We start from the raw sequence: 48,800 nt of genomic DNA on the forward strand, positions 1-48,800 counted from the left end.
AACCACCATCCACCAATTGGATATAACCAATACCCTTCTTATTATCGTGGCTTTATCCAGCTGTCTTTGAATGATAAAACCTAAAGCTACCGACGCAATCCAGAGTATCATTCCAACCATTGAAAACAAGTACCCTGAGTTCATGATCCACAGAAAAAAGATGATGATATGCAGTAGGATGATAACGAATGACGATTTTTTCAAACCTATCTCTCCTGACTTCATTCGTACTGCGGGGTGGTAAGTTGACCCGATCCAACTTGAACCGAACCGTTCCCCTTCACCCGCTTCAACATCGCCACGATCAGAAAGCTGACAATCACCAATAAGAGCCATGAGCTCACCTTCCCCAGATGAACGAGACTCCAGGCATCGGTTTGATTTGGATATTCCCAGGCACCAAAGAACGTGGCGATGTTTTCGGCAATCCATATGAAAAATCCGATGAGGACAAATGAAAGGGCAAGTGGCATGCGGTAACGGATTCCTCCCACTTCGTACAGGACCCTGGTTTGCCAAAAGACGATCAGAACGAGTCCCGATAACCACCAGCGAACATCGATCCAGTAATGGTGGGTGAAAAAATTCAAATATATCGCAGCAGCCAGTGGAAAAACGACCAAAAACGGTGGCCACTTCACCAGTTCCACTTTAAGCCTCCTCCACGCCTGACAAAGATAACTCGCCACACTTGCGTACATGAATCCGCTGTACAAAGGCACCCCGAACACTTTGGAATACCCTTCCCCGGGATAAGACCACGAGCCCATATGGACCTTGAAAAGTTCCAGGGCAAGCCCGATCAGGTGAAACAAGGTGATCACCTTGAGTTCATCCCGTGTTTCAAGCCCGGCACGCAGCATTCCCCACTGCATCAGGAGGCAGATGAGGAGCAGCCAGTCATACCGCGGTAGTAGTGGAAGCGGGATGATTTGTGTCAAAGCCAAAGAGGCAAAAATAACGACCGGGAACAAACAGGACAGGGCCTGCTCCCAACCAAAACGAACGAGTTGTTTTAATGCTCTCATGATTTTGCCTCCAAACCCTGTGTTTATTGAATGTCTTCGTCACTTTTGTATTCTAAAAGATCTCCAGGCTGACACTCCAATGCCTTACAAATCGCCTCTAAAGTGGATAATCGAACCGCTTTTGCCTTTCCATTTTTCAATATAGAAAGGTTCGCCATCGTGATTCCAACCCTCTCCGATAGCTCTGTCACACTCATTTTCCTTTTTGCCAACATCACATCAATATTAATAATAATCGCCATATTTTCACCTCAGACCGTTAAGTCATTTTCTGATTTTATTTCAATGGCATTTTTTAATAGCTTTTGAAGAACTGCCGCAAACACCGCAATCACAAGTGGGGCGAAAATAAACATCATTCCAATCACGATGACCCCGGGAGCGTCGTCTATCTCTCCCATGAGAAAGAAGAGAGGCATTCCGGCCACATACAAGGTTGTGATGGTGGTTGCACAATATTTTATATTCTTTAAAGCCTTGACCGATAATTCCGAGAACGCGTTGTTCTTGTCAATATAGCTTAATAGCCTAATCGCCTGATACAAGGCAACGAAAAACGGGATCGCCGATACATACATCACGACTAAGATACCATTTATCAAATATGCCAGCTCCGAACCAGCCGCATCCTTCGCTAACCAGGGCAACCCGAATACACATAAAGCAAGAACCGGGGTTCCTATAAGAAAAACAGCTATTTTCAAAAAGAGTGTTTCTCGTTTCATCAAAAGCACCTCGCTTATTAAAATCCAATTTTATCTTAATACATAATTTATCGTTTTGCAATAAAAACTTATCGATATTAAGTTTATTATTAGTGTATTAGACAATATAAAAAGCATTCCTTATGAGAAAGAAATGCTTTAATGCAAGCTACTTCAAACGGTTAGATAAGATTTCCTTATGGCTATGTGACCATTTTATCAAGTCAAAGTTGCCCTTTCTTATGAGACCTTTTATGGTTTTCACTTCATTCCATACCAGATCGTAAAGAGGCTTATCAATGTTTCCTTTCAATAATGCATCTTCAAGCTCATCCGCATCCTTTTCAATGATTTCTCCCGTTGGTAATAAGACAATATCTAGGAATAAATCGTCCATCCAGGGAATATCATTATCTATTCCATTGCAAAGGCAAATATCGATATACGATTGAACGATATTACCACCTGCATCAAACATCGTCGTTACTGAATGATTCTTATTGTTTGGAAATTGCTGCAGCCACATATAACCATCATCCACAATACACACACTCTTTTCCCCATAACGAACAGATAATGGTTCCGTTACTTTTATTGTATTCAATAAAGTGATATAGCCCTTATATTCCCCGTTATCGAGATACGTCTGTACATATTTTCGTTTGATCACTCGTTTCCAATCCGCACGGTTTCCATATTTTCTTTTAAGCATCATGATCCCTCAAACCTTTTTCTATTTATGTCCTCGTGCAATCAGTCCCATGACCTATTCTTCCGATAACCTTTCCGCCAAATATGCAAAGGTATGAGATTCCCCGCAAAGCGCTTCTACACGTTGCTTCCAGGAATAAAGCTGGTTCGGCTCAATGAATTTCGTCAGAAGCTCATGAAAAACGTCCTTATTTCCGTAAGGGCTCTTGATCTTGAACTTGTGGCGAATCATGTCCCTCATGGCTAAGGCAATGTTATAATCCTGAAAAAAAGCAGGATTCTCCACATAGAACATCATGTTCGCCGGATGACCCGCTTCTCCCTTATAGCCAAAGACAAACGTATAGCAGTCATTTGCTATTTCTTGAAAGCTTCGATCAGGACGTTGATATAATTCATATTCCACTAAACTAAAATAGTGATTGATCCTCACCATCTTCAAGTCCATGAGTTGTTGGATTTCATTCATTTGTACATAGTCAACTTCATAAAGATCAAATTTTTTCATAAGAAAGGCCTGATCTGTGATGATCGTTTGAAAAAGTTCTGCCACCCCTTCGGCTGCGATACTTGAATAGAATCGATACAGCTCCGGATATTTGTAGGAGGCATAATGGCCGTCGATGGCATGTCCCAGCTCATGGATGCCCGACAGGAAAGCAGAATAGGAATTACGTTTACTGACGACCAGTTTCAGTTCATTAGGATTGATGTTGAGGCAAAAGCCACCATATGGAATATCCAGGCTCTCGATGGAAATAGGCATTTCATCGATCGATTTCCCCAGACTGTCTACAACATCACCCAATACCTCCTTCATACGGTTTGAATGGAATGAATCATTTTGGATCTGATGGAAATGGAATGTTGAAAAATATTGGTCGTAATAATGGAGGGTATCCCATCCGAATTTTTCTTTTATCCTCTTTTCCCATTGGGTTGATACTGTTTTCGTTCTTTCAAGCAGTGCATTCATTTCTCCCAAATAAGAATCCATGTCCACTTCTTTCAGGCTGCATTTAAAGTGATAATAGTCGGAGTAACCGAGACTTACCGCAAGCTCGTTCCGTTTGATGACTAACGATCGAAACAGATCCTCATTCTCTTCCCCACTCTTCTGAGCTTCAAGAAAAAGCTTCCTGCGAAACACACGGTCAGGATTTTCTAGAATATTGGAATGGACCGAGCCGAGATTATATTCTTTTCCATCAACCATAAACGTACTATCCATAAGGCTTGCTTGCAGTCTTTGTTGAATCTTTGTAAGCTCCGGATGGCTTTCAAGTGCCTCCTGCCTCATCCTCAATAAGAAAACATGGAGTCTTCTGTGCCATATAGGGTCCTCACGGAGCGAATCTTTCCAGGATGACAACGTCTGTATGATTGCCAGGTCCGTCATCAACTCATGCTTGATTCTTTGGATTTCAGCGATTCGACCACTCTCTATCCCTTCCGCATACATCTTATAATATAAGCGTTCTTCCTCTTGATAAAGTTCGTCGAGTTTATGGATTTCTTCGTCATAGGCTTGTTTCCATTCATCTGCGTTTGTTATGTGATTAAGACGGTTGAAGTTTAGCATCATGATCATCTCTTTCGAAAATTATTTCAGTCTCTTTATTAACTGGTATATCCAGCAAACTCCTTTGTTTATGCTTCTACATTTAAGTGAAACATCCTGCTATTTTTTATCTCTATTAACTGGAAGAAGAGTAGATATAAAAACCTCTTACATGTGCTCAAGAGGTACTGTTAACAGAAAGATGATCAAAAAATTCAGAAGTTTCCTTCAAGCACGATAAAGACGGAATTAAAATTTATATTAATATTTATAATACGAACAATCTTGCAAATGAAGGCGGCAATGCCGGAGTAGAACAAACCGCATCGGAAGGGTCGCAGAACCTGACTGGAAAAGATGGGGAGAATGCAAGCCAAGGCGGACAGATCGCAGATAAAGGTGGTCAAAATGCCAACCAGTTTGGACAGGTTGTTAGAGATGGCGGAGAGAATACAATAGAAGATGCAGATAATGAGCCTGGCTAGTTAGAAAGAACGTATCCAGCTTTCGATGTTTTATTGTGCCGCTTTTCTAATAATTAAGCATCCGTGTCTAATTCCCGTTAGACCTTTACATGCTTTGCCCATCCAGGTGCCCCATGCAAGTGGCTGAATCGCTTCCCGTGAATAAAAAGAGACGGGGAATTTCACGCCCCGTCATCCCCACCATCTCCATCCCCATCGCTATCTCCATCATCAAAATAATCATTCACCTTTTCTATTAAGCTATTATCTTTCCCCTCGTCTTCACCCAGTTTAGACGAATGAAGGAAACTCTCTAATGTAAGGACTTGAACAGCCTGTTGCTTGTACCTGGTCATAAAGTAGAAACAGATAATAAAAATAAGGATAATAAGCACGATGAAAGCAGGTATCATTACATTATTCAAAATGGTCACACCCCCTTATGCTCCTTTCTTATGAGTATGAGAGGATTGGAGTTTACATGACAAGCCCAGCTGCTTGACTCATTATTTAATTTTCCCCCTTGCTATGAAACGCGTTTCATACATTAGGCTAAAAAGGAGGATCTGATTGGCGTAACGCAATTCCTGCGGCGTGACAATCATAGATGCTTATCGGAAGTGTTCATATATCTTGAACACTTCCCCTTCCTCTCAACCTGACAATCTATGCTACGATAGGGATAATAAGAAGGGGGATGAATGCACATGTCCATGTTCAATAAAGTGATTGCGAGTATTGGGATTGGTTCCGCCACAGTTGATACAAAGGTGAAGCGGGCCTATATTCAGCAGGGTGAGCTGCTCGAGGGAGTCGTCGAGGTGAAGGGCGGGAATACGGATCAGCGAATCGAATCGATCGATTTGAAGCTGATGACGATGTTCGGTCATGAAGGCGGAGATCGACTGTCACCTGTCGTCGTGGAAGTCCACCAGCTCAATGAGCCCTTCACTATTTCCAAGGGGGAAAAGAAGCACATTCCATTCTCATTCAAGGTCCCTCTGGATACGCCGATCACGATGATACACCCTGAAACGCAGAAGAATGTTCCACCGGTCTGGATTGATACGGGTATCGATATCAAGAATGCTGTTGACCCAAAGGACAGGGATTATGTATCCGTCGACCCGACAACCGTACATGAAAATATTATAGATGCCATCAAGGTCATCGGGTTTAAATTCAAGCAGATGGAAAGTCAGAACACCCCGGCATGGGTGAAAACGAATCGTCCTTTCGTGCAGCAATATGAATTCACTCCATCCTTCGGCAAGTATAGCCGGAAGCTCGACGAACTAGAAGTCTATATTCTTCAGGGCGATCATGAAACCACCATCTATTTCGAAATCGACAAACGCAGCAAAGGATCGATGGCTGTGTTGAAAGAAAAGTTCAACCTGGATGAACATAGAGGAAGCGTGACACTCGATAACCAGGAGATCCTGCTTAAGAGAAGCCGTGTGAGTGATGTGTTTGAAGAGATTATTGATGAGGTTCTTTGACAAAGACAAAAGACATTAACAAAACTACTAAATAAACGATCAGGTGCTATCAATACCTGATCGTTTATTTCTATTGACTTGAAATTCTAAGATGTTTCCTCCCTTACCGATACCCATTTACCTCTATTAAATGAAAAGAAGATCATCATGACTCCCAAAGTGGCACAAATCCCATACATGAACGAATAAGATGAGAGGTCAGCGAGCGGTCCCATCAGCACCCCACCTAGGGAGACTCCTAAGTCGGCCGTAGCAATGAAGAGCCCCAGAAGGACATTCCGTTCCACTTTCGGAAGAACAAAAGATAAATACGTGGTGAGCGTTGGATAAATCAGCGCCTGTGCCATTCCGACCCCGACAGCCCCCACATAGAATGGGACGCTGCCGAACGATTGGGAGAAGCTGATGCATAGGGCTGCCAGTGCAAGAAGAAGCACGGTCCCCATAACAAAGGGGGCATGCCATTTGCCGTCAGATGGAATATGTTTTCTCAAGGTGAAACGTGCAAACACAACGGTTGAAGCCTGCAGCAAGAGGAATATTCCGGCACTTCCACTCTCCATCTGTAATGCGTATAGAGGGATGAAGGTAGTGATGGCCCCGAATATGATGGAAGAACCAAGCATCAGCACGCTGCATCGGAACAGGAAAGGATTTTTCACCAGTTGAGTGAAGGAGGCAAGCATCTTTTCCCCCTTCCCCTCTATTTCCGGTACCGGTTCATCTTCTTTCGTTTCCAACTTGGCGCTGTACCCAAATAAGCCCGTCACAACGGCAAGCCCGATCATGACATAACCGAATGAATCCATCCCTTCCTGCCAGATTCCGATGGCCAGTAGCGGACCAAGAATTCCTGGAATGTAAGAAAATAAAGAATAAAGCGAGATGCCTTGCGACCGGTCTTTCTCAGGCAGTGCATCAATGATGCCGATCTGCATGGCCATGGAAAAGAAGGCCGTCGCCACCCCCTGCAGCATCCTGGCCACTAGATAACCTCCGAGTCCTGAAATGGCATACAGGGCGAGGGCAAGCCCGTTCAGGATCAGGATGATGCGCAGGATCCGAGTCGGTCCATGTTTTTGAATGATCTGACCAGCCCACGGCCGGAAGAACATCGTTGTAAATAGATACGCCCCCATCACCAGGCCGATCGTCGTGTTGCTTGCTCCCCACTCTTTTCCTTGAAGGGGGATGAGCACATTCAGGATGGCATTGGAACTGAAATAACAAAGGACTACCAGATAAAGTCGTAAGAATGGCCAAGATAATGCTCCATTCACTGTATATCGCCTCCTGACATCTTGGTGATTTCCGGGACTAAAACGTGATTAGTGCCCGCAACAGCTGTTTCGCATAATCGGATTGAACATCCTTTAAGCGTTCCGTTTCCACCATTTCTTCCACCTGTCCGTTGCGAAAGATGAGGATGCTGTCGCAGATATAGGCGGCAGCCTGAATATCATGGGTGATGAACACATAGGTCATGCTATGTGTTTCTTTCAGTTCCCTTAACAGATTCAACACCTGTAATTGAACCGACACATCAAGGGAACTGATGGCTTCATCAAAGAGTATGCAGTCGGGCTCCGTGGAGATCGCTCTTGCGATGCACACCCTTTGAATCTCTCCACCGGACAATTCATGGGGATATTTATGCTTGTATGTACGTGGCAATCCTACTTCACTCAGCAGTCCGTCGACCTTTATGGCCTTCTGATCCACTGATATCTTCTGTAGCTCGAGTGGCTCAAGGATGGCTTGCTCTACCGTGAAAAATGGATTGATGGAGGATTTGTAATCCTGGAACACCGCGCTGATCTTCCCGATTCGGCGGTTCCTCTCCGATACATTGACCCCATTAAAGGTGACGGTTCCCCTGTCCGGCTTTTCAATCCCGATCAAGAGCCGGCCAAGTGTCGATTTACCGCTTCCGCTTTCCCCGATGATGCCCAGGCATTCTCCTCCCTTCACTTCAAAGCTGACATCGGTCAGCACTTGCTTCCTCTCTTTCGAAAAGAGGCCTCCACGTTGATATGATTTGTTCACATGATTAACGTTCAGCATATTAAGGACTCCCCATTTGACTGTTAAAATGGTGACTCAACGATTTCCGGGTAGATACCAGGTATTTCGTATACTCTTTTTCCGGCTCTGTGAAAACCGATTGAGCCTTTCCCCGTTCAATGATCCTGCCGTCCTTCATCACCAATAGATCATCGGCTATGTGACGGACTACTCCCAAATCATGTGAGACGAAGATCATGGAGCACCCCATCCTTTCCCGTAACCCGATCAGCTGATTCACCACTTCATACTGGGTAATGGAATCAAGTGCTGTCGTCGGCTCATCGGCTATGATTAGATCAGGTTCGAGGATAAGGGCAAGGGCAATCATGATCCTCTGGAGCATACCTCCCGATAATTGATGAGGATATTTATTGAGCACTTCGTCAGGATTCTTGATCATGACGCTTTCAATGGCGAGTTTCAGCTTTCGTTCCGTTTCCCTTTTAGACCAGTTGAAATGTTCCGCTGTAGCCTGACGTAGATGAACGCCTATGACACGTGATGGATCAAATGCGGTCATCCCATTCTGCATGATCATATACATCTGCTTGCCCCGTTTCTTTCTCATCCCTTTTTTCGAAAGGGTAAGGAGATCTTCCCCTTTAAAAAGGACGGTACCGGTTTCTTTCAGCCATGGTTGGTTCAACCTCATCAACGACCGGCATGTTAGGGATTTACCACTTCCGCTTTCCCCGACTATGGCGAGTGTCCTCCCCTTCTTCACGTGGAAGGAGCTATCCTTCACAAGCCATTCGTCCGTCTTTTCATCGACGATGGACAGGCCGTTAACCTCGAGAATATTCATTTTGTTTCAGCCACCTCTTTTCTTGATCCGGGGTTGATAAGTGACAGGCTTTTCCTCCTGGGAACCCTTGTACCCCGGCTCCTTGGATCCAAAGCAACCTGCAGGGAATCCGAGAGAAAATTGAAGGCCATCACAATGAAGATGATGGCGAAACCGGGTGCCAATAATAGCTCCGGCCTTGTAAACATCACCGAGCGGGCTTCGCTCAGCATCATCCCCCACTCCGCAGTAGGGGCCTGGACCCCCAATCCGAGAAAGGAAAAGCCTGAAATCTGCAGAATCATCGAGGAAATCGAACTGCTGGAAATGACCGCGATATCGGCAAACGTCACGGGCAGGATATGCTTGAGCATGATTCTGCCGTGACCCACCCCGATGGCCTTTGCATACCTCACATAGTCAGATTCGGCAAATTGTCTGACCGAAGTCCGGATAACACGGGCAAACCACGCCCACTTAGTGACAATAAAGGCAATCAGTATATTTTCAAGCCCGACCCCAAGTACACCGATAATGGCAAGGGCCATGACATATCCCGGAAATGACAGCATGATATCACAGACTCTCATCAAAAACGCATCCACTCTTCCCCCGAAATACCCCGACAAGAAACCGACGATCGCCCCGATCATCACGGAAATGACCAGTGCGAGCAAGACCCACAAGACACTCGGCCGGATACCGAAAAGGATCCTAGACAATATGCAGCGTCCCAAATGGTCATTCCCTAACAGATAATCCCATGATGGGGGTGCATAACGTAAGCCCATATCGACTTCCACAGGATCATGTGGAGCAATGAATGGCGCAAACAGACCACACAGGAGGGTCAAGAAAATGAAGATCAACGATACCATCGCCAGCTTATCATGACGTAAATTCCTTAACTGTCTCATTTAATGATCATTCCTTACTTTAGGATTCACAGCGGCATTCAAGATGTCAGAAATGGCATTGAACATCACGAATGCCACCGCCACGATCAGTACATACGCCTGAACGACTGGAAAGTCCCTGCTGACAATGGATCTGATACTCAAACTTCCTACTCCCGGCCAGGCAAACACGCTTTCCACGACAACCGTACTCCCTAATATGATCGGTACCGCCATACAGAAGACCGAAATGGCGACCTGCAGGGAGTTGCGTATGATACGGACAGTGACGCCCCATTCCTTCAATCCGCATGCCCTGGCATAAAGTACATAATCCTCACTTAATTGACTGAGCATCGAGCTTCGAACGACCCGGAAGTATATCCCCGCATAGCTGATGGTAATGACCAGGACGGGGAGGATGTAACTTGTATAGGAGTCCATACCATTCGTCGGAAATAGATCGAGCTTCACGGAAAAATACCAGATCAATAAAGATGCCAGTAAGTAGGAAGGCATGGCCGTCAAGAAGAACGAGATACCCCTGACAAACTGATCCACCGCTTTGTCCTGATGCAATGCACAAATCACTCCAAGAAGAACGGACAGAACCATGACCGCAACGGAGGAAATGAGCGTCAACTTCACTGTATTGATCAAAGCGGGTCCAAGGAGCGACCATACCGGCTGTCCCGTGACAAAAGATGTTCCAAAGTCCAACCGGAGACTGTCCATCAGCCAATCCCCGTACTGAAAGAGGAAGGGCCGGTCAAATCCGAACTCCTTCCTCGTCTCTTCCATCAGTTCATCCGTAATGACAGGTACCCCCTGGGACTTGAGGACGACCTCAGCCGGATCCATGGGGGATAAACTCATCAATACGAACGTTATAAATGAAATAATCAATAGGACCGGAATCGATACCAATAGTCTTCTAATGATGTATCGTATCAAGACAAACCTCCTCTCGGGAATCCAAGGTACCGACTTCCCTTTTCATTATTGGAGTCTCATCTGTTCGAATGGCAGCTCAAACTGTGTTTGTTTGAATGTCAGCCCCTTTAAACCTTTAGGAGCCACAACCGTCATCCGCCCATTCGATATCGGAATAAATACAGCTTCATCATGAGCGATCGTCAAAATATCCTTATAGAGGGATTTCCTCTTCCCTTCGTCCGTTGTCACCATCACTTCTTCGATTTTGCTATAAAGTTCATCCGCCTGCCTGATGCCTTTGGTTGTATGAAGGTAAGAAGCATCGGAAGTGAAGGCCGCGATCGTACTGACCGGATCATACGCGAGCCCCCATGTTTGATTAAATAACAATTCATATTCACCGGTTGATCGTCTATTCGCGATGGATGTGGATTCCTCACCGACGATTTCAAGACTTGCGCCAATTTTTTTCAATGAGCTTTGGATGAATTCAGCCTCTGTTTTTTGAGAAGGTGAATTGACGTCATAATAGAGCTTCATGGCCAAAGGACGTCCATCCTTTTCACGAACCCCATCATCACCGGACATCCAGCCATTTTCATCTAACAACTTTTTAGCTTTATTGACATCGAAGTCTCTCTTCTCAAGGTCAATATCTGCATAAAGGACATTGGATGAAAATAAGGTATGGGCCTCTGTTTCCGTCCCTTCCAAAATATCTTCTGAGATCGTCTTCCGATCAATGGCGTACCAAATCGCTTCACGAACCGCCGTCTCCGTAACGGGACTATCCGTTTTGCTGCTATTGGCGACGATCATCTTCGTATTCATCGCCTCACTTCTTTCGACCTGGTGATCTCCTGTTTCGACCAGCTGGTTCATCGCTTCCACATTCAGGCTGTCTGCACCGCGATCATCTGTGAAGGCAAAGTTGACCTCCCCTTTTTGTAAAGCCAGGAATGTCGTCTCCCCTGCTGGAAGCACCTTCGCTGTAATTTCCTTAATGGAAGGGGTCCCTCCCCAGTAGTCTTCGTTTGCTTCGAACCTGGCGAACTCGTCTACCTTATGTTCCCCAAGCATATAGGGTCCGGTGCCGTGATAACCATTCACACCGTCCTTTGTTTCCCCACTCTTGAAGTCATTGGGTGATAGGAACACATATGGCCTTGTCATCGAAAGCTCTGTCAAGGCAGGATAATAGGGTTCAGTCAGGGCCAGTTCCACCGTATGCCCGTCAACGATCCGAACCTCATCGATTTTAGTAGAAAGCTTGATCCACGCATGCTTATCCGCATTCCGCTGTACCGCTTCAATGTTCTTCTTCACTGCTTCGGCATTGAACGGCTCCCCATCATGGAAGGTGACACCTTGCCTGAGGTGAAATGTATACACCTTGCCGTCATCTGAAATCTCCCAGGACTTAGCAAGCAGCGGCTTGATGCCATCCTCTGTATTTTCAACCAATGATTCATACACTTTCCCCTGGGCAGCCATAGACCCTGTGTATAAATGTGGGTTCATATCATTGATATCCTTGGCCGTCGCATAAACCAGTTCATTCTTATCTGCGTCCTGTTCACCTGCTGTTTTCGCTCCGCAGGCAGTGAGGATCATCATCAAAAGAAACATTACGCTTAATGTCCATCTCTTCTTCATCCTATTTTTCTCTCCTTTTGTACTCTCTCTGTAAAACAAAATCATTACGATTTAATTTTTGTAACCAATTCTTTTCCCATCTCACTAGTAATCCTCGTTAGATCCTCTTCGAAGCTTCGAATGGAAAAGGCCTCGGAAAGCTTTTGATCATGATGGACTTTTGCGACTTCTGTCAGCTTGTCCTCATAGATCCCGATCAGCTTGTCCATGGTAGGGCTCGGTACTTCCAGGAATCGTGCAATCCCCTGAATGATCTTGATCCGGTAATAATCTTCCTTAGGCATTCTCGGGATATCCAGCTCTCCCTCTACATTCCTGTACATCTTCCTGATCGGTACGGCCGAGAAATCGAAATACCTTCCTGCCTCGTCAGGAGTGGAAAATGGATCGATCAACAGTGAGGTATAGCGTATGTAAAGTAAATACTCCTGGTGGATTCTATCCAGCTGTTCAAACCCTTCGATGTCACTCCTTGATAAGCTTTCCAATCTTATTGGATAGTTATCGTCCGTCATGAATCGAAGTAGGTTGAGTGGCTTGATATTCACTCTTTTCAGGATTTCCATCATTTCCTGCCATTGGGCAATCATATCCCGGATCAGATGCTGGGTGATCGGTCCTTCGGGATACAACTTATACACATATTTCATGGAAAGTCCCTCGTTGAATATCTCCTGCAGTGTCACATCATTCATAAAGAGCGGAGGATGGACATAGAGGGAAATATTGCGTGTTTCTGCTTCTAATGGGGATTCAGTCTGCACTAAGTCTACCCCGAGCTCATGCCCTAGCGAAATCAGGCTTTGAACCGTCTTCGATTGACGATGGGTCGATCCGATATAGAGCTTCTTCTTCACCGCCGTCGTAATGATATGGTGAGAAGGAGCCCGCTCCATCCACCTCGTATCACCTAAATAAGTGGAGAGGCTGATGATTTCCGCCTCGGGTTGAACGTCAGCCAGATCATGCTTCACAAGACTATTGGATCCGAAAGTCGGTGAAACCAATACAATCGACCGGACGCCTTTGAATACTTCCCTCGGAATAGTGTGGAGCACGTCCAGATAGGCGTCTGTAGTGACGGCCAATACGACGGCATCCCACTCTCCCCTTATCGTGTCGAGACCGTGGTACACATGATCAATCAGGCATTCACCTTCTAATCTCTCATTCTGGTGATTTTGAACGGCCACCCGAATGTGATTTCCATTCTTCTCTAACGAATGGAAAAATGATTCCGACCGGACGGAATTCCTCCCTGCGAGCCCCATCTCGCATCCCATATGGTTCTTTACGATCATACAAAGTTGCAGCGAAGCGGGTCCCGTGCCAATGACCAACACCCGTTTACCCTTTTTCATCGATTACCCTCCTGACTTGTAGCGGGACGAATTTTTTCATAGAGTAAGATATCAAATATTTGCTGGGGACGCAGACTGTTTTCTGCTATTCTCCACTTCTCCTTATCTACTTCACGGGAAGGAAAGTTGAAGAGGGATTTCAGTCCATCCCCGTATCTCATCGACACAACAACCTCTTCATTTGTCAACTCATATAATTGATTCATGATGTCATATTTCACTTCAACCGTCGAACTGAAGATGATATGGGTCACTTCCTTGAGATCTCTAAGCTGTTCCACAAACGAAAGTTCCAGTGCTATATTTAAATCCCCGCCTAACCGATTCACAACCTGCCTTCCCAGGGTGACCGCCTCTTCGTCAATGTCGATCCCAATCACCTTTGCACCAGTGCGCCCCGCAATAAGGAGCGGTGTCATCGGAAAAGAACCAGAGCCGACAAGGAGTACAGTCGATTCCCCTGTCACCTGAAACTGCCCGAACTCCTCTTCTATGCTGGACTCAATGTTTTGAAAGTAGTCTGCTATCTCTTCTTCACCCCTCAGTAGCTTCCGGGCCCGGTGCTTCTCCATCTTGGCCACGGATAGGGCGGATAGATTTCTTAACTGATCTACCAGGTGTGTATCCGCTACCTGATCCCACCTCTTTATGTACTCTTCATTAAGAACGAAGCGTGAATACTCGTTGATTAATTCTTCTAATGCCACAGCCTCCTCTTCCATAAGGCTACTCTCTTGATTGGCTTCATCAAATCGTTCCAAATAAATCTTCAGATCCTCTTCAAAGGTCTTACTCGCCTTCATCATATAACCTCCTCTATCTTGTGTATAAATGCTTTCCCTTCGGCCACAATCCCGACAGTGCCTTCAATCCTGACCGAGTTAATGGACCCTGCATCCCAATCTGCGGTTACATGCATTTCCCCTCCAGGCTGTTTAACTTCCAGCGAGATGCAGCGCTTTTGCTTCCATGCGAGATAAGCACCCAATGATCCGGTCCCCGATCCGCATCCCCGTTCCCACATCATGCTGTTCACATCCGGTACATGGATGAGGGGGGCAAGTTCGTGGGTTTCAGGATCATAGAGCAAAACACCAACCAGATTGGCCTCATAGGAGGAGTTGATCAATCGTGCCAGAGTTTCTGCCGATCGGCGTAATGAAGAGTCCAACTGTCCCGCTTCCAATACAGCGTGAACCGCCTCCTGATAATAGATCATCGTAACGGGAAGTTCTTCTCCATCCACCACCCACATTTGCTTATTGATCCTTGCGGGAATAGGCATTTTCATGCTGCAACGGTACAAACCCACCTCACTCTTCACATCACACCGGACCAACTCGTCGGTGCCTGAGACTTCTATCAGGATGGTTGTCGAATAACCGAGGGGCAGCGCCTTTCCCGAAGTAATGAGGGCAGCCAATGACATGCAGGCATTCCCACAGAATTCTCCCCCGGCCATCTGCAGGCTGGAATCTGCACCCGCTTTCTTTGACTCTTCAATGAAGCCCACCTGTTCAGCATATAAACTGTCATATGCCATAAGCTTTGACGCAATCTGATGATATTCTTCCTTGAGGTGTTTGGTCTTTACAAGTACCGTCATATTCTCCGTCGGGTTGAATTTAATAAACTCGATCTCCTGCATCATTTCGATCCCTCTGCTTCTTTTGATAATGAGATACTGAAAGGACAAATCATTCATTCGTAACCATTACGATTTATTATGTAAAAAATATATGAAGTTATGATTAAAACGTAATAGTTACGATTTACCTTTATTATGCTATGACTATTTTTTACTTCTGTCAATCGGATTTTTTTCAATAAGCAGAATTAGGAAAAAGGGGCTACCCTCATATCTTGTTTTCTATCAGGGGGCTTCTAGCCAGCATCAAAAAAGAAACCTTCCCCTCTACACTATGAGGGGAAGGCAGATTCCATCTACTTTTTCACTTTATAATGCAACCACACTGAACCCTCACCGACAGGCTTCATCGTTATCAATTCCAACTGGGTTGCGCCTCCCAAGTCTGTTAAATCCGGTGATTCGAAAAGGGATGGTGTAGCCGTTCCACCTATAGCTAACGGGGCAATGACGAGGCTCACTTCATCAATCAGTCCCTGTCTTAAAAACGCCCCATTGATCCCCCCGCCTCCACTAAGCCCCAATCGCCTGAAGCCTGATTCATAGAGTTTATGTAATGCGAGGGGTAGATCGATGTAATCACCACAGCCCGCTTGCAGGTAGGTAATTCCCTTACGTTCTAATTGTACAATATAGTCACCCGAAACATCCTCCCTGGTGACGACCAATAGTCCTTCCGTCTGGAACCAGTCAATGCGTCCCTTACCGTCAAACACAATATATGCCTTGGATTTCCTTGGCTCATAAATCGGTTTCTCCAGTTCCACCCAATCTTTTCCCCACACAATCAGACTTTCACTTCCTGATACCAACCCATCACAATCCAATTCATCATACAGCTGATGCGTGACGTCATTCGCCTCTCCGTCCACTCCTGCAGCTGTCCATTCCATCACATTTCGGTTCGTAGCCGTTGTGATTTTCCCATCAATAGATGAAAAGACATTCAATATGACTTCTGGTTTCTTCAATTAAAATCCCCCCTTTCACGTTCTATCTATCATGGTAATAGAAATGGAAAAAGAATGTCAGTGTTTTTTCATTTCTTAAAGAAATTTAACTTTTCCGTTTAAAATGTTTGAATATTGAGATAATGGTTAGTATAATAGAAAAAAGGTCAAGGAGTTGATTTTTCATGAAGAAGTATTTGCTAAATTCACCACAGTCCGAGGTACCAGGCATAGACTCTCTTTTTGCAGAAATGATTTTGGACAAGGCCCTTCTAACTTTCCGGAAAGAGCAACTCGAACAGAAAATCGACCAATCATTACGTGATCGAAACAAAGAAGAATTCCTGCGGTTGACTGAGGAATTGAATCAGATCCGTAAAGATCACGAGGAAAAGGATGTAACGGTATAAACGATTGAATGGATATATATAAGCCATTGGTTTCAATTGATAAGGAGACAATGCTCTTGCTGATGACCGCAGGGGCATTGTTTTTTTCCTGATTAATTCTACAGAGAAATTGGCATAGCCACTTTGCTGAGAGACTACCCTTCTTGAATAAAACCACTTATACTTCCCTCAAGAATGTCTTCTCCATTCACCCAATCCAGGAAGTTTATGTCCAGAACTTGTTCGCTTCGGGCATTGGTTGTGAGGATCCTTGAATGTTGATAGGAATATGAAAAAGTGTGAAGGGTTCCAAATAAATTCTCGTAATCTGTAAAAAAAATGGGTGATTCTACGCTTTTAAAATGGCGGAACATGTCATGATGGGAAAGTCTCTTATCCATTAACCCTAGCAGATGCTTATTACGTTGGATCGATCCTTCGATGGAGTCCCGATTTTTACTAGTAAGCTGTTCATCCTGAAAATGGTTCACGCACGCTAAAGCGGATTCCCCGTACCTGACAATCACTTTACCTGAGCTTGCTTCGACTTCTGTCATATTTCCTTCTCGATCTCCCAGTGAAAAATTATAACAGGCGGAGTGAGGGATTTCATTCAGCATGGCAACGGCGTCATCAACGGAAGAGCATTGATCCAACACCATCCGGATGGCAGCCCAGGGAGAAACTCCTTTTGCGTAGCCGTCATGACTGACGAAGTGCAATCCTGCAACAAGGCCTTTCTCGTTCACACCATCGTGCCGCCCCAGAATTTGAAGATTGTAGCCCGCTGTCGCAAAAGCTTGATCCGCTTGAACCAAACTGAATATCCCATCATATAGAGCAGGGGTGAAATCATAATTCCTCACGTAGCACTCTTTAGTAAGAAAGGTCGAGCACCCCATTCTATCTGTCTTAGGAACATCATATCCACTAAATAAAGCAGCTGCCTTGTCCAGCGAAATCTCAAACCCGTTGGACAGACCCTCTAACTCTTCAAGCAAATGCGGGGCAAACGTAGAATAGATAGACTTCATGTTGTGAAGATCAATTTCCTGCTTTGTAATGGATTCAAAGGTTTTTAGAATGGAAGTATTTCGGAGCTTTTCACCTGTTTTAAGCCAATTTGAAAAGCGCTGTCTCTGATTTGCAAGATACGTACATCGAAGTTAGACATATTCATTCCCCTTTAAGACATCATACTCTTTCTGATCACATTGAACCTGTCATTCTGTGCATGGTTTGGACTGATCACTGATTCCAATGAGTAGAGCTGCCCCCTTAAGGTATAGGTTATCCGCCGCTCATAAACGATCGGGTCAATGCCAGAATCTGTCCAGGCTGTTCCAAGATGGTCCAATGCCCGCTTTCTTTTACTTCCACGAGTTCTGCTCTTCTTAAGTATTGGGTTACATTTTCCCTAATATAGGCGGGGGCTAGAATATCATGCGATCCCTGAGCGATCAAAATAGGTATTGAATTGATTTGAGGCAGGGACGGGAATAGGTTGTAGTTCTGTTCAATATCTTTACCGATGTCCTCAAGGGCCTTCTTGTTGTAGCGGATTTCCTTTTTCTTTTTCAATGTATCGACTGAATATACATAATAAGGGTCCATCAGGTTGTTTAGCTTGCGGGATGCATCCATGCGGAAAATGGAAGATAACGAGTAGTAACCGAGCAGCACTTTTTTATAGGGACCCAACTTTTGAAGGAAAAGTTTTTTGAAAGTGACATAGTCTTTGGAGGATAAACCGATTGCGGCTGTTAGAATGATTTTGTGGATATGGGATGGATATCTTGCTGCATAAGACAAAGCCAGGATACTCCCCCAAGACTCACCGAACAGCGTCACTTCCTCCAGGTTCAACGCCTTTCTTATGCCTTCAAGAGTGCTGATTTCCTCTTCTATGGAATAGGTATCGCCTCCCGACTTTCCGCAACCCGTTTGATCATATAAAATAATCTGATAGTCATCAGCCAGAGGATCCATATGTGGCAGAAAATATTCAAGACTCCCGCCTGGACCGCCATGGAGAAAGATGATCGGCTCCCCTTCCCCTTTTACACAAACATAGATCGATTTCCCATTGATCGTGATATGCTTTCCTTCCATTACATCGCACCCTTCATTTCAGGAGCTTCCGATTAATAAATAGATACACAACGGTAAGTAATACCAACATGACTGCCACAAAAGTGGTTCCCTCAAGGGCATAATCGAACAGACTGTTAACGATCCCAAGCAACCCCAAAGGAAGAAAGAATAGGAAGCCCGTTATTGTACCTAACTTCGACTTATCTTCAATCATTTTTTCATTGAATCCGGTCAGCAGCCACGTTTGTTTTTTCACACCGACGAGATACGAAATCAGTAATAGAGCGACTCCAATGGCAAGTAATCCGTAATCCATCATGACGCCTCCTTCATGCAATAAAAAACCTTTTTTACATATACGGATTCATGCAAAAATGGTTCCATAATATTCCTGTCTATTCATTTGACATTATACTTTTTCCAAAAACCGTTGAACTTCTCTTGGTGACTTCAACATGATGACTTGTTTATCTTTAGGCAATTGTTTAAGTCTATTTAAAATTTCCGGTCTCCTGGTTTTCGGATAATTCCATATCCATTTGAAAAATTTCAAGTCAAATCTTTCTTCGCAACCTTCCCCCATATCCGGTCTTGTTTTATTTCTGTACTTCAACAATCTTTTGGAAGCGTGGTATACACAGATTATTCTGGAAATATCGAGAAAGATGATCGTATCTGCTGCATTCAGTCTTATCTCCATGGTCCCGCCATAGTTCCCATCAATAATCCATTCTTCATTTCTGACTAAATTATTTTGAACTTCTTCCTGCTCATCCCTTGGAACTCCGACCCAATTCGGCTTCCAAAACAATGCATCAAGATGATAAACATCTATCTTTAGTTTTTCACCTAATTGCCTGGCCAGTGTAGATTTCCCTGATCCTCCTGAACCAATAAGTACAATTTTTTTCATGAGGGCCTCCTTTATTTCTTGCTTCAGAGCAGTAAACCCTCATGTTTCCATAAGTATGAATCCGCCATAAAAATACCATCACTCCCTGTTTTCATTCATCCACCCAACAGCATACTCAACCATCTCTCTCATGGGGATTAAATAACTTCTTGCTTCACCGACCATGCCTTCTTTTACATAGTCTGTTTCTTTATGAAAATCAGCAAATATCTTATCAAAATCATCCGAGTCATTATTAATATCTTGATACGTCGTCCATACTTCTTCATGATTCTCTTCCACTTTCACGTCCCAGATTTTCTCTTTTACAAAAGTGTTTTTTTGTCTGTATTCAGCCAGATGCAAAGAGGTATTGGAATCTGTCGGTGCTCCAAGTAATAGAATGTAGCCATTTAATTCGTATATTTTTCCCAATGGTGAGTTTTCATTTAATGCAAAGTCAAAACCATGATCTTCCGTTATGTATTTAGCATGCTTACCCCAGGCGGCAAAGGATGTGTGGGGATGGGCGCTTCGAACCACTCCTTTTTGCTTCCTGAACGTTTCAGGTATAAAGCCCATATAGCATGTAGGAGTTAGATCGGGGTGATACGTCGGCAAGTTCTCTCTGATGATTTTCATCTCTTCGTCTGTAGGCCCGCTTCCATATTCAGTCGGGTCACATAACTGCTCGGTCTGTGTCGGCATCACGATGTTTCCTTCTTCCCCGACCGTTTCTTCCAGTGCCAAGATAACAGAAACTGGGCCACCAATGACTCTTCCCAGTGATTTTAAGGAAGAATGGACGATGATGGTCATTCCTTGATGTACTCCTAATTCCCCTAAGTCATGAATCATCTGATTTTTAGTTACGAGTTTTCCCTCTCCCATGAATATTCACCCCCTATTCAAATTTGGATTATGGAAAATACCTTACCCTGCATTCAAATAGTAAATCATATTATCCGTCCATTCACCGAACTCATGGATAAATCCTTTCCTGATGCATTCAAATTCCATACCGACACTTTCAGCAAGCTTTATGGAAGGGGTATTATCGAGGTTGATATGAGCTTCGATCCGGTGGAAATTCAAGTCATGAAAAGCCATGTTCAATGCCGCTGTCACTGCCTCTTTACCGTACCCGTTCTTCCAATGCTGGTTATGTATGGTGTAACCGATCCTTCCCCATTGAAAATCATTCCTTGATAACGTAGAGAAATCCACCATTCCCACGTGCTTATGATCCGCTTTTCTAAACACACCAAATACGTGGGCTACATCATTACCAGCCAGTTCCTGATGCTTCGTCACCAACTGATCGAACCATTCTTCTGTGCATTCACTCATATCCATTCTTCCCAAATCATGCCTGCTGGAGGAAGCAGATCTACTTTCGAATTCCTTAAGCCAGTTTGGATAATCAGCAACCTTCAATGGTCGTATGATCAATCTTTCAGTTTCTGTACTAATCTTAAAATCTTTCAACTTAACACCTCTTCAATTGTTTTGATCAAAATCTATGAAAATACTCCGTTCTATGACCAACTATATGTTTTTAGAGATTGAAACCCTTCATGAGAATCCTCCCATTCTATATATGAACCGGTTTTCACGACTTATGATCCACTTTTCAGATATATGATCCGGTTTCAGCCATTTATGAACCGGAATTTTGATATATGATCCACTTTTTTCATTTTATAATCCGTTTGTCGAAAGTTGTATCATGGGAAGGGTCCTATACATAAATAGGTAAGTAAATCTCTACTTCTTCCTCACCAGTTTCCAATGGATGATAGGTCTCCACAATATAAGAATCCGGTTTCCTTTTATATCCCTGGTCATCCATCCACTTTAAAAGATCGTTATGAAGCTTGCCAATATGTCGAACGTTCCCTTTCGTCGTAACATACTCTTCGTCCAGTTCGATATATTCCATACCGACCGGAACGTTTGTAAGGGTTTCGTCCACCATGATCCCTACATAATAGATCCCTTCCAAATGGTCCGTATCCCTCTTAGGTTCGTAGAGGGCGATTTCAGGACCATGATCGGCTTCGATTTCATGTAACCTCTCTAGAAATTGCCTGGCCCGTTTCGGTACCTCTGTGTTAAATTCAGTGAAGGCTCCTTCTCCTTTTACCCCTACTACTCGGAATATTTTTTTCATTTTTTCAGCATTCATAACAATCTCTCCTTTTGATTAAGATAGTTTCCATGCCGGAATTAACGAATGGAAATCAAAGAAATAACTCATCGGGATATGGATGACGGTGTATATGGCAAGAGTGAGCAAATACGTCAGAAACCATTGAGAAACCGGTACTTGAAGGAATGAGTAAAGCAAGAACATCCCCACTGGAAATGGAACCAATACGATCAACCACATCGGGCTTCCCAAAGCTTCAGTCAATGCCCCAAGTGATACGACAGAAAAGCCGATGATCAATGCCTGCCAATTGGGCAATCCATTTCTAAGAACGAAGCTTGCGATGTAATAAGAAAGACCGTTCAAAGATACTGCCAGAAAAAAATCAAAAAGATATTTCATGCTTACCCCCTAGTATAATATTACCCCTCAATATTTTAACATAATTTTCCTGATACGATAATAAAAAAAGCCCCCCACCTAAAAGTGAGAAGCTCATCCTTTACCTGATCCGTTGAATAAATTTCTGACCAACCAAATACCCGCCTGCCAGCACGAAGAAAATCAGAAGCAGGCCAGCGAATCCGTCGGTAAACCCCGTTCGTTCAATGGCAAATCCAAATAACGGAAAGCTGATCATGATGACGAAGCTTTCCATTAATCCGATCAGCGAAAGGAAAGTAGATCTGATATTGCTCTGCAGAAAGCTTTGCACGAATGAGCTGAAGATCGGTTCGAACAGACTCAAGAGCTGTGCAAGGATCAGAAACGATATCAGGATCGCCCAGTCCGTGGCGAAGATGAACAGGCTGAAAAAGAAGAGGAAAAGACCTAAGCCATAATATAAAATATTGAAGAACTTAAATCGCGCCTCCACCCTGTAAGCAATCTTCGCCATCACGACGCCAAGGAGCCCTTCAATCGTAAAGACCGCTCCCACGACGACAGGAGAGTAGCCTAATTGAATGAAGTATTCCTGTCCGTAGAACACCATGATCACCATGACTGCACTCGCTAAGATGAATAGCACAACAGGCTGATGAATGACCGTGTTATTTCTCCAAACGGCAACCCCTAATTTAAACTGATGAACCCACTGGTTATACCACCGTCCGCCGATGTCCTCCGTCTTTTCACGTTCCGGTTCCTTCATGAAAAACAGTGGAATCAGTGCAAGGATATGGGTCAGTATAGTTGCACCATATACCCATCCCCAGCTGATCTCTGCCATGAATCCCCCGAGGAATTTGGCAAGGCTCAAGGATAGGAGGGAAATGGCCGTCATGCTTCCGATTACCCTCGTATAATCCTTCTCACGCTTTTCATTCCTCAACGTGTCATAAGCAAACGCCTGCTCGGCACCGGAATGAAAGGTGACCATGAGTCCCATGGATAGAAAGGCCAGGGTAAACATCGAAAACGTCCCGCTCATCAGCATGAACAACCCATAAAGGAGACTGAACACATTCCCGATCACCAGGCTGACCTTCCTCCCATACAAATCTGCGATCATCCCTGTCGGAACCTCAAACAGGACAATGGCCAAATGGAGAAACGCCTCCAATATGCCAATTTCACCGAAGGTCATCCCCTTATCGCCAAGGTAGATGACCCACAACGCCCGGTCAAAAAACAACTGGGCAAAAAAGAGATAAAAATAAAGCAGATATATATTGTTTCTTGTCTTAATCATTTAATTTCGTCCTCTCATAAACATAAGGTTAATAGAAAAGCGGAGGCGGCTCGTTCAGAGGCGACAAGCATAAGGTGAACATGACGGAAAGGCGCTTTTTGCCTTTTTGGCATGTTTATCTTATGACCTCGAGCCTCTAGCCGCCGCAGCTAGATCAAAAAAGCCACAGGGAATCATTCCCCGTGGCTTTCGCTATTTTCAGGAAATCATACATACGTTCACATTATTGAAATTCAGCTAAAAAAGGACAGACTTGTCCCGAGGACAGCTGAAATTCCAAAAATAGACATCATGAAGACAAGATATTTTTTCTCAGCTTTGATGTCTACAGTGAACGAATGCATGAATTTTCCCTCCTTATTGTTTAAGATTCTTTTTTATTATATAGTTCTTTCCGGTTCTGGACAAGCAATCCTTATACCGAGGTTGACCACGGATTCATTACTGAATAAAATAAATACATACTAATCTGGAGGTTTTTGTTTGCTAAACAATTGTTTATTACTGGGGTGAAAACTTTCTTAATGACTCTTTTCATTAAGAAAGTACCATTTATATTTGAACCCAACAACTTTTATTAAAGAATAGGAGTCTATAAATGGATATCTTTATTAGACAAGAACGCCCTGAAGAATATAGCTCGACAGAAGAATTGACAAAACAAGCATTTTTACATGAGGAGTATAGCGATAAGAAAGAACATCTGCTTGTAAATAAAATTAGAAAATCAGATGCATTTATCCCTGAGCTATCATTGGTTGCCATCCATCAAAGCGATGGAGTGGCCGGTCACATCCTACTATCTAAAATCACCATTGTAGACCATGATATAGTGGAAGATTCTCTGGCACTTGCTCCCGTGTCTGTAGCACCCTCCTTTCAAAAAAAGGGAATTGGAAGCCAATTGATACGAGCAGCCCTGCAAAAGGCTAAAGAGATCGGTTACCATTCAGTCATTGTGTTAGGACATAAAGACTATTATCCCAAATTTGGCTTTAAACAAGCGTCATTATGGAACATCAAGCCTCCGTTTGAAGTGCCTGATGAAGTATTTATGGCTATGGAATTGACGGAGCATTCTCTTGAAGATGTAGAAGGTGTCGTTCAATATTCGAAAGCTTTTTTGGAATAAAGGAGAAAAAGGTTGTCCCGGCATTCCCCCGGGACAACCTTTTTTTGAAATTTGCCTTCTTCTCGTTTGAATATAGGGCTTTTCCCCAATAACCTAGCCAAGTACGATAAAAATCATATCATCACCAGTACGAGGAAAGTCTCATCCATTATCCCTTGATTTCTTGTGAATGAATGGTAAGGAAACTTCATTTATTTAGTCCTCTTATAACCACTTTCAATCCTGTTTCCGACTTAATGATCCTTATTTCAATTAATCAATCCTGATATAAAAATAATTAATCCTTCATGTCGAATTTTCTTTTTTCCGTAACCGAAATTTCCAGAGTAAAGTTTCGAGGAAAATACCCGGATTATTTAATCCGCCACCATACATTCGCTTTATAGCATTACAGCATCAATAATCAAAGAAGGAAAAGCCAGCCTGTCCCCCTGATTTCTAGGATCAAATTTCTTAGAACGAAAAATCACTCCGTCAGATCCATCCCAATGATTTTGATGAAACGTTCCTTCTTCATCAAAATACTCATATAATGTCACTTCAAATCCCACCGTTTCAAACATTTTCGTCAACGTATGATAATTGTGAACGATCTTATGACTGGCTGCCGGATGATCTTTTGGACCCGGTCCTCCAACCTGCACAATCCGTTGATAAGATTCATAGGGGAAGTAGCCATCAGGCACGGCGCACCGAATATATCCGGCAGGCTTCAGGTATTTCATACATAATTTTGCAGCCTCTAGCCCTTCTTCGTATGTAAGGTGTTCCCAGACGTGTTCAGCCAAAAGAGCATCTACAGAACTTTCATGGAACTTGTTTTCCCATGTACTTTCGTCTAATAAATTTAAATCCTCTTCCTGTGTATGGATCCAGCCAGGATTATTCACATACTCTCCTGCACCGATTACGATTTTTATTTCATTAGAAGTCATTTAGTAGTACCTCACTTATTTGTATAGATAATGATGTCCTGTTAGATTAACTTACTGACATAAAAATTCATTTGGATAATTATACCACAAAAAAAGAGGACCTGATCCCTAACACGTTGATACTTGAACGTGTGAAAATCAGAGCCCATTACTATACAATCAATTACTTTAACCAAGGGATGCACCGGGAAGGTCCTCTTTCGTCGGAATTAACAGAACTTCCTTTTATCAATCTCTATCCCCTTCAGCTCGAAAGAAAGATCCCGATATCCACTTTGCCCTTGACTGATTTCACTTTAATCGTTTGGCGCGTCTCCTCCTGAATTTTCCGGAATACATCGGTTAAGCCGCCGGTAAGGGAGGATAAATAGGTTTCCATATTTTCTACTCTATGTTGAATTTCCTTGTGATTATAAAGAATTTCCTTCAAAGAAGAGAAATCCTCTGTGTCTCTAATGTAGAAGACGAGATCATGTTCTACAAGATAATGTAAATTAAACTCTTCCTGCCCGGGAAGATAATCAAGGATGAACACAGGGATTTTTTTATGAAGGACCTCACTGATCGTGACCCCACCGGGTTTAGTAATGATACCATCCACTGCGTCATATAGAGCATTCAGTTCTTCCTGATCCTGAATGTACATGTAGGGCGTGATATTCGATTGATTGAGAAGCGAACGATACAGCCTGTGATTATGACCGCATAACACGGAGAAATGGACATCCGGGTATCGGGAAAAGCCCTTAATGCCATTTTTCCATACGCATAACCCGCTATTTCCTCCCGCAACAAGGATATGTTTTCCCTTCTTGGAGAGGGGACTCCGGGATGAACCCTTACTCTTAAACACATCCGCAACGGGGATTCCGGTTTGATAGACACGATCCGAAGAAACGTTGTGATGCATGATCAATGTCTCCTTCACCTCTGCAGTCGGGACAAGGTGGTAATCAATCTTGCCGGTTTCCCAAACACCGTTCACAAAGAAATCGGTATAAGCATTCATCGTTTTACAGGGAATGGCCCCCTCCCGTGACTTCAGCCTTCCGATCATTCTCGATGGAAAGGAATGGGTGCAAATCACCAGTGAAGGTTTTTCCTCTTCCACTACCTTCAGCACCTTCTTTTCAAAGTAGGTGGCCAACCGGGAAATGCTTCTTAAAAAAAAGCTCTGTTCTTTTTCTTTCATCATCACCTTTTGGTAAAAACCTTTATAGCTTTCCGGTGAAGTTCTGATCCATTTAAAATAAACGCCGGATATCATTTTTTCCAGAAGAGGATTCGAGAAAGACAGGAAATCAATGATCTTGATTTCAGCGTCCGGATAGTCATGTCTTATGCTGTCTTGTAGAACCTCGGCTACTTTCGTATGTCCGGTTGGGACACTGAACATCGATAGAATCACAATCTTCATTCCAAATACCTCTCTTTTTTCTTTTTAACGGATCCCCACACCGTTGTGAGGATAAAAATTAATAGTAATCCGACCCCTACGTATGGAACATAGGCTGGATTAATGGAAAGAGTGTTGCCAAGCCAGTATCCAAGGAAAATATACGAAATCGTCCAAATAGCCGATCCCGCCATGGTAAGGAAGAAAAAGGGCATGTACCTTGTACCGAATATACCAGCGAGGTACGGGCTCAATTGGCGCAGTCCCGGCATAAACAGACCAAACAGTAAAGTCTGGGTTGAGTGCTTGGTAAAGAGTCGCTCATACTTAAGAACCTTTTCCTTAGACAACCCGATCCATCTTCCGTACCGATCAATAAGCGGCTGTCCAATGAATCTTCCACCATAGAACCCTGTAATCATTCCTGAATAGACACCTAGGAATGAACAGACCAATGCCAAAGAAAGCATTAACTGGCCTTTGGCTGCCAAGAGCCCCACTAAGAACAAAAGGGACTCTTCCGGGGCAGGTATGCCGACGATCCCGAAGAATAGAAACAGGAAAATGATGAAATAACCGTAGCTTTGAATGTACTGGATAATCTCTTCACTGCCCATTTACTTCCTGCTCCTTCGTTACTGTGTTTGTTAGCAATGCGAATCGGATCTGTTTCTCTAACGCATCTTCAAGGAATGCATCCAATGACTCTATCATATTATGGGGAGCTTTCTCATCCGCCCCGAACGTCGTCCCGCTATCATGAAGAACGAATATGGAACCGTCATGATCTGCCTCTTTCATTCGTTCAAGTAAGTCCCCACCGTTCTTCACCTTCCAATCCTGAAAGATGTGGGACCACAATACAACCTCATAGTCCCTGGATAAAAACAGGGTCGATAGATTAAAATGTCCCCACGGTGGACGATAATAGATCGGTTTCTCATGGGTGACCTTCTCGATCACCATACGTGATTGCTCCAACTGCTTTTTCAAATGAAAAGGGGTTAAAAACCAGCTGGACACATGGGTATAATGATGAATCCCGATCGTATGCCCCTCCCTTTTCATCCGTTTCAAAAGCTCAGGATATTTCTCCACTTTGCTTCCGACCACGAAAAAAGTAGCCTTAACCCCGTGCTTACTGAGGACATCGAGAAGTTGACCGGTATACATGGGATCCGGTCCATCGTCAAACGTCAATGCAATCGCACCCGGAACATTCACCCTTCTTGTAATACGGTCATTCCTTTTTCGTATATAAACCGTGCTAATGACGGAATAGACCGAGTACATCAGCACGACCATTAATGTGATATAGATCCACTTCATCGTGTACAACTCCAACATAAATTTCATTAAAAGTGCATGCATAATGATTGCTACTCTATTCCTAAAGTCTCCATTCATCATAAAGTGAACCGGTTTTTATATCAAGGCTTTCAAGTTAGATGACTTGATGAGGCAATATGGGACTAAGTACTTTATACTGTAATGGATGAATGAGTGAAAAGGGGTCTCATGTGGAGGGTAAGTCCGGAAACTAAAAAAAGAGCAGCAGAAGCCACTCCTTTTTCACAAGACTATTCGTTTCTAGGATCTACATAATCCGGATAATCCGTAATGATCGCATCAACCTTCATGTCGAAAAGAAAGTCTGCCGCTTCCTGACTGCGTACCGTCCATGAGCCGATCTGCATCCCCTGTGAGTGGACTTCATTCACGACATCTTCTGTCACGATTCCATAGCTTGGGTTGAACCACTCCGCATAGGTTGAGATTTCTTTTAAAGCTGCCTCTGTTGTAAGGGCACGGTTAGAAGTTAATACTCCGACCGGAACGTGAGGAAGCAGCTCGTCCATTTTTTTCATCGAGTCAAAGTTAAACGATTGAAGAATGATTTTTTCATTTTGGGGCTTGTCGAGATTCCGTTCACTTAATGCTTCTGCCACTTGTTCCTCAATACCAGGGTAAAGTTCTGGAGCCTTTAACTCGATTAAAATTCCCACTTTTCCATGGTAACGATCCAGAATCTCTTCAAAGGTCGGAATCGGTTCTCCTGCAAACTTGTCTCCCTTCCAACTACCGGCATCAAGACTACGAAGCTGTTCAAGGGTTAAGTCCCCGACTTTCCCCGTTCCATCTGTTGTACGATCCACTGTTGTATCATGGATGACGACCAATTCACCATCTTTACTTCGTTGAACATCGATTTCAATGTAATCCGCCTTCATATCAACCGCCAGATCAAAACTGGTGATCGTATTTTCAGGTGCATAACCAGCTGCCCCCCGGTGCGCTACATTATCCACTTGTTTTCTTTCCCCTGCTGTCGGTTCTTCTGCAAACGCCTGACTGAATGGGCTGAATAATAATGAAAAAGCAACACCTGTACCGATTAATAATTTTTTGTTCATTTTCTTCATCTCCAATCCTGAATATGTATTTCTACTTTATTTTAGGAGAGAGATGTTGACTTGATATGTAGTTAAAGATAAGGCTTAATGAAGGTTGTGTTAACAAAATTCGACCTATTTTCTTACGATTATTTACAAATCGAGTGGCCGGAGATGAGTTACTAATCCATTTTACTTACATTACAGGGGGTGATGTCGGTAACAGCTGGGTTCTCAGATCAATGAACAGAAAAAAATCGTGCTTCTTACATATTTAATCCTGTTTGAACCACTTTCAATCCTGAATTGAGAATAATTATTCCTGTCTAACAATTATTGATCCTGATTACCATGAATTAATCCTGTTTTGGAATAATTGATCCTCCGTGTCGAATTTTCTTGTTTTCGACTCACAAACCCCTTTTCCCTGTGCCAAATATGATCAGATGATTTTCTGCATCGCCAACCATTCTTCAAATCTCTTCACACCTGTTTCATAGGTAAGATCATTTCCGCTGATAGAAAAAATTCTTGTTCCAATTCCCTCTAGTGATAACTCATTTACTTCGATTGTTTTTTCAAGTCCATATTGTTCAATGTCAAAGAAGACATCCCACACATCTTCCGATAACCTTTTATACGCAATAGACTCATAATCACAGTTATTTTCGTAATAACCTAAGTGCAGATGATATTTATCGTCATACTTTATGTCCATTAACTCCTACCACCGATCATATTTATTCTGTGAAATACAAGATTTGTAGATCTGATATAACTTCATCTTTTTGAAACGAAAGTATTGAATTGATTCCATTTATTTGAAATAATTGGAATTAATTGATTAATATATTTGTACATAAGGTAAAAGACCTTTATGCCAGGAAAGAGGATAACGTATGCTGAAAAAGATACCCTTTAGGCGGATACGCTGGCCGGGATGGGTTGTGTTGTTTGTAATAGGATTCTCTTTGATTTATGGGATGGCTCAGTTGGTAGTTGGAATCGGATTCGACAAGGATTCAGGGCAGGCATCCCTATCGAGTATAAACTTTGAGACGGTGACTGAGAAGACCGATACATATACCATGTCCATTAAGACTCCGGTTATCGGAGACTCAACCATTCATAAGCCCATACAAGGATGGATCAAGCAAGAGAAAGAAGCATTTTTAGCAGCAGTAAAGGAAAACAAGGATGAGCTTGGAGATGGTTACCGTGCTCACTTAATCATCCAAGCCGATGTAAAGAAAGCGACAGATGATACATATAGTATAATCTTTAACTCGTATCAGTTGGTGAATGATATACGTGGTCAACAACAGGTGAAAATCTATACTATTGATGCCTCTGAAAAGAGAATTTTACACCTATCTGACATCATGCAAACCAGTGGCAAGCCAATCCATATAATCCGAAACCAAATCCTAAAAAATGAATCTATCAATCTGGTGGATGACAAGATGGATAAGGTATTAAGTGACCCTGCATCGTGGAATTGGTCCATATCCCCCAGAGCACTCACGTTGTACTTTGAGGAGTCGGAAATCGCTGCTAAAGGGGCTGGCCCAATCCAAGTAGAGATTCCCATTAAACTTATCCGCCCTTATCTAAATAATAAAACGGCAGATGCACTAGGTACATCAGAAGGAACACCAGTAAATGTATCCATCGAACCTGAAGGAAAATATGTGGCTCTTACGTTTGATGATGGCCCCAACGTTGAGGTAACTCCACGAATTCTCAAGATACTCAAAGCCCATGACGTACAGGCCACTTTTTTCATGCTGGGAAGTCAGGCTGAAAAATACCCTTCCCTTGCGAAACGAGTTGCCGAAGCCGGTCATGAAATCGGCAATCATACAGACCACCATCAAGACTTGACGAAAATCGGAAGGAATCAAGTGGCACAAGAAATCCAAATATCCAGCCGGAAAATCGAGGAAGCGACTGGTCAAATCCCCTCTAGTTTACGACCGCCTTATGGAGCGATCAATCATGAGGTGGTGGAGGTGGCTGGTAATTATGGCTCCCCAATCGTCCTATGGTCCGTCGATTCACTAGATTGGAAAAACAAGAATGCCGATAGCATCAACCGGGTTGTTCAAAATGCAATCACCCCGGGATCCATCATCCTGTTACACGATGTTCATCCAACTACAGCTGACGCTTTGCCGACATTACTAACAACACTTGAAAAGGAAGGGTATCAATTTGTAACCGTCTCTCAGTTACAATCGATTAATGCGGAGGAGAGTGCCGGTCCTTACTACGGTAATATTTGAATGAGGCTTTGGTTCTATTGCTTTGAAAGCAGTAGAACCGTCCGGCATGCAAAAAAAAGTGAATCAAAACCTCTTGATCACCTCTCACCTCATTCACCGGACCGTCGTCTCCAACGCCTCATTCCTCATTTCTCTGATATATTCCTTAGCGACATGTTCCCTCCCGCCATGCTGTTCGTACCAATCCCTGATCCGTTTCAGATGATCTTCATCATTCCTGATGCTGGTTTCAATCTTCATATAATCGTCCTGACTGTCGTATTCCCAAATAGCAAAGATCTCAACGGTCTCTTCATCATGATCCTTCATCCAGCGGCCAACCAGTCGCGAGCCGTGTTTAAGCTGGTTCGGCAAATTGGTGTGATTGAAGTGATCATTGAACGTTTCGACGAACTCTTTTTTGACTAGATAGAACTTTCTTCTATAGAACATGATGGTTCTCCTTTCCTTGCCTTGATCACCATCGTAGTAGGAAATTTCCTCGCCTTATATAATGAGTAATAGCGATCAGATACTTCCTCTTCCACTGAGTCAAAAGCTGCTGATACGTCACTTTCAATAACCGATTCAATCGTAAATCCTGCTTTGATGACTTCATTTAAATAAGTACTAAATTTACGTTTCGGGATGACGACAGGTGCATCTTCGCCTTTGAAGTTGGGGTACGTAGTGACTCCCTCTTTCTGGTAAGAACCTTCCAGATAAATTTGACCATCTTCACTTTTCATATGGGGGTATAAGGGATGATCCCAACTAAAGATCAGTGAACCGCCTGTTTTCAAATACGAGTGAATCAACGTTAAAGTAGATGTCAGGTCTGTTGTCCAGCCAATGGCATAGATAGAGTATACGATGTCAAAATAATCCTTCTGTAATCCGATGTCTTCTTCCATAGGTGAACAGGATAAGTTGGCATCCAAGCCCTTTAACGTTTCTTTTGCCGTCTCGATTTGGGTCTCTGACAGGTCAACGCCCCATAATTCACTGGCACCCATTCCCTTCATATAAAGTAAGGAGTGCCCGCTGCCACACCCTATATCAAGCACCTTTTTGCTGGTAATGTCATCAAACAGCCTCAATTCGTCTTCCGTCTGTGTAAACGGCCCGTAACTCGGCAAGGCATCCTTCCCGTTAAAATGGCGGGCGACTTTATCCCAGCTTTTTTTATTTTGTCTCAGAATATCCAGCATCTTAGCATCCCCTTTTCATTTAATTACTCTGTATATATAATCCGCACTCCCTATCGGATCTACCTCATCAACGTAATAATCTTCAGCCAACCAGTATCTTCTTTTATACTTTTCAAGCCTTGCTTGATGGTCACCGAGATAGGTGTCACGGTCCAATACTCTTTCAGCTCTTAATTCATGTGAGCAATCAATATAGATCATAAAATCAACATAACGTCGCCATTCTTTCCTTTGTAAGAAGACACCCTCAATAAGGATGATGGCAGACGGGGGCAGGTGGATTGGTTTCGTAATGACCGAATCCGTTGAAGAATGATAGAACGGGAGGGTAATAGAGCCGCTAGCATGCAGCTTTCTGAACAGCTCTGTTTCAATTAATCCAATATCCCATTGGAGAAAATAATATTCGAACCATTCATCATTCCCGGTCCCATATCGCTTATGTGCTTCAACAATATGATCATCAAGATGAACGATGAAAACCTCATGACTTGAAAGCTCCAATGCATGTCGAAGCTCTTTTGCGACTGTAGTCTTACCTGCTCCTCCTAAGCCATCGATACCTGCAATGAAGGGGCGATTTTCCGAGAACTTTTCCTGATAACGGGATAGCAATGGTTCTATCACTTCATCGATGGACACTTTGCTCACCCTCATCATTTTCCTTCCATATTACTCATATATTTCTCTGGCAACAGCTCCAACACATGACACTTTACGAGTTCACCATTATAAGGAATGATGACATCGGTATTTTCCCCATAGTCACTGATTAATTCACGGCACATTCCACAGGGGGCAACGACCCAACATTTCTCTATATCTTCGTGTGGATGAGGATGAGCCACGGCTACAATCGTTTCAAATTCGTGATCCCCTTCAGAAATGGACTTCCCGATCACCATCGCTTCCCCACATACTGTGATTCTTCCCACGTTTGCTTCTACGTGCACCGCTGAATATACTTGTCCGTATGCTGACCTGACTGCCGAACCAATGTGGTGTCGTCCATATCGGTAATTTTTTTCGATGACCTTTTCTGCTTCCCTGATCAATTCATAGTCTCTATCTTCTAGCGGTCTAACTTTTAACATGATGATTGGTCCCCTTTGGTCGATTATTTTTTTATCGATACAGAACACTTATTGAATGTCCTCATTAGGTTTAACGCCATATTGATCTTCGTTTTTAAAGATATGAGCAGGAGACGAGCCTATTACTCTAAGTTTGCCCTCACTTATAACAATGCCCGTTTCCTCTGGTAACGCAAGAACAGAAAATCCATATTTGTTTGCGTATTCTTTGATTAAGCTATCATTACTAGTTTCATAGTGACACCAAACTGAATAGTTATCTATGTAGTTAAAACCTTCAAAGGTCTTCAAACTTGTATGGTTTGGATCCATATGCGAGGAGGTTAAAACATCTCTGCCAAAAATAATAGCTCCGGCACTCCCTCCATATACAATCCCCTTTTTGTCTATATACTCTTTTAAAATTTCATCAAAGCCTGTCGCACGGAAGGTGTTTAACAAATAGAAAGTGTTTCCTCCGCCGATGTAAATGGATGAGAATTCCTTTAGATCCTCTGGAGACTTAGCTTCTAAATCAGTCCACATTTCTATTTCAGTAATGCCTAGAGGGTTAAACACACTATGTATCCATTTGTAACAGTCTTCATAAGGAATTTCGCCATGCATCGCGATTGGAATATATAGCAACGGCTTATCAAGATCTAATGCCTTTACAAATTCCTTATCAATTATGTCTGTCTGTTCCTTATCTCCACCGCCAGACAGGAATAAGTTAATCATGAATCCCTTCCCCCTAATCGCCATTTTTTAACTATCCCACACTACCAATTATTTCAAATTACCCCTTTTAACTCAATGATTATTTTTGCAAAAAAGAAGCTTATCCAATACACGATAAACCACCGTTCGTATGAAAGGTAAGCCGGATATTTCTTTCTTGTTACTGAATTAGCATAAATTGCTATTACTTTTTGACCACCTTTTAGTTTAATCTTACTCCCATCTGGATAATGAATAATAAGACAATAAATCATAGAAATGAGGTAATGAAAATGCGAGTAAATGATGATCAAATAAAAGGAAAGCGAAAACAGACAAAGGGAGATTTAAAGAAAGGATTAGGCAAGCTTACAAACGACGATTCTAAAATTGCGGAAGGCGAACGCGATAAGGATAAAGGAAAGATGCAAGAGAAAGTCGGCGATATGAAGGAATCGTTTAAAAAGAATTGGTAATTGCAATCAGGCTTTCCCTTCTGTGAATGTAAGCCATACTGCACATAAATCATGAGATGACGACCCTCCTGCTTACTAGGAAAAGCAGAAGGATCGTCCTTTTTCTTCAGTTTATTTACAGCTATCCAAATCAGCTTTTTCAAACCAGCCAAATGCCACTTCCGCCTGAATGATCTCATGGTCTGGTGCTACTAAGAAAAGGATAAATGACCCGCCCGGAGGAAAAATGAATTTCCCATCTTCATCACTGGCTAACGTACTTTGTGGGGAGACAATCCGCCTAAAGGCCATAACCCCCTTTCTTGGAAACCCTTCTACTTCATCAGCATATGCGATTTTGACTTTGGGCTTTGGAAGTGGAGAAAGTGCCGTATTTGCGGGCGTCACATTACTCGAAATCATTGGCTTACCAGGAGGAATGGGATTAAACCAAATTTCAGCTTCAAACGGTTGGTCGGAATGATTCGTGATGGTAAAGGCATTGACAAATAAATTGACATCGGATTTACCCGGATTCATCAAGCCTCCCCACGCATTTTTTCCTTTACCGAAACAAATGTGTTCCGTTTGCCCAACAAAATATCTTCCCTCTAAGGATTGATACAAAGGGTTAGGGATATTGACGGTTTTACTAAATCGGTCATTATTCAACCACTGCATATGAAAAATCACTCCTTTCTAAAGTTTATGGGAGAAGAAAGAAAGTGTTTTAAAGAATTCAAAAAGTATTGTATGTAAGATATTACTTGAAGAGCGACAGGTGGCGGTTGCATCCATATCCCCCATCAAAGAAGGACAGAACTATTTACTTGATTTTAATCTCTTTCTTTTATTCTCAGGCTGCTTTAACCAATAACGGATTCCTTTTCCAGCCAAGGGTTCATCATTGTATCTCGGGATGACGTGTAAATGACAATGGAAGATAAACTGATTGGACACCTCTCCGACATTCCACCCAAGTGTAAAGCCATCCGGGGAAAACGCTTCGTTTAAGTACTTCTTCGCTTTTTGTAATAGTTCGTATGTATCTTTCCACTCTATTTCCGTTAATTCAAATGCGTCCGCATGATGGTTTTTTGGAACAATGACCCCGGATCCTTCTAATACATCCTGGTGCTTGTTATGCTGCAGGAAATAGCAGGATTCGTTTTCAAATACTATGTTTTGGTCTTTGTCCTTTTTTGGATTGCAGAATGGACAATTTTCTTCATAGCTCATAAAACTTTCCCCTTTCTAATTTAGCATCCTTCAATTCCAATTATTTCAAACCCCCACCCCTTTGACAATCCCAGCTTCCCACTCTGATGCCCGTTTCCCCTATCTGTTCATTTTTGCAAAATTAACCGGCACAAACTCTGCACACTGAAACCCCTTTCAAAACCTCTAAATAGCCCCTATACTAGATTCATAAGATGATCATCTAATTAACTAACAATATAAATATGCAAAAACGATAACAGAGGGGGATCCTCATGGTATTGGATAAAAGGCGTGCACACTTATTATCCATCATTCAACATTCTACTGATCCGATTTCGACGAAAGATCTGGTGACCAGGACGAATCTGTCTCAACGAACCATCTATTATGACCTTGATCAGATAAATAGTTGGCTGCGGACTCAAGGATTAGAACCCATTGAAAGCCAGCATGGCAAGGGGTTGTTTTTGCCTCCTGCATCGAAATCGAAGTTGATGGTTTCTAAGGATCAAAGTTTCGAAGATTGGCAGTATCAATTGTCGAGGCAGGAACGCGAAGTCCTGATTAAAGCCAAAATATTATTAGAAGAACAAGATGCCTCGATGCAGCGGTTTATGGACCTGACAAGCATGAGCCGGGGGACGATCGCCAAGGAAATTAAAGAGATCAAGCAAGAGTTCAGCAAAGCCGGTTTGCGGTTGTATTACAAGAAAGGTTCAGGATACCGATTGAGTGGCCCTGAGGATGCTAAAAGAACGATGCTTTCGAATATACTGGCGACTATCTTCTCACACCCGGATTGGCAGAACGTCAGGAACGAGGTCCATAAGATGATTCAGCCGGAAGCTGCCACGTGGTCCCATGAAACGGATCAAAGGAGCCTGGTGAGAGAGATACTTTATGAAGCTGAGAAAGAATTGGGATTGACGCTGACAGATGAGATGGTGGAGATCCTTTCCCTGCAGATCTTGATGATCATGAAGAGAATCGAGCTGGAAGAGTATATTCTTGTTCCAGAAGCAGAAAAGCAGGTCCTGCAGCAAACAGAAGCTTACAAGGCAGCCCTCCATATTACGAATAAACTTGGAAACGTAAAGGAAGTCTCTTTTCCAGATGATGAGGTTTGTTTCATTACGATGAATCTGTTGGGATCCAAAGTCCAGCATGATAACTTCAACCGTTATACGGAACAGGAATTATCAGGCCTGAAGGAAGTCGTGCAACAGATGATTGATGATTTTCAGCTTTACTCCTGTGTGGTGTTCGATGATAAAAATGGACTGGAAGAGAATCTGATTTCCCATATTAAGCCGACGTATTACCGGCTTAAGTACGGGCTCTCGATCGCGAATGACCTGGCTGACAGCATTCAAAAGACTTACCAGGACATCTTTCATTTGACTAAACGGGTAATGAGGCACCTGGAACGGTATGTCGGGAAGATCGTCCCGGACGAGGAAGTGGCCTACATTACCCTGCACTTCGGAGGCTGGTTGACGAAAGAGAAAAAGAAGGTCGAGACGAAATTTAAAGCACTCATCGTTTGTGAAAATGGGATTGGGACTTCCAATATGCTCCGCACCCAACTAGAGAACTTGATTGCCGGGCTGAATGTCATCACCACGATCTCGATGAGGGAATATCGAACGAACGAGTACGAGGCGGACGTCATCTTTTCCACCAATTATATCAAGGAGAAGGACATCCCCGTCATCCATCTTCCGGCTATCTTGACGAATCTCGAAAAAGAACGGGTCATACAACGGATGAATGAGCTTTTCGATTCGAAGCCACCGGAAAAGAATGTGACCGATCACCTGATGGATGTCATCAAACGTCATGCAACCATCCATCAAGAGGACGACCTGAAAAAGGAATTGGTCCACCTTTTAGAACAAACTACTCCCAGAATAAAGGAGATCAGAAAGCCTATGCTCAATGAATTATTGACAGAACAAACGATACAACTCAAAGACCGGGTAAGCAGTTGGGAGGAAGCCATCAGGGTGGCCAGTCAACCACTGATCGACCTGCAATCGATTCGCCCGGATTATGTAGACGCCATGGTAACGAACGTGAAGGAGTTGGGTCCTTATATTGTCATCGCACCTAATATCGCCATCCCCCATGCACGTCCGGAGACCGGTGTCGAACAACTGGGAATGAGTTTCCTGCGACTCAAGGAACCCGTCCATTTTTCCGAAAAAGAAAAACATCGCGCTCAGCTGGTCATCGTGCTGGCAGCAATCGATAATCAAACCCATTTAAAAGCATTGGCACAGCTTACAGAACTGCTATCCAATGAAGACAATGTGGAACAATTAATCTCAGCAAGTGATCGTCAAACCGTAATTGAATTAATCAACCAAACAATTGAAGTATAAATCAGAGGAGGAAATTTAAAATGAAAAAAGTATTAGTCGTATGTGGAAATGGATTAGGAAGCAGCATGATCGTAGAAATGAATGTGAAAGCAGCACTGAAAGATATGGGAAAAGAAGCTGAGGTTTCCCACACGGACCTGACAACTGCCAAGACGGAGCAAGCGGATCTCTTCATCGGTTCAGAGGATATCGTGGAAAGCCTGGAAGATGGCCGTAAACATATCGTGAAATTGAAGAATCTGATGGATAAGAACGAACTCCGAGCTGCATTGGAACAAAATATCTAGTCCACTTTTAATAGGAAGGAGCGATACAAATGGTTGATATCATAATGAAGGATATACTCGGTACACCCGCGATCCTTGTCGGTCTATTCGCCTTAATCGGGCTCCTGATTCAACGTAAGAATTCAGGGGATGTCGTGTCCGGAACCCTTAAAACGGTCATGGGCTTCGTCATCCTCGGGGCGGGTGCGAATGTACTCGTCCAGTCCCTGGGGCAATTCAGCAGCATGTTCAATCATGCCTTTGAAGTCGACGGGGTGATTCCGAACAATGAAGCCGTCGTGGCCCTTGCACAGGAAAGCTTCGGTACGGAGACAGCGATGATCATGCTGTTCGGTATGGTTGTCAATATTGTTATTGCACGTTTCAGTCCTTTTAAATACATCTTTTTAACCGGACATCATACCATGTTCATGGCATGTTTGATCGCTGTCATCTTAACCACTGGTGGATTTACCGGAGTCCCATTGATCATTCTCGGCTCGATCATCCTTGGTGCATTGATGGTCCTGTCACCTGCGATGCTTCAGCCATTCACACGCAAAGTCACCGGGTCGGATGACTTTGCCGTCGGCCACTTCGGATCGATCGGGTATTTGGTGTCCGCCACAGTCGGTAAAGCAGTCGGTAAAGGTTCTAAATCGACAGAAGAAATCAAAGTTCCAAAGTCACTCGGCTTTCTCCGGGACACTTCCGTCTCAGTATCTCTGACGATGGTCATCCTGTTCTTTATCGTTGCAGGTGCAGCAGGTCCGGCTTTCGTTGAAGGAGAATTGAGCGGCGGACAGAACTTCCTTGTGTTTGCCTTTATGCAGGGGATCACCTTTGCCGTTGGTGTGTATATCATTTTAGCCGGGGTACGTATGCTCCTTGGTGAAATCGTTCCTGCCTTCAAAGGGATTGCGGACAAAATCGTCCCGAATGCGAAACCCGCTCTTGATTGCCCGGCCATCTTCCCATTCGCAGGAAATGCCGTCATCATCGGTTTCTTATTCAGCTTCATTGCCGGTCTCGTCAGCATGCTTTTCTTGCCACTACTTGGATTGAAAGTCATCGTTCCGGGACTTGTCCCTCACTTCTTCACAGGCGCTGCTGCCGGAGTCTTCGGCAACGCAACCGGCGGTCGAAGAGGTGCAGTCATCGGCTCCATGGCGAACGGCGTCATGATTAGCTTCCTGCCAGCTCTCTTATTGCCGGTTTTAGGCAATTTAGGTTTCCAGGGGACAACATTTGGAGATGCGGACTTCGGGTTGGTCGGCATCGTGCTTGGTAATCTCGTCAGCTTGATTGAATCCAATGTGATTGTTTTCGTGTCAATCATCGTCCTTCTTGCCATCCTCTTCTTCATCAGCTTTAAGTCAAAGGGGACTGGGGAGAAGGAAGAGACAGAAGTTGCATAGATAAATTAAAACACTCGCTTCCTTATTTCAGGAAGCGAGTGTTTTACCATATAAACAGGAAATACCAGGACGGCTACCTTGCTTCCGAATGCACCCCATTTTTCATTCCTTTAACCTTTATAATAAAACTGTAGCCTTTAAACACATGAAAACTTCTCAAAAAACCTACTCCGTGATAATCCCTTCTCCAACCCCAAACCGAATCAGACCTTCATAAGGATCTCCCGTAATATCAAAAAGCTTACAAAACGCGGGCTCTGTCTTATATCCTTGGTTTTTGAGATGTATCACTTTCTGTTTGAGACCAGGATATCTTTGCAATAGTTCATGTTCAATCATCATATGGAGATACGCATGTTGCTTATGTACCGGTTGGGCTTGTCCAAACAGCTCAAACTCAAAACCGCTTAAGCTAAAATTCGCCTTCACGACTTCTTTCCCATTAATCGTTTTCCTTTTGATTGTAAAGCCATCTTTTTTGTTGTATAACGTTTGGATCAATTCTTCAAATGGGTCTAATTCCTGTACTTCCATAATGATGTCCAGGTCTGAACCCGTAATGTCTATACCAATCGGCAGAGTTCCGCATAGAACAGGATGATAGGTATTCATGTCATTCAAAATATCCAGTTCCATGATGACTGCATATGCCTTTTGTTGCCTGTCCGTCCCCTTTTTCATACTTGCGAATAATTCTATCATCGGTACACCATCCCTGCCTGACGATTTTTCAATGCAAATATACCAACTCTTATTATCTGAGAAATCTTTTACCTTAATAATGACGTTTTATTTACAGTAGTTCCTCTCACTTAGGGAAGAAAGAAAAAACCCAAGACTGGGTTCAGTATAGATCTTCTTCAACATAATAGACAAATACAAGGTTGCTACCTTTTCATTTTCAAAAACTCATACAGCCTCTTTAGCCAACACATTTAATCGGACGCACGTAAACCCATCACTAACATAAATATTATTAATTATTTTGGACCAATACCTTTCCAAAAAAGATCAACCAAAGCTTGTGCTGTTTTTTGGGGACCACCCAGTTCCTCTATTAGGTCTTTTTTGTTTCGAATCATTGCCACCGTAGAAAATGCATGTGCAAGCAATAATGGGTTTGTTACCACTATTTCACCTTTTTCCATGGCTTGCTTGAATATATCTTCCAGCGCTTTATGAACTTCCCTCTCGGCACCTCGAATTTCCTGAATATGATTCTCTGTTAGTGAGAAAGCAGCTTCTTTTAATAACGTTTCAAAATCAATGTGGGGTCTCATTAAATGATCCAGTGTGACTTCATATAATTTGTGCTTCAAGCCATTAGAACTATGTAAAAGTTTCTCTGTTTGTACTGTGATTCGTAGGAACATACTGGACACGGCGACTGCGAATAAGTTTGCTTTGTTTTTAAAATAATAGTAAACGCTGGCTTTGGTCACACTACACGCCTCAGCCACTTGCTCCATGGAAACACCCTCATATCCATATGTTAAAAATAGATGGGCAGATGTCTTTAAGATTTTCTCTCTCGTTAGATTATTCTCAATTTTTATTTTTGGTCTTCCTGGTTTTTTAGGAAACTCGCTATCCATGGGTACCTCCTTGATATTCAAAAAAAATATATTATTAATCATTTGATTAATTAACCTTCGAGTATATATAATTAATGAAGATATACTGACTGAATCTATTGTAATAAATTTAGTAAAAAAAACAAATGTAGAAATAAGCCTTTTATACATGGTCACAACAGGTGTATGAACCGTCTCAGATACTCTACACCCTCATAAATAAAGATGAAATCACCTATGAGAAAGATTGGATCATTTTCAACCCGACTGAAACGATTACGTTTGTGATGCTGACACTAAGTATAAAGTAAGGACGATCACAATAGAAACTAAAGTATTAATCCTGCTCAGAGATAACCTGACATTAAACGGTGGTGTGAGTTAGCCTTTTACCTTTAACATTGATTAATTTATAAGAAACAATTCGTATTATTTAAAAGAATACTAGAACGGAGGGAATCAAAATCGATACATTTCTTTTTAGCTTCTTCTCAATTGCTTACATAGGGGTTTTGATCATTGGAGTAATCTGCCTTAGAACTTACAAATTAAAAAGTATAGTTTTTCTATTGCCAGTTATTGTCGGCCTTATTTATGACAACGGAATCATAGCAATAGGTCAGTTAATAGGGGAAGGGGAAATATTAAAACGATTAAACCTGGCACGATTCTGGATACATGCATTTTTCACGCCTCTTCTCGTGTTATTTTCTTGGAAAACATTGGAGCAAGGAGAAGTATTGTGGGCTAAGAAACCTTTAAGTAAGTTTTCTGCCTATGCATTGACTTTTTCATTGGTATTATTTGAACTTTTTACTGAGGTATCAGGACTTCATTTAGTGGCGAATATGGAAAATGGCGTCCTAAGCTATAGCTCTGACGAACCTTCAAGTGGCCCGCCCGTTATGGTACTAATAGTATCACTTGTATTGCTTGTGGCTTCAATCATCATCTGGAGTAAACAAAAATGGAAGTGGTTTTTTGCCGGTTCCCTTGCAATGATCATCGGAAGTGCTGTAAGTTTACCGATTGATAGCGGAGCCATCACAAATTTCTTTGAACTAGGTCTTATAACCTCCTTACTCGGTACGGCAATCTTCCAGAGTATAAACATTACAAAAGACTCCCCCTAAGAAAACACGAGTTTAAAATGATAATAATTACCAATTTGATATCCTTAAATATATTCTAGAAATCTAAATACTTTATAAAAGGTGATTTTTGAATGATTACAATTCAGACATACATTTCAAAAAAAGACTGCAAAGAGATGACCTTAAAGGGTGCTATCTATCATGATTTTTCACCTCTTGGCGAACCTTTGTCAAGAGAGTATGGTAATAATCAATTAATCAAATCAGATGGAATTTCAATCTTTGGTGCTGTTGAGATTTCCATCTATCAAAAACCTCTTTCTACCTTTAATGATTGGGATGATGTTGATGAATTATGGCTTTCACTTCTAGAATCTTTGAAACACTGCTTGAAATATGGTCATGGTATTAGCGGCTTCTCGATGCGGACCTTGGATTGGGAAATGAAATTAATGAAAGAAGATAATAACAACTCTATATTATTCACTTGGAATCATTGGGATGCAGGTTGGAATACCGTTTATGAAATGATCACCGTTTGTCTTCCCAAAAAAAAATTGGTGGATAACTTATTGGCTGAAGGGGAATTTTATGTTGAATTTAGGAATTCTTTATCGGACAGTGGTCCGAGCAGTAAAATGAAGAGATTAATTGATGAAATTAAATCCTTTAACTAGCGTTAAATATCCATTAATCCGAATAGCTTTCATTAGAAGAATGATAGGTTTATGTTCTGAGAAAAGTTGATGATTGAAATGATGAATACAGAGAGCAGCTACAAGAAATGAATGTAGCTGCTTTTCTTTAAGAAAAATGGTCATGTCCCCACCAAATCTTTTAATGGATGGAAAAAATCCTATGGCACATAAAGACAGGGCCCTTATTAAGCAGATGTGGACAGGAATCAGGATAAACATGAATAGGAGCTTTGCTAAATGATGCACTTAATACATATCCTTCTGAGTGAAATTCCAAAACGCAATTGCAAGGCAAGCGACAGTCCATACTCCAAGCACTGTTAATGAAAACGGCAGTGACATCCCTTCGATTGGAGGAGCTTGACCTTCTATGTAGTTGATGAGATCAAAATTCAAGTTCACCAAATACTTTGAGCTCGTCCAGCTTGAACCGATAGAAGATAAGAGGGTGCCTGCAATCAACACAGCCATCATCGCCCCGATACCAGTAGCTGTATTTTTCACAAGTACTGAAATCATCAGGCTTATGGTTCCAACAGTCGCTGTAACTACCCAGGCAAGACCCGCTGACATCAGCAAGTATTCCCACATCGGAAGGGTATGGATATATGTCGTCGAAAACTCACCTGATGGAGAAGCTTGAAAGCCCGTCAGAATAGGTGCCGTCCAGCCATCATATCCAAGTACAATCCCTGAAATCCCATAGCAGACAATCACCGTAGCTGCCATCAGCATCGATGTATACAGCAAAACCGTCAGCCATTTGGCCATCAGTATTTTCCATCGTTTTACCGGTCGGGACAATAATGTCTTGATGGTCCCATCATTGTATTCCCCACTCACAACATCAGCCATAATAATAATGATGAGTAAAGGCAGGACTAGTGTGAGTCCCTGTGAGAAGAAGATGCGGATGAATGTTGGTGCTCCCGGATAGTTCGGGTTGATGTCGTTGTCCAAGTAATACTGCTTTTGCTTCAAATCAAATTCAAGGAATTGTCTGACCTCATCTTGGATCCCACTGGATGCAAGCCGGTTTTGACGATCGACTATCTCCTGCTGCAGCTCCACCCGCCAGTCCAGAGTACCCTGCTTTTCCATCTTCTCTTGTATCTCCCGGTATTGTGCATATGTAAACATGGAGACTAGAATGATCAATATGGCAATGACAACCGCAAAGCGTTTTTTTGAAGCAATTTTCATTACTTCATTATGAATCAGACCAATCATATTTGGGTTAGACAATATGATCGCCCCCTGTCAAACGAATAAATAAGTCCTCCAATGTCTGGACCTTCCTTTCGATTGTCCATACCTCAATTCCCGCCTTTAGTAAAGATTCATTCAGGATCGAAGTTTTGCTTTCATCCATAAGAGTATGGACCGTATGATCATCGTACAGTTCTGCAGCTTGTACATGGGGAGATGCTTTAAAGATATCAAGTGCACGAAAAGCATCATTGACTCTCCAGTCCACACCTGATGACAATGCATCCACTAAATCACTTACCGTGCCTACCTTCACGATTCTCCCATGGCTCATTATAGCCACCCGATTGGCAAGCAACTCGATTTCACTTAATATATGACTGGATACAAGAACTGAAAGACCCGTTTCGTCGACCAGTTTCCTGATAAATGTACGAAGATCCTTTATTCCCATTGGATCCAATCCATTCGTAGGTTCATCCAATATAAGCACATCCGGCCGGCCTAATAATGCTTGTGCAATCCCGAGCCTCTGACGCATCCCCAGTGAATAGGTCTGCACTTGGTCATCGATTCGTGCAGTCAGATCAACCAGATCAATTACCTCTTGTATTCGTTCACTATCCACCTTAGGCAGCATCCGTGCAAATATTTGCAGATTTTCCCGACCGCTTAAATACTTATATAACTCTGGGTTTTCAACGATAGAACCAAGGCGCTGCATCGCCTGTACAAATTGCTTTCTCACATCAAAATCACAGATTTGAATTTTCCCTGACGTTGGCTTGATTAGACCAACGAGCATTCGAATAGTAGTCGTTTTTCCAGCACCATTTGGACCGAGGAATCCAAATACTTCTCCTGGATATATTTCAAATGATATATTATCTATAATCGTCTTTTTCCCTATTACTTTCGTTACATTTTTCAATTGAACTGTTGGCTTTATGCTCATATCATCACCCTACATCTATTCTAACGAACTTTTTTCTCAATTGCTCTTTTAAATACTCAGCATGAGTAAAAGTTGGTACAATCATAATAGAAGGAGAGATCAAGAGATGAAAAAATGGATGTGGCAACTATTTATCACCCTTTCCCTTGCACTGACAGTCCTATTTGGATATGGATTTGTGAGAGCCTATTGGGATGTCGCCAACCCTCCCCAAGAGAAGATATTAGCAGAATCAGAAGAAGCTCCTGTCACTCCTGGAGAAACGTATATTGCACTTGGCGATTCATTGACAAGGGGGGTAGGATCATCAAAGGGAGAAGGTTTTGTCCCGCTGGTTGGAAATCCACTTAAAGAAACTAATACTGTGGAGCGGTACCAAAACTTAGGCATACGGGGTGCAAGGATTGAAGATTTACTGGCACAGTTAGAACAAAAGGATGTCAAGAGATCTCTTAAGGACGCCAAGATCATTTCCATCACGATTGGGGGAAACAATCTCTTTAATTCCGGTGAGATTTTAAACAATTATTCAGAAGCTACCGCTCTTGGCATTCTGGAAACCGAAATTCCTAACTTGGAAAAAGCGTTTCAAACCATTCGTGAAATAAATAAGGATGCAGTCATCCTCTACATGGGACTATATAATCCCTTTAAGGAATTGCCGGACGGGGATTCCTTTGATTCTGTCATCCAAAAATGGAATGAATCCGCCCGCACATTAGGCTTAAAATACGAAGTTCACGTTGTGGATACCTTCAATTTGGTAACGGATGCCAAACGCGATCTTTCAAGTGACAACTTCCATCCTAATGATGCTACTTATCAGCAAATAGCTGACAGTCTATCACTTGTCATTGAAAAAAACATTATACAATAATCCCAAAATGCCATGGGGACAGGTACCGTGGCTTTTTCTAAATCATGCCAAGAAACCTGTTCTTATGCCCTTGGCTTGACTCTCTTCATTCCCCCATAACCATATTTAAAGTGAATGAAGTCATCAATGATACACACCCTTACCTGACGAGATATTTAATAGAACCTTTCCGGCGCTTTGAAAAACAAATAGATAACCTCTTATCAACTAAATGCTAGGTACAAAAGATTGATCCCTTACCACCACTGTTTCAGGCACAAACTTTATTAAAATATTGCTATCGCCTAACCCTTGAAATCTTGGATCCCACTTCCCTTCTTCTGGTCCAAGATAACGCTCGAGTAACCGTGTTGCAATCGTCTTATCAAAAGGCTCAACCGTAGCTTTTCCTCTGAAGCCTGCATGTAATACTTTTCCTGTTGTATGATCCAGATCTACGATACCAATGGCGCACTCCGGGTGTTCTTTGATTCTCCCGGGGAAACTATCTGAAGATGGTGTGCCGATGATATAGATATGCTCATTTTCCCAGTAAAACCAAACAGGTGACTCTCTCGGACCTTCCATGGATAATGTAGAAAGGTGCGCAAATAGAGGTTTTTTAAGAAATTCATCCAGATCAAAGCTTTTATTACCATTTATAATTTCCAAGTCTATTTCATCCTCTCATTATATAAAACTTACAATGTATTATACCTTCGTCCCATTGTAGAAGGAGAAAATGTAATTCTGTATTTACCACCAAGCTCCTGCTTGGTTTGTTCCGTTAAAATTTCCCCTTGCCTATTATGTTCCTCTTCCATTTGGATTCCATTTAAAATGATTTTATCTAAATCCCAGTCAATCCATTTCCCGTACATACTCGCCCAATCTATCAATTCTTTCTTTAACTCATTTGATAACGGAGTGTCCTCTAAATCCAAATTACAACCGCACTCAACACACCAGATAGGATCTGCTCCAACATCCGCTTCCATTTTCAAGTCAAAGGTTTCTTTTTGCTCACAAAAACAACGCATATAATTGAGACACCCCATAGTCATTTAATGACACTACGCCAATATTTCAACTCGAACCCAAGTTGTTTATTTTTTTGTTGTCCACTCATACTGAATATCCGGTAAATTTTCTTCATTCTCATTTCCCCTGCCAATGATGATAAATCCATGTTTTTCATAAAATCGCTGCGCCTTTTGATTTATATCGAATGTATAGAGGGTCAGCCTTTCACTTGAATGTTCTTTTGCTTTATTAAGCAGTGCTTCTCCTATACCAATCCCCTGATATCCAACATGAATATACAGTTGGCTGATTTCGTTTTTATTATAGACAATCATGCCAACTACTTTTTCATCCAATATCGCTATATCGATTCGGAACTGCCCGGGTAATCTATGATTAATAAAATCAACATGATCTTCAAAGCTGTGGATTTCTTTTTGTCCGATAGCCTGCTCCTTGCTTTCCCTCCACATTTTCACGGTCTCTGCTGCATATTTTGGATCATACGGGATGATCCTGTATGGGTGTTGGTTCACATTCTATTCCTCCATTGGGTTTATTCAAAAATACTGGATTAGGAGCCCCTTATTTACTGAATCTTGGTTTACTAAAGAAAGCCCCTAGTAACATTAATAACATCGCCGAAAGCATCCCGATTGCTTCTTGGTTAAATAACATAGAAACAGGCATGGATAACGCTGCAAGTATAAAGAAAATCTTCATCAACATGTTGACTCCTCCTAACAAAACATCACGATCGTTATTTCAGTTCCTTGTGATACGAACAATGTTCACATTCCAATTATTTCAAACCATTTATATTTTAACAATCCTTATTCCTTTAATAGGAAATTATCCTCACTTTACCGTTATCCTTTGTGTTAACGGGTTGACTGTGATACTATATAAAGCATCTTGAAATTGACCTCAAGTTTCAATAAGAAAACCCACCTCTGTTTAGAGAGACCTAATAATATGAGACTGAATAAAACACCTTCAAGTAGTAAATAATTCATTTACATTTGGAGGTGTTTT

Annotated in this window: 58 protein-coding genes (1 of these 58 only partly in view); 11 read left to right on the forward strand and 47 right to left on the reverse strand. The window is 42.6% G+C overall.

The features are described from left to right. From RSX31_RS19945 to RSX31_RS19975, 7 genes are all read right to left on the reverse strand, one after another. A protein-coding gene (locus RSX31_RS19945) for a hypothetical protein (RefSeq protein ID WP_315635777.1) crosses the window boundary here: on the reverse strand, positions 1 to 204 show its 5' portion. It extends 51 nt beyond the left edge of the window; the window shows 204 of its 255 coding nt (coding positions 1-204); it begins with the start codon at positions 202 to 204; the stop codon falls past the left edge of the window. A gap of 17 nt (positions 205 to 221) precedes the next feature. Continuing rightward, the gene (locus RSX31_RS19950) at positions 222 to 1,028 is read right to left on the reverse strand and encodes a DUF817 domain-containing protein (protein WP_315635778.1); all 807 of its coding nucleotides are present in this window, start codon (positions 1,026 to 1,028) and stop codon (positions 222 to 224) included. A gap of 23 nt (positions 1,029 to 1,051) precedes the next feature. Continuing rightward, complete coding sequence (locus RSX31_RS19955; RefSeq protein ID WP_315635779.1) at positions 1,052 to 1,270, reverse strand: helix-turn-helix domain-containing protein; 219 nt, start codon at positions 1,268 to 1,270, stop codon at positions 1,052 to 1,054. 9 nt (positions 1,271 to 1,279) lie between these two features. Next, entirely contained in the window at positions 1,280 to 1,756 is a 477-nt protein-coding gene (locus RSX31_RS19960) for a DUF2975 domain-containing protein (protein ID WP_315635780.1), read from the reverse strand. A gap of 145 nt (positions 1,757 to 1,901) precedes the next feature. Then, entirely contained in the window at positions 1,902 to 2,444 is a 543-nt protein-coding gene (locus RSX31_RS19965; RefSeq protein WP_148995142.1) for a DUF402 domain-containing protein, read from the reverse strand. A 54-nt stretch (positions 2,445 to 2,498) separates the two neighbouring features. Beyond that, the gene (locus RSX31_RS19970; protein WP_315635781.1) at positions 2,499 to 4,025 is read right to left on the reverse strand and encodes a hypothetical protein; all 1,527 of its coding nucleotides are present in this window, start codon (positions 4,023 to 4,025) and stop codon (positions 2,499 to 2,501) included. Positions 4,026 to 4,650: 625 nt separating this feature from the next. After that, entirely contained in the window at positions 4,651 to 4,893 is a 243-nt protein-coding gene (locus tag RSX31_RS19975; RefSeq protein ID WP_315635782.1) for a hypothetical protein, read from the reverse strand. Between the two features lie 282 nt (positions 4,894 to 5,175). On the opposite strand from RSX31_RS19975, the gene RSX31_RS19980 reads away from it, so the two are divergent. Next, complete coding sequence (locus RSX31_RS19980; RefSeq protein WP_315635783.1) at positions 5,176 to 5,970, forward strand: sporulation protein; 795 nt, start codon at positions 5,176 to 5,178, stop codon at positions 5,968 to 5,970. An 86-nt stretch (positions 5,971 to 6,056) separates the two neighbouring features. On the opposite strand, the gene cntE is transcribed toward RSX31_RS19980, so the two are convergent. The 10 genes from cntE to RSX31_RS20030 all read right to left on the reverse strand — a co-directional run bounded on the left by cntE (position 6,057) and on the right by RSX31_RS20030 (position 16,289). Beyond that, positions 6,057 to 7,250: a staphylopine family metallophore export MFS transporter CntE gene (cntE, locus tag RSX31_RS19985; RefSeq protein WP_315635784.1), complete on the reverse strand. Its 1,194-nt coding sequence runs from the start codon at positions 7,248 to 7,250 to the stop codon at positions 6,057 to 6,059. 37 nt (positions 7,251 to 7,287) lie between these two features. Continuing rightward, positions 7,288 to 8,034 carry an ABC transporter ATP-binding protein gene (locus RSX31_RS19990; RefSeq protein WP_315635785.1) on the reverse strand — a complete coding sequence of 249 codons (747 nt, stop codon included), beginning with the start codon at positions 8,032 to 8,034 and terminating at the stop codon, positions 7,288 to 7,290. 1 nt (position 8,035) lies between these two features. Further along, positions 8,036 to 8,842, reverse strand: coding sequence for a staphylopine uptake ABC transporter ATP-binding protein CntD (gene cntD / locus RSX31_RS19995; RefSeq protein ID WP_315635786.1), 807 nt, complete (start codon positions 8,840 to 8,842; stop codon positions 8,036 to 8,038). Then, on the reverse strand, positions 8,839 to 9,738 hold the full coding sequence (gene cntC, locus RSX31_RS20000) for a staphylopine uptake ABC transporter permease subunit CntC (RefSeq protein ID WP_315635787.1): 900 nt from the start codon (positions 9,736 to 9,738) through the stop codon (positions 8,839 to 8,841). The genes cntD and cntC overlap by 4 nt, the downstream gene beginning before the upstream one ends. After that, positions 9,739 to 10,671, reverse strand: coding sequence for a nickel/cobalt ABC transporter permease (opp1B, locus tag RSX31_RS20005; protein WP_315635788.1), 933 nt, complete (start codon positions 10,669 to 10,671; stop codon positions 9,739 to 9,741). It abuts the gene before it with no gap. Positions 10,672 to 10,716: 45 nt separating this feature from the next. Further along, on the reverse strand, positions 10,717 to 12,309 hold the full coding sequence (gene cntA, locus RSX31_RS20010; RefSeq protein WP_397548114.1) for a staphylopine-dependent metal ABC transporter substrate-binding lipoprotein: 1,593 nt from the start codon (positions 12,307 to 12,309) through the stop codon (positions 10,717 to 10,719). A 44-nt stretch (positions 12,310 to 12,353) separates the two neighbouring features. After that, positions 12,354 to 13,670, reverse strand: coding sequence for an opine metallophore biosynthesis dehydrogenase (locus RSX31_RS20015; RefSeq protein WP_315635789.1), 1,317 nt, complete (start codon positions 13,668 to 13,670; stop codon positions 12,354 to 12,356). Beyond that, positions 13,667 to 14,473 (reverse strand): class I SAM-dependent methyltransferase, encoded by an 807-nt coding sequence (locus RSX31_RS20020; protein ID WP_315635790.1) that lies wholly within the window; start codon positions 14,471 to 14,473, stop codon positions 13,667 to 13,669. Before RSX31_RS20020 ends, RSX31_RS20015 begins: the two co-directional genes overlap by 4 nt. Continuing rightward, on the reverse strand, positions 14,473 to 15,321 hold the full coding sequence (locus tag RSX31_RS20025; protein WP_315635791.1) for a diaminopimelate epimerase: 849 nt from the start codon (positions 15,319 to 15,321) through the stop codon (positions 14,473 to 14,475). The genes RSX31_RS20020 and RSX31_RS20025 overlap by 1 nt, the downstream gene beginning before the upstream one ends. 293 nt (positions 15,322 to 15,614) lie before the next feature. Beyond that, positions 15,615 to 16,289 (reverse strand): RibD family protein, encoded by a 675-nt coding sequence (locus RSX31_RS20030; protein ID WP_315635792.1) that lies wholly within the window; start codon positions 16,287 to 16,289, stop codon positions 15,615 to 15,617. Between the two features lie 164 nt (positions 16,290 to 16,453). On the opposite strand from RSX31_RS20030, the gene RSX31_RS20035 reads away from it, so the two are divergent. Further along, the gene (locus RSX31_RS20035) at positions 16,454 to 16,678 is read left to right on the forward strand and encodes an IDEAL domain-containing protein (protein ID WP_282137216.1); all 225 of its coding nucleotides are present in this window, start codon (positions 16,454 to 16,456) and stop codon (positions 16,676 to 16,678) included. Positions 16,679 to 16,812: 134 nt separating this feature from the next. Here RSX31_RS20035 and RSX31_RS20040 read toward each other — a convergent pair whose 3' ends face one another. The 9 genes from RSX31_RS20040 to RSX31_RS20080 form a co-directional block, all read right to left on the reverse strand. Next, positions 16,813 to 17,691, reverse strand: a complete 879-nt coding sequence (locus tag RSX31_RS20040; RefSeq protein ID WP_315635793.1) for a C45 family peptidase — start codon at positions 17,689 to 17,691, stop codon at positions 16,813 to 16,815. A gap of 256 nt (positions 17,692 to 17,947) precedes the next feature. Further along, on the reverse strand, positions 17,948 to 18,769 hold the full coding sequence (locus tag RSX31_RS20045; protein ID WP_315635794.1) for an alpha/beta fold hydrolase: 822 nt from the start codon (positions 18,767 to 18,769) through the stop codon (positions 17,948 to 17,950). A gap of 13 nt (positions 18,770 to 18,782) precedes the next feature. Further along, positions 18,783 to 19,067, reverse strand: coding sequence for a DUF3784 domain-containing protein (locus RSX31_RS20050; protein WP_315635795.1), 285 nt, complete (start codon positions 19,065 to 19,067; stop codon positions 18,783 to 18,785). Positions 19,068 to 19,160: 93 nt separating this feature from the next. After that, positions 19,161 to 19,664: a DNA topology modulation protein gene (locus tag RSX31_RS20055; RefSeq protein WP_315635796.1), complete on the reverse strand. Its 504-nt coding sequence runs from the start codon at positions 19,662 to 19,664 to the stop codon at positions 19,161 to 19,163. A gap of 78 nt (positions 19,665 to 19,742) precedes the next feature. After that, complete coding sequence (locus RSX31_RS20060; RefSeq protein ID WP_315635797.1) at positions 19,743 to 20,534, reverse strand: aminoglycoside N(3)-acetyltransferase; 792 nt, start codon at positions 20,532 to 20,534, stop codon at positions 19,743 to 19,745. Between the two features lie 42 nt (positions 20,535 to 20,576). Beyond that, positions 20,577 to 21,131: a GNAT family N-acetyltransferase gene (locus RSX31_RS20065; protein WP_315635798.1), complete on the reverse strand. Its 555-nt coding sequence runs from the start codon at positions 21,129 to 21,131 to the stop codon at positions 20,577 to 20,579. Positions 21,132 to 21,384: 253 nt separating this feature from the next. Next, a complete protein-coding gene (locus RSX31_RS20070; RefSeq protein ID WP_315635799.1) occupies positions 21,385 to 21,831 on the reverse strand; it encodes a GyrI-like domain-containing protein in 447 nt (148 codons plus the stop codon). An 18-nt stretch (positions 21,832 to 21,849) separates the two neighbouring features. Then, positions 21,850 to 22,197 (reverse strand): hypothetical protein, encoded by a 348-nt coding sequence (locus RSX31_RS20075; RefSeq protein ID WP_315635800.1) that lies wholly within the window; start codon positions 22,195 to 22,197, stop codon positions 21,850 to 21,852. Positions 22,198 to 22,297: 100 nt separating this feature from the next. Further along, positions 22,298 to 23,488 (reverse strand): MFS transporter, encoded by a 1,191-nt coding sequence (locus tag RSX31_RS20080; RefSeq protein ID WP_315635801.1) that lies wholly within the window; start codon positions 23,486 to 23,488, stop codon positions 22,298 to 22,300. Positions 23,489 to 24,086: 598 nt separating this feature from the next. On the opposite strand from RSX31_RS20080, the gene RSX31_RS20085 reads away from it, so the two are divergent. After that, on the forward strand, positions 24,087 to 24,620 hold the full coding sequence (locus RSX31_RS20085) for a GNAT family N-acetyltransferase (RefSeq protein ID WP_315635802.1): 534 nt from the start codon (positions 24,087 to 24,089) through the stop codon (positions 24,618 to 24,620). A 380-nt stretch (positions 24,621 to 25,000) separates the two neighbouring features. On the opposite strand, the gene RSX31_RS20090 is transcribed toward RSX31_RS20085, so the two are convergent. The 6 genes from RSX31_RS20090 to RSX31_RS20115 all read right to left on the reverse strand — a co-directional run bounded on the left by RSX31_RS20090 (position 25,001) and on the right by RSX31_RS20115 (position 30,062). After that, positions 25,001 to 25,555, reverse strand: coding sequence for a class I SAM-dependent methyltransferase (locus tag RSX31_RS20090; protein ID WP_315635803.1), 555 nt, complete (start codon positions 25,553 to 25,555; stop codon positions 25,001 to 25,003). 244 nt (positions 25,556 to 25,799) lie between these two features. Continuing rightward, the gene (locus RSX31_RS20095) at positions 25,800 to 26,972 is read right to left on the reverse strand and encodes an MGDG synthase family glycosyltransferase (RefSeq protein ID WP_315635804.1); all 1,173 of its coding nucleotides are present in this window, start codon (positions 26,970 to 26,972) and stop codon (positions 25,800 to 25,802) included. Then, positions 26,969 to 27,568, reverse strand: coding sequence for a DedA family protein (locus tag RSX31_RS20100; protein WP_282137226.1), 600 nt, complete (start codon positions 27,566 to 27,568; stop codon positions 26,969 to 26,971). Before RSX31_RS20100 ends, RSX31_RS20095 begins: the two co-directional genes overlap by 4 nt. Beyond that, positions 27,558 to 28,280 (reverse strand): polysaccharide deacetylase family protein, encoded by a 723-nt coding sequence (locus RSX31_RS20105; protein ID WP_315635805.1) that lies wholly within the window; start codon positions 28,278 to 28,280, stop codon positions 27,558 to 27,560. The genes RSX31_RS20100 and RSX31_RS20105 overlap by 11 nt, the downstream gene beginning before the upstream one ends. Positions 28,281 to 28,531: 251 nt before the next feature. Then, on the reverse strand, positions 28,532 to 29,365 hold the full coding sequence (locus tag RSX31_RS20110; protein WP_315635806.1) for a glycerophosphodiester phosphodiesterase: 834 nt from the start codon (positions 29,363 to 29,365) through the stop codon (positions 28,532 to 28,534). 421 nt (positions 29,366 to 29,786) lie between these two features. Beyond that, the gene (locus RSX31_RS20115) at positions 29,787 to 30,062 is read right to left on the reverse strand and encodes a DUF3986 family protein (protein ID WP_315635807.1); all 276 of its coding nucleotides are present in this window, start codon (positions 30,060 to 30,062) and stop codon (positions 29,787 to 29,789) included. Positions 30,063 to 30,243: 181 nt separating this feature from the next. Between RSX31_RS20115 and RSX31_RS20120 the strand changes: the two genes are divergently transcribed. Next, positions 30,244 to 31,629, forward strand: coding sequence for a polysaccharide deacetylase family protein (locus tag RSX31_RS20120; RefSeq protein ID WP_315635808.1), 1,386 nt, complete (start codon positions 30,244 to 30,246; stop codon positions 31,627 to 31,629). A 93-nt stretch (positions 31,630 to 31,722) separates the two neighbouring features. Here the strand turns inward: RSX31_RS20120 and RSX31_RS20125 are convergent, their stop codons facing one another. From RSX31_RS20125 to RSX31_RS20145, 5 genes are read right to left on the reverse strand one after another with little or no spacing between them, the layout of a single operon-like run. Then, on the reverse strand, positions 31,723 to 32,061 hold the full coding sequence (locus RSX31_RS20125; RefSeq protein WP_148994581.1) for an NIPSNAP family protein: 339 nt from the start codon (positions 32,059 to 32,061) through the stop codon (positions 31,723 to 31,725). Next, entirely contained in the window at positions 32,034 to 32,819 is a 786-nt protein-coding gene (locus RSX31_RS20130; RefSeq protein ID WP_315635809.1) for a class I SAM-dependent methyltransferase, read from the reverse strand. Before RSX31_RS20130 ends, RSX31_RS20125 begins: the two co-directional genes overlap by 28 nt. A gap of 15 nt (positions 32,820 to 32,834) precedes the next feature. After that, positions 32,835 to 33,476, reverse strand: a complete 642-nt coding sequence (locus tag RSX31_RS20135) for a kinase (RefSeq protein ID WP_315635810.1) — start codon at positions 33,474 to 33,476, stop codon at positions 32,835 to 32,837. Next, on the reverse strand, positions 33,476 to 33,913 hold the full coding sequence (locus RSX31_RS20140; RefSeq protein WP_315635811.1) for a cytidine deaminase: 438 nt from the start codon (positions 33,911 to 33,913) through the stop codon (positions 33,476 to 33,478). The genes RSX31_RS20135 and RSX31_RS20140 overlap by 1 nt, the downstream gene beginning before the upstream one ends. 48 nt (positions 33,914 to 33,961) lie before the next feature. After that, complete coding sequence (locus RSX31_RS20145) at positions 33,962 to 34,633, reverse strand: Type 1 glutamine amidotransferase-like domain-containing protein (RefSeq protein WP_315635812.1); 672 nt, start codon at positions 34,631 to 34,633, stop codon at positions 33,962 to 33,964. A 272-nt stretch (positions 34,634 to 34,905) separates the two neighbouring features. Between RSX31_RS20145 and RSX31_RS20150 the strand changes: the two genes are divergently transcribed. After that, positions 34,906 to 35,088, forward strand: coding sequence for a CsbD family protein (locus RSX31_RS20150; protein WP_148968188.1), 183 nt, complete (start codon positions 34,906 to 34,908; stop codon positions 35,086 to 35,088). A gap of 111 nt (positions 35,089 to 35,199) precedes the next feature. On the opposite strand, the gene RSX31_RS20155 is transcribed toward RSX31_RS20150, so the two are convergent. Further along, a complete protein-coding gene (locus RSX31_RS20155; RefSeq protein ID WP_315635813.1) occupies positions 35,200 to 35,748 on the reverse strand; it encodes a DUF6143 family protein in 549 nt (182 codons plus the stop codon). A gap of 141 nt (positions 35,749 to 35,889) precedes the next feature. After that, positions 35,890 to 36,306, reverse strand: a complete 417-nt coding sequence (locus RSX31_RS20160; RefSeq protein ID WP_148994587.1) for an HIT family protein — start codon at positions 36,304 to 36,306, stop codon at positions 35,890 to 35,892. A gap of 254 nt (positions 36,307 to 36,560) precedes the next feature. Between RSX31_RS20160 and RSX31_RS20165 the strand changes: the two genes are divergently transcribed. The 3 genes from RSX31_RS20165 to RSX31_RS20175 are packed head-to-tail and all read left to right on the forward strand — an operon-like array spanning position 36,561 to position 40,356. After that, a complete protein-coding gene (locus RSX31_RS20165) occupies positions 36,561 to 38,672 on the forward strand; it encodes a BglG family transcription antiterminator (protein ID WP_315635814.1) in 2,112 nt (703 codons plus the stop codon). 20 nt (positions 38,673 to 38,692) lie between these two features. Beyond that, the gene (locus tag RSX31_RS20170; protein WP_148967828.1) at positions 38,693 to 38,959 is read left to right on the forward strand and encodes a PTS sugar transporter subunit IIB; all 267 of its coding nucleotides are present in this window, start codon (positions 38,693 to 38,695) and stop codon (positions 38,957 to 38,959) included. Positions 38,960 to 38,988: 29 nt separating this feature from the next. Next, positions 38,989 to 40,356 (forward strand): PTS ascorbate transporter subunit IIC, encoded by a 1,368-nt coding sequence (locus RSX31_RS20175; RefSeq protein WP_315635815.1) that lies wholly within the window; start codon positions 38,989 to 38,991, stop codon positions 40,354 to 40,356. 165 nt (positions 40,357 to 40,521) lie between these two features. On the opposite strand, the gene RSX31_RS20180 is transcribed toward RSX31_RS20175, so the two are convergent. Then, the gene (locus RSX31_RS20180; RefSeq protein ID WP_315635816.1) at positions 40,522 to 41,058 is read right to left on the reverse strand and encodes a DUF4269 domain-containing protein; all 537 of its coding nucleotides are present in this window, start codon (positions 41,056 to 41,058) and stop codon (positions 40,522 to 40,524) included. A 278-nt stretch (positions 41,059 to 41,336) separates the two neighbouring features. After that, positions 41,337 to 41,993 carry a TetR/AcrR family transcriptional regulator gene (locus tag RSX31_RS20185; protein WP_315635817.1) on the reverse strand — a complete coding sequence of 219 codons (657 nt, stop codon included), beginning with the start codon at positions 41,991 to 41,993 and terminating at the stop codon, positions 41,337 to 41,339. A gap of 506 nt (positions 41,994 to 42,499) precedes the next feature. Here RSX31_RS20185 and RSX31_RS20190 point away from each other — a divergent pair. Both RSX31_RS20190 and RSX31_RS20195 read left to right on the forward strand, forming a co-directional pair. Continuing rightward, positions 42,500 to 43,063 carry a hypothetical protein gene (locus RSX31_RS20190; RefSeq protein ID WP_262371812.1) on the forward strand — a complete coding sequence of 188 codons (564 nt, stop codon included), beginning with the start codon at positions 42,500 to 42,502 and terminating at the stop codon, positions 43,061 to 43,063. Positions 43,064 to 43,155: 92 nt separating this feature from the next. Continuing rightward, the gene (locus RSX31_RS20195; RefSeq protein ID WP_315635818.1) at positions 43,156 to 43,701 is read left to right on the forward strand and encodes a hypothetical protein; all 546 of its coding nucleotides are present in this window, start codon (positions 43,156 to 43,158) and stop codon (positions 43,699 to 43,701) included. Positions 43,702 to 43,968: 267 nt separating this feature from the next. On the opposite strand, the gene RSX31_RS20200 is transcribed toward RSX31_RS20195, so the two are convergent. Beyond that, entirely contained in the window at positions 43,969 to 44,967 is a 999-nt protein-coding gene (locus RSX31_RS20200) for an ABC transporter permease (RefSeq protein WP_148994595.1), read from the reverse strand. Then, positions 44,960 to 45,886, reverse strand: a complete 927-nt coding sequence (locus RSX31_RS20205; RefSeq protein ID WP_315635819.1) for an ABC transporter ATP-binding protein — start codon at positions 45,884 to 45,886, stop codon at positions 44,960 to 44,962. Before RSX31_RS20205 ends, RSX31_RS20200 begins: the two co-directional genes overlap by 8 nt. A gap of 106 nt (positions 45,887 to 45,992) precedes the next feature. Between RSX31_RS20205 and RSX31_RS20210 the strand changes: the two genes are divergently transcribed. Further along, positions 45,993 to 46,763 carry an SGNH/GDSL hydrolase family protein gene (locus tag RSX31_RS20210; RefSeq protein ID WP_315635820.1) on the forward strand — a complete coding sequence of 257 codons (771 nt, stop codon included), beginning with the start codon at positions 45,993 to 45,995 and terminating at the stop codon, positions 46,761 to 46,763. Between the two features lie 207 nt (positions 46,764 to 46,970). On the opposite strand, the gene RSX31_RS20215 is transcribed toward RSX31_RS20210, so the two are convergent. From RSX31_RS20215 to RSX31_RS20230, 4 genes are all read right to left on the reverse strand, one after another. Beyond that, the gene (locus RSX31_RS20215; protein WP_315635821.1) at positions 46,971 to 47,414 is read right to left on the reverse strand and encodes a pyridoxamine 5'-phosphate oxidase family protein; all 444 of its coding nucleotides are present in this window, start codon (positions 47,412 to 47,414) and stop codon (positions 46,971 to 46,973) included. A 29-nt stretch (positions 47,415 to 47,443) separates the two neighbouring features. Then, a complete protein-coding gene (locus tag RSX31_RS20220) occupies positions 47,444 to 47,782 on the reverse strand; it encodes a hypothetical protein (protein WP_315635822.1) in 339 nt (112 codons plus the stop codon). A 66-nt stretch (positions 47,783 to 47,848) separates the two neighbouring features. Continuing rightward, positions 47,849 to 48,301 carry a GNAT family N-acetyltransferase gene (locus tag RSX31_RS20225; protein WP_315635823.1) on the reverse strand — a complete coding sequence of 151 codons (453 nt, stop codon included), beginning with the start codon at positions 48,299 to 48,301 and terminating at the stop codon, positions 47,849 to 47,851. 49 nt (positions 48,302 to 48,350) lie between these two features. Continuing rightward, the gene (locus RSX31_RS20230; RefSeq protein WP_187443562.1) at positions 48,351 to 48,494 is read right to left on the reverse strand and encodes a hypothetical protein; all 144 of its coding nucleotides are present in this window, start codon (positions 48,492 to 48,494) and stop codon (positions 48,351 to 48,353) included. Positions 48,495 to 48,800 lie beyond the last annotated feature (306 nt).

Source organism: Rossellomorea yichunensis (assembly GCF_032337515.1).
Taxonomy (GTDB): Bacteria; Bacillota; Bacilli; order Bacillales; family Bacillaceae_B; genus Rossellomorea; species Rossellomorea yichunensis.

Bases quoted from the DNA above. Each gene is read 5' to 3' on its own strand.
- RSX31_RS19970 (WP_315635781.1), bottom strand. From the start codon at position 4,025: ATGCTAAACTTCAACCGTCTTAATCACATAACAAACGCAGATGAATGG.
- RSX31_RS20060 (WP_315635797.1), bottom strand. From the start codon at position 20,534: ATGGGAGAGGGAAAACTCGTAACTAAAAATCAGATGATTCATGACTTA.
- RSX31_RS20015 (WP_315635789.1), bottom strand. From the start codon at position 13,670: ATGAAAAAGGGTAAACGGGTGTTGGTCATTGGCACGGGACCCGCTTCG.
- RSX31_RS19965 (WP_148995142.1), bottom strand. From the start codon at position 2,444: ATGCTTAAAAGAAAATATGGAAACCGTGCGGATTGGAAACGAGTGATC.
- RSX31_RS20095 (WP_315635804.1), bottom strand. From the start codon at position 26,972: ATGAAGATTGTGATTCTATCGATGTTCAGTGTCCCAACCGGACATACG.
- RSX31_RS20040 (WP_315635793.1), bottom strand. From the start codon at position 17,691: ATGAAGTCTATCTATTCTACGTTTGCCCCGCATTTGCTTGAAGAGTTA.
- RSX31_RS20180 (WP_315635816.1), bottom strand. From the start codon at position 41,058: ATGATAGAATTATTCGCAAGTATGAAAAAGGGGACGGACAGGCAACAA.
- RSX31_RS20050 (WP_315635795.1), bottom strand. From the start codon at position 19,067: ATGGATTACGGATTACTTGCCATTGGAGTCGCTCTATTACTGATTTCG.
- RSX31_RS20085 (WP_315635802.1), top strand. From the start codon at position 24,087: ATGGATATCTTTATTAGACAAGAACGCCCTGAAGAATATAGCTCGACA.
- RSX31_RS20135 (WP_315635810.1), bottom strand. From the start codon at position 33,476: ATGAGGGTGAGCAAAGTGTCCATCGATGAAGTGATAGAACCATTGCTA.
- RSX31_RS20075 (WP_315635800.1), bottom strand. From the start codon at position 22,197: ATGAAATATCTTTTTGATTTTTTTCTGGCAGTATCTTTGAACGGTCTT.
- RSX31_RS19955 (WP_315635779.1), bottom strand. From the start codon at position 1,270: ATGGCGATTATTATTAATATTGATGTGATGTTGGCAAAAAGGAAAATG.
- RSX31_RS20115 (WP_315635807.1), bottom strand. From the start codon at position 30,062: ATGGACATAAAGTATGACGATAAATATCATCTGCACTTAGGTTATTAC.
- RSX31_RS20125 (WP_148994581.1), bottom strand. From the start codon at position 32,061: ATGTTCTATAGAAGAAAGTTCTATCTAGTCAAAAAAGAGTTCGTCGAA.
- RSX31_RS20110 (WP_315635806.1), bottom strand. From the start codon at position 29,365: ATGAACAAAAAATTATTAATCGGTACAGGTGTTGCTTTTTCATTATTA.
- cntC (WP_315635787.1), bottom strand. From the start codon at position 9,738: ATGAGACAGTTAAGGAATTTACGTCATGATAAGCTGGCGATGGTATCG.
- RSX31_RS20140 (WP_315635811.1), bottom strand. From the start codon at position 33,913: ATGTTAAAAGTTAGACCGCTAGAAGATAGAGACTATGAATTGATCAGG.
- RSX31_RS20160 (WP_148994587.1), bottom strand. From the start codon at position 36,306: ATGAGCTATGAAGAAAATTGTCCATTCTGCAATCCAAAAAAGGACAAA.
- RSX31_RS20150 (WP_148968188.1), top strand. From the start codon at position 34,906: ATGCGAGTAAATGATGATCAAATAAAAGGAAAGCGAAAACAGACAAAG.
- RSX31_RS20055 (WP_315635796.1), bottom strand. From the start codon at position 19,664: ATGAAAAAAATTGTACTTATTGGTTCAGGAGGATCAGGGAAATCTACA.
- RSX31_RS20170 (WP_148967828.1), top strand. From the start codon at position 38,693: ATGAAAAAAGTATTAGTCGTATGTGGAAATGGATTAGGAAGCAGCATG.
- RSX31_RS19980 (WP_315635783.1), top strand. From the start codon at position 5,176: ATGTCCATGTTCAATAAAGTGATTGCGAGTATTGGGATTGGTTCCGCC.
- RSX31_RS20210 (WP_315635820.1), top strand. From the start codon at position 45,993: ATGAAAAAATGGATGTGGCAACTATTTATCACCCTTTCCCTTGCACTG.
- cntA (WP_397548114.1), bottom strand. From the start codon at position 12,309: ATGAAGAAGAGATGGACATTAAGCGTAATGTTTCTTTTGATGATGATC.
- RSX31_RS20020 (WP_315635790.1), bottom strand. From the start codon at position 14,473: ATGAAGGCGAGTAAGACCTTTGAAGAGGATCTGAAGATTTATTTGGAA.
- RSX31_RS20155 (WP_315635813.1), bottom strand. From the start codon at position 35,748: ATGCAGTGGTTGAATAATGACCGATTTAGTAAAACCGTCAATATCCCT.
- RSX31_RS20175 (WP_315635815.1), top strand. From the start codon at position 38,989: ATGGTTGATATCATAATGAAGGATATACTCGGTACACCCGCGATCCTT.
- RSX31_RS20035 (WP_282137216.1), top strand. From the start codon at position 16,454: ATGAAGAAGTATTTGCTAAATTCACCACAGTCCGAGGTACCAGGCATA.
- RSX31_RS20045 (WP_315635794.1), bottom strand. From the start codon at position 18,769: ATGGAAGGAAAGCATATCACGATCAATGGGAAATCGATCTATGTTTGT.
- RSX31_RS20100 (WP_282137226.1), bottom strand. From the start codon at position 27,568: ATGGGCAGTGAAGAGATTATCCAGTACATTCAAAGCTACGGTTATTTC.
- RSX31_RS20230 (WP_187443562.1), bottom strand. From the start codon at position 48,494: ATGTTGATGAAGATTTTCTTTATACTTGCAGCGTTATCCATGCCTGTT.
- RSX31_RS19990 (WP_315635785.1), bottom strand. From the start codon at position 8,034: ATGCTGAACGTTAATCATGTGAACAAATCATATCAACGTGGAGGCCTC.
- RSX31_RS20195 (WP_315635818.1), top strand. From the start codon at position 43,156: ATGATTACAATTCAGACATACATTTCAAAAAAAGACTGCAAAGAGATG.
- RSX31_RS20130 (WP_315635809.1), bottom strand. From the start codon at position 32,819: ATGCTGGATATTCTGAGACAAAATAAAAAAAGCTGGGATAAAGTCGCC.
- RSX31_RS20090 (WP_315635803.1), bottom strand. From the start codon at position 25,555: ATGACTTCTAATGAAATAAAAATCGTAATCGGTGCAGGAGAGTATGTG.
- cntD (WP_315635786.1), bottom strand. From the start codon at position 8,842: ATGAATATTCTCGAGGTTAACGGCCTGTCCATCGTCGATGAAAAGACG.
- RSX31_RS19950 (WP_315635778.1), bottom strand. From the start codon at position 1,028: ATGAGAGCATTAAAACAACTCGTTCGTTTTGGTTGGGAGCAGGCCCTG.
- RSX31_RS20165 (WP_315635814.1), top strand. From the start codon at position 36,561: ATGGTATTGGATAAAAGGCGTGCACACTTATTATCCATCATTCAACAT.
- RSX31_RS20185 (WP_315635817.1), bottom strand. From the start codon at position 41,993: ATGATTAATAATATATTTTTTTTGAATATCAAGGAGGTACCCATGGAT.
- RSX31_RS20070 (WP_315635799.1), bottom strand. From the start codon at position 21,831: ATGAATGCTGAAAAAATGAAAAAAATATTCCGAGTAGTAGGGGTAAAA.
- RSX31_RS20220 (WP_315635822.1), bottom strand. From the start codon at position 47,782: ATGCGTTGTTTTTGTGAGCAAAAAGAAACCTTTGACTTGAAAATGGAA.
- RSX31_RS20145 (WP_315635812.1), bottom strand. From the start codon at position 34,633: ATGATTAACTTATTCCTGTCTGGCGGTGGAGATAAGGAACAGACAGAC.
- RSX31_RS20025 (WP_315635791.1), bottom strand. From the start codon at position 15,321: ATGATGCAGGAGATCGAGTTTATTAAATTCAACCCGACGGAGAATATG.
- RSX31_RS20205 (WP_315635819.1), bottom strand. From the start codon at position 45,886: ATGAGCATAAAGCCAACAGTTCAATTGAAAAATGTAACGAAAGTAATA.
- RSX31_RS20105 (WP_315635805.1), bottom strand. From the start codon at position 28,280: ATGAAGTGGATCTATATCACATTAATGGTCGTGCTGATGTACTCGGTC.
- RSX31_RS20080 (WP_315635801.1), bottom strand. From the start codon at position 23,488: ATGATTAAGACAAGAAACAATATATATCTGCTTTATTTTTATCTCTTT.
- RSX31_RS20120 (WP_315635808.1), top strand. From the start codon at position 30,244: ATGCTGAAAAAGATACCCTTTAGGCGGATACGCTGGCCGGGATGGGTT.